This window comes from Streptococcus gallinaceus (genome assembly GCF_040545695.1).
In the GTDB taxonomy this organism is placed as follows: Bacteria; Bacillota; Bacilli; order Lactobacillales; family Streptococcaceae; genus Streptococcus; species Streptococcus gallinaceus.
The window spans coordinates 57,672-115,342 of sequence record NZ_JBEPMK010000005.1; the positions used below are offsets into that span (position 1 = coordinate 57,672).

A 57,671-nucleotide genomic window follows, 5' to 3' on the forward strand; every position below is an offset into this window, starting at 1 on the left:
TGTATGTTTAATCCTACTGGTACACACAAATACCATGAAGAAATATTCGGATGCTTACTAATTACTGTTTTAAACGATTCCCTAATTTGTTGTTTCTGAGATTCTCCTACTCCGTTAATAAAAAATTTACATTGATAAACCAGTGGCCTATCAGTTAATTCGCCTACTAATATATCAATTCCATCATCTCCTTGCGAAACCGCAGCTTCTTTAGCCTTCGGGCCAAATTTTGCTTGAAATATTTCAATGCATATCTTTTCAAATTTCTCCCTTGCCCCTACTTCCCCATACTTGCCGACTAAATATTTGAAATCATATTCCATATTGCTCTCCTACTAATTCTTCTAAAAATTAATCAACAAAAAAATAAAGAAAAGTTTCCACCACCTACTTCAACTCTATATCCAATATTTTGTTAAAAATTTCAAGATACTTTTCTTCATCATCCACTAATGACAATTTAGCAATTAATTTAGATACCTCATTGTCACTATCCGTAAATGCAAAGAACGTTTGATAGTCTAACTCTAAGGCTTCAATTAACTTATTTAGAGTTTCCAATTTAATATTAGAATTTTGTCCTCTTTCAATTCGACCAAGAGCATTGACATCCATCCCCGCCTTATCAGCCAACATCTCTTGAGTTAGTTGCTTTTTTATCCTCAATTCATAGATTCGGTTAGATACACTTTTTCCTAATGACATAGCACTGCTCCCTTTTCTAATTCTATACACTAAGACTATGACTTATCAGAAATTATTTGTAGGTTTTTAGTGTATTTTTTTATTAAAAAACAATACTCAAGATATGTTTTTGTGGTAAAATAAAAGATAACTAAGTATTATTTTTGAAAATAATAATACTTAAAATACTAAAGGAGACTTTTCAAAATGAAAAAGCGAAACAAATATCTATTAATAGGTGTAACCTTTTTAGCCTCGACAACAATTCTCTTAGCCTGTTCAAATACCAGCAAACCTTCCACAAATACTTCTCACTCTCAAGAGAAGACTTCTTCTGCAAAAACAAAAGAAGTCAGTATTGGAAACTATATAAATCAATCCAAAAAAGCTCCCCAGCTCTGGTATGAAATCGACGGAGAAGAAGCTATCAAGGGAGTATATGTCTTTGGAGATAATCAAGTAACTTATTATGATACATCTTATGAAGTCACCACAAATACTGAAACAAGCATTTCTTCTGAACAATTTAAAGCTGACTATGTTGGAAAAAATGTTTACTCGGCTGGTGGAAATGTCCAAAGTTTCTTTGATAGCTTTGATGGAACAGATACGGCAGAAAAAATTTCTGAAGAAATGCTAACTGATATTATCAAGAAATACGATACTGAAGATGGTAATGCTGATGGAATAATTGATGTTACAATTCCAGATGCTCTTACTCTTGAAAGCATTTCAACTTTATCAGATGATGAAATTATTGAACAAGCTAAAGCATTTGAAAAGGCTAGTACCCATAAACAAATTATTTTTGAAAAAGTATCACTTGCGCTTAGACAATTGGTTGATGGAAAAGATACTACTTCAGCAATAGACAAGTTGACAGAAATTGAAAACCAATATAACCAAAAGGTAGCGTCAGATTATCAATTGAAAATTTTACCTGATGAAGACTTGGCAGAAACACTAGAAGAAACCCTAACAATTTCTATCAAAAAACTTAGCTATGATAATGTTATTGATTATACCTATGTTATTAAGGACGAATCTTTCTCTGCACATTTAGCCTATTCTCAATTTGCTTCAGAATCAGTAGATGATGTGAAATATATTGGTTTCCCATCGTTTGTCACAAAGCAAAAAGACGGCGAAAATGTGACTCGAGTTTATGACACCTACGATTTGAGACCTGACAATGTTCAAGTAACTTCAAACAGCATTGACGATGACGAGTAATTTTAAGGAGAAAACGATGAAAAAAATTAAAGCACTTTTACTGACACTTATAGCCGTATTGTTCCTTACTGCATGTTCTGCTAGTAACCAAAGCTTGGATGGAACATATACTTATGAAGAAGACGGGAGTAGCATGACGATTATAATTGACGGTCAAGATGGTTCACTTAGTATTGAAGCAGGCGATGGCTCAGGTTCCCTTTTGGGAGTAGACAACATTAGTACAGATTTTACTGTGGACAAAGAGAATAAAACATTTAACGTGGAAGGAGAAGAGCTTGAATATTCTCTTTCAGGAAACACTTTGACTGTAAGTGGAGATGGCTTCGGAACTGTTAAATTGAAGAGAGAATAATAAATGAAAGACGAGCTTTAAATGGCTCGCCTTTTTATATTAATTTGAATCGACTTCTGATATACCATACATATCCCATAATCCTTCCGGAATGTATTCCTTTAGCATACAATTCTCCCTATTTGCATTAGTTGGTAATTTTATAGATGTGAGATTGCCATCTCTATTGTATTGTTGACACAACTTTGCTATTTCACTATATACCATATTTTGCCTTACCTGAATCTTAGTTGGCTCATGTAACATTTTTCTATTCCAATATTGAACACGACTATATTTTTCATCGTCATCCAAAAAGAACATATTCACTGAACGAAATACACTATTAATTTTCCTTCTATCATTTTTAACTTCAATATACAGATATTCTTCTGTAAAAGAATTAATGATATTGGAAAACTTCAGTTGATTTTTACTTCCTCTAAAAAGTTCAAAAATATTAGTTAGCTCACTTGATGATAACACTCCAAATTCTCTCAAACTAGCCTCGGCACTTGTGAACTCTTTTCGAAAAGATTCTGTTTTTGCTAAAGTCATACACTGAATAAAAGTGTAAATACGCTCAATATCTAAAAGCACTTTCTCTCTATCAATCAGCATATAGACTTCATTAGATTGCTGTTTAATATTATTCAAGATTAAGTCACAATATCTCTCACTAATTACTAGAGTTGGATTATTACTCAATTCTTCTAATAAGTTTTGAAAAATAAACTGTTGGATTTCAGCATAAATAACAGGCAGGTATAAATCGGAAAACAAACTGTAAACCTTTTTTTCCACCTCATTTTTTTCATTTTTATCATTTTTAAAATCTGTAAGTACTTTAGTAGCCTTTGAAATGGTATTGACAATATCTTCTGAGATAACTGTTTCTATCGAAAAAATGGATAACCTTCGCAATTTGCGACTTTTTTCTGCTATTAATGTAATTATACTTTTGCCATAAAAACTTTTTCCATCTAGTGTTACTTTCTCAGGTAAAAAATCATCATCCCCCTCGTAAATCTGTTGAATAATACGGTCAATACTTGAACGACTGATATTCTCATTCGGAAAAACACTACTTCTTATATACTGTCCTGTTGGCAGAAACCCCTTGTTAAAGAAATATAAAATATCATCAACTGAATAATAAATTTTAGGATTGATTAACATTAACGTTAATACCATTGCATTTTCAAGATATACTATATACTGAGTCTGCGTATATTCATCCTTTGAAAAATCATCATTAACGGGGTGAGAAGATTGTGAAAATCCATTTAGTTTATCATATAAACTTAAAGCGGTATTTTCTAATAAGCGCCTATCTTTCTTGTTCACCTTGAATTTTGCAAAACATTCTTGTAAAAGTTCATAAATCATTTTTAATTCCGTAACTGAATTTGAAGAATTAATATGGTATTCTAAGCGCTCAACTATTTCTGAAATCTCTAATCCTTCATACAATTCATCTGTGAACATTTTCCAAGAATGATTATCAGACCAGATTTTTCTATTGACTACATGACACTCATAAAACAATCTGCTTTCTTCTCTCTCAGCTAAGATTTTATAAAATTCATCTCTATTCGAACAGCTATCCATAATATTTTTTGTGGATAGCTCAATTTTTTTATCAAAAATTTTAAACAACATAGTTCACTTAACTCCTTTATTTTCGTGAAAAATTTTTATCTACTTTTCTTTAAATTATGCTCAAACCCTTGTCAAGCAAGGACTGGTGGCTATACTCAAAACTCGCTCAAAAACTCATTTCTTTTGTTTTTTAAGTATTGTAAACTAAGACTCAAGAAGTACTTCAAAAAATGAAAGTGAGGTTTGAATATGAAAAGTAATAATTGTATAACTCTATAATAACACCTTTTCAAAACAAAAAAAGGTGATGCTTTTTAAAAGAAAAAAGAAAGGAGACATCTTATGCTTATTTTCACAGAGTTGGATGGTATTCATGAAAAAATTGTTCTGTTCGATTTGGATGAGACTCGTAAAAATCGTTATGGTATTGAAATCAAACCAGACGAAGAGTACCAAGTTGTTGGTTATTCTAACGAGAATCACGCACCTGTCTTTTTAAGCGTTGTGGTCGGTAGAGACAAAAACACCTTGCGTGTTGCTAGCACTAATACAAGACTCGATTCATTTTTGAGTGAGTTTGTTTCAAAAAAGAATAAACTCATAACAGATATTGCTTCTCTTGAAACTGAGCTTGAACGAGAAGTTGATTTGAAAGAACGTGCAATTAACGATTTAGATGTTGAAATTGACGAACTAAACAATCAACTTAAAGAACTACAACAAAGATACAAAAAGCGTAAAAAATTGGTTGATGCTGAACTCAGAAAAAACTTTTATCGCTGGATTGACAGCCACTGGTTTCTTAGAATCTTGTATTCGCTTTATGAAAACTTATCATAAGTTGAATACACTTTAGTCTTAATCGACTAATTATATAAAATTGAAAAAGCTGACATGAAATAATGCGCAGTTTGAAGAAAGCATAGATTGTGAAACGAATGAATCTGCTTTGCAGATAGCGTTATGCATCGAGTCTGAACGATTGCGTGAAGACGCAGAAAATAACGCGTCAGAATGAGTGCAACAAGCTGTGCTTTCTAGAACTCGCATTATCATTCAGTGACACCTTCAATTTTATAATTAAGATTAAACAAAGTATTCGACGTATGATGTTTTCTTAGCATACAAGATTTAAAAACTTGCTGAAACACAGCTGAAATTTTGACTGGTCAGCAACTAATTTTACAACTTTGTATTTAGATGTTTCTGCTGATTTTTATCGTCAAGAAAGTCTAAACATCATTCACGTTTGAAATTAAACTTGTACTCTCATCAAGAGAAAATGTCTTTTCAGTTTAGCTAATAAAAAAATAACAAAGAAAAAATGAGGATTAATAATATGGCTCAAGTAGAAATTATAACAGTATTAGGTATCAGTAATAAAGAAGATAAAAAAGAGGGTTGGTTATCCTGTGTCAAAACCAATTCGCCAGCTTGGAAAACACTGCTCTTACCTTTCAACAAAGAAATTTTTAGCTCTGTCTTTAATCAGCAGCTAGGTATTTATGAAGTAAAACTCAATAATACAGCCGTTGCTTTTGGCTCAAAGCCAAAATTTGAGATTGCCGAAGCTAGGCTAATCGTATCATTTGACGAAATACTTAAGGCTTACAAATAAGTTATTACTTCTAACCAGTACAAGCTAGAAAACAACCATGGATTGGACAATAGGTTGGGCTGGTTAGAAGTCCACCTGCGGTAGGCAACCAGCGCTCATCTGGGTAATGTAATAACCCAGATTCCAACACAAATACTATTTTATTATAGGAGAACAAACCAGTGAGAAACGATATACTTCAAAACATAAATTTCAAGAACAAACATCTTCATGTCGGAGTAGATGAGTTAACCATAGTAATTCAACCTAATGAAGAGACAATCGGTGAGCACCCAGACCACTGGAATCAAATTGCTAACGAACTTTCTGCAATCATTGCAGAAAAACTTTCCCTACCTTTATTATTTGGAGGAATGGTTAAAGAACGGATTTCGCCACAAGGATATACTACTTCTTACAGCTTTGAAAATATGCCTTATTTTTTAAGAATTGCCTTCCATGAGGGATATTTAAAAATGGGAATCATTATCAAATTTTCAGCGTCTGCTCTGAGCCTATACCAACAAGCCTATGAAAATTCCTATAGAGTATCCATCGGAGTCTGTGAAATACTGAAAAAGTTGGACGAACCATATTGGAATATGCATCTAAGTAGAATTGACTTTTGTGCAGACTACTTCAACTTTCCTTTATCTGTCAACGATATTTACAGCAATTTAAAATGTAAAGAATTTGAAATTATCAATTACAAAGGAAATCGTAACCATAAAAAGATGTCTGCTATCGAGATAGATGCCGAAGCTAAAACAGTAACGATTGGCTCACGTAAGAAAGGCTCAAATAGTTTTCTCAAAATTTACGACAAACTCACTGAACAATTAGAAAATAATGGAAGACATGCTCAGCTTGCTCAACAATTTCAGTCTTGGGTACGATTTGAAGTGACTTTTAGAGGGCAATACGCCAAACAACTGACCAAGCTAATTCTTTCTCTACCTTCACGCGATATGTTTCAACAATTTATCGCCAATAAAATTTTGGAAAAATATTGTTTAATTAATATGGTGACAGGACAACCAACAGAGTATAGCGAAGCATTGCTTAACTTTTCTACTATTGCTCCTCCTTTAGTGGCGACTAGCCCTAGAAATAATCAGCTAATGCAAAACATACACTATATTTTAAAGGGGAGTGGCTTCTTCCCCATGCTAGAAAAGGTCAAGCAAATTTGGGGTATACCAGCCGTAACAATACTTCTAAAAAGGTTATTGTTCGAATATGAGTACAATTATAAACCCAATGACGATGTTACTAACTGGTTAAAGAAAAATGCACTTGAATTACAGATACTAGAATTTGAAGCTTACCTTGACAGTGTAGTTGAGATTTTTCATATAAAAAACGCTCCTTCTTCCCCAGAATCCGCCAAGAAACCAGGAAGAAAGAACGCTGAATAATTGTGAAGATAAGGCAAGCTTACCCTTGCCTATTATCTCACATATTCTATTTGAAAGAAAGTATAAGAGGCAAAAAAATGATTCGCATTGTAAATAAAGATGATGTCATGAAACTAACTGGATTTTCTGATTCCCAAGCAAAAAAACACATCAGAGAAGCGAAGACAAGACTCGTTTCTGAAGGTTTTTCTTGGTACAAGAACAAACGTATCGGACGAGTCCCAATCAAGACTATTGAAGACATTCTAGGTTTTGAGTTATCCCCAAAACATGATATAATTACTAACGTACGAGAAGATACTGCTCTTGAAAAAGGAGTTTCAAATGGCAGTAACTAGACAACAAAATAAAAAATGGAAGGTGGATATTAGTGACGGTTATGATGCCGTAACTGGCGAACAAAAACGTCACAGAAAAACAGATTTTAAAACACGCAAAGAAGCTGAACGATATGAGGCAGACTATCGTATCAATAAGCTGCATCAAGTCAGACATAAAGATAAAGTTTCGGTTTCCTATCTCTACTCGCTCGTTCAAGAAGAAGATGAACTTCGAGGCAATAAACGAGGGACAATAGATAGTCAAGAATCTTACTATCGAGTATACATGTCCAAATACTTCAAAAATGCAGACATGCGAGCTGTTTCCGTTACGGACATAAAAGAATATAGAAATTGGCTCAAAAACCAACCTAGTGTAAAAGGCGGAACTCTAACCAATTCTCATGTTAATCAGCAAATGATTTTTGTCCATAAAATGTTTGATGTTGCAATTGCCAATCATATTCGACAAGATAATCCTTGTAACGGATTGAGACGATTGCCACAGCAACATAAAGAAATGGCATACTATACACCTGAGCAGTTCAAACAGTTTGATGCACTTTTTGAAGAGCATGAATATTCTTTTCAACTCTTGTATCGTGTACTAATGTTTACTGGCATGCGTATTGGCGAAGCATTAGCTTTAACTTGGCAACATATCAACCTTGAAGAAAGTTATATTGATGTTAAATACTCTGCTTATTATCGCAAAGGTCAAGCCCATATCGGTACAGTTAAAACCACACAATCCAATCGACGGATTTATATCCATCGTGCCTTCGTGGAAGAATTGAAACGCTGGAAAGAGAAACAACACAAGCGACTAAATGAATTTACTGATAATCCAAATAGCCTGCAACTCTTTCAATCAACTCCAGAGGTATTGACTAGTCCTAATGTTTCAAATTTTCGGGTTCTTCTAAAAAAAAGAATGCCCAAAAATTTAAAACTTATTCGTAACCATGATTTCAGGCATTCTCATGCTGCCTTCTTAGTCTCCCAAGGCTTACGTAATGGAGAAGGTAAAGACTATATTTTCTTTACTTTGATGAAACGATTAGGTCATTCCTCAATCAACACTACAATAAATGTATACTCGCATTTATTTCCAACCCAACAAAAAGAAATTGCTTCTGCCTTTGAAAATTTTTAATAATAAGGCAAAATAAGGCAACGAAAATTTAACAACAAGGTCTAAACCCTTGATAGGAAAGGAATCTAGAAAATCTTATGATGAATATGCAAAATATGATGCGTCAAGCACAAAAACTCCAAAAGCAAATGGAGCAAAAACAAGCCGAATTGGCTGCGACTGAGTTTGTCGGTAAATCAGCCCAAGACTTGGTGGTTGCTACATTTACAGGAGACAAAAAATTGGTATCCATCCAATACGCTGAAGCTGTTGTTGACCCAGAAGATATGGAAACTCTTCAAGATATGACTACTCAAGCCATCAACGATGCTCTGGATCAAATTGAGCAAGCGACTAAAAAAATCATGGGCGCTTTCGCTGGAAAATTGCCATTTTAATCAATTGTAGCTCCGATAAAATCGGAGCTTTTTTCCTAGTTGAATTTGCTAGTAAAATAGAGCATATTAGGGTAAAATGATACTATTAGAATTCAAAGGAGATACCGTCATGCCAGCATTTTGGGACCAATATCCTGCTATTCAGACGCAAATTGACCAGACACGTCAGATGATTGACCGGCGTGTTCATGTACGAAATTCGGATATTGAAGCTGCTATCCTTGAACTCAGCAATGCTGGTGGAAAGTATCTGCGCCCTGCTTTTTTCTTTTTATTTACTGATTTTGGAAAGGACAAGCACACTGACCCCGAGCGGCTCACTAAGATTGCAGCATCTCTTGAGATTTTGCATATGGCAACCTTGGTGCACGATGATGTGATTGACGACTCGTCTTTGCGCCGCGGGAAAACGACGGTCCAGGCCCGCTTTGGAAAAGACATCGCTGTTTACACGGGCGACTTGCTGTTTACTGTCTTTTTTGAGCTGATTTTGGAGGGGATGAATGGCACGCCATACATGGCCATCAATGCGGCATCCATGAAGAAAATCCTGATGGGTGAACTCGACCAGATGCACCTTTATTTCAACCAAGAACAGCACATCCGTGACTATCTCCGTGCGATTGCTGGAAAGACTGCCGAGCTTTTCAAATTAGCCTGCAAGGAAGGGGCCTATTTTAGTGGAGCAGACGAGTCTGTTGTGCGATTGGCAGGACGGATTGGTTACCACACTGGAATGGCCTTTCAAATTTTGGATGATATTCTCGATTATACTGCCGACAAGAAAGAGTTTAACAAACCAATTTTAGAGGATTTGGGAAATGGCGTCTATAGTCTACCACTGCTTTTTGCCCTTGAAAAAAATCCAGCCGCCTTCAAGCCACTGTTGGACAAGAAGGACCAGCTAACAGTTGCCGATACTCAGGAAATTGCAGACCTAGTCATCGACCATAAAGGTGTCGAAGACGCTCGAAATCTCGCTCGACGCTTTACCGAAAAAGCTCTGGCTGATATCAAAAGATTACCCAAAACGACATCGCGCAAGTACTTGCTACAGCTGACCAACCATCTCCTCAAACGGAAAATTTAACAAAAGAAAAGACCGGAAAGTCACCTTCCAGTCTTTTTTATTCACCATCATCAATGGCTTTCAAGAGCTGATAGCGCTCATTGCTACTAGCCAATTCTGCCGGCGAACCGGACATTTCCAATTGACCATCCTCGATGAAAATGACGCGATCTACCGCTTCAATGCCTTTCAAATGGTGTGTAATCCAAATCAAAGTCTTGCCTTCCAACTCTTCCATAAAAGTTGAAATCAAGGCTTTTTCTGTAATAGGGTCCAAGCCAACCGTCGGCTCATCCAAGATAATAATCGGTGTTTCTTTCAACAAAATCCGCGCCAAGGCCAAGCGATGCCGCTCGCCACCCGAAAAGCGCAAACCTGCCTCATCTACCATGGTTTGAAGACCAAGCGGCAAGACTGCAACCATCTCTTTCAAGCCGACGCGTTCTAAGACCTGCCAAACCTCTTCTTCGCTAGCCGCTTCATTTCCCAGACGAACATTATTGAGAATGCTGGTGTTGAAGAGATAAGGCGCTTGCTGAATCACGCCAATATAGTCCGAAATGGTCTCTTCTAGGCTCGAAACCTCCACACCTCCTAGCAAGATATGTCCTGCACTTGGCCGCAAATCGCCTCGAAGCAAGGTAGCAAGAGTGGATTTACCCGAGCCACTACGCCCTAAAATAGCTAATTTTTGTCCTGCAGGTATCTGCAAATCAAGCCCTTTTAGCACTTCTTTTTGGTCAGAAGCATAGCGGAAATGCAGACCGTCCACTGCTATATCAAAGGGAGCTTGTGGCGGCTGAGCTGCTCTTGCAACCGGATTAACCTCTGGTAAGTTGTTCAAGCGGTGAATCGAGTCCGCATATGTGTTGGTCTCTTGAGCCGCAGTGGACAAGCCTGAAAATGCTTCTGCCAGCGGAAAAACAGCCAAGACAAAGGCTGCAATCCAGTTGGCTTGTCCGCCGTGATTACCCACAAATTCCTGACTTGACCAGACAAGAGTGAGAAGCCCCAATACTCCAAACCCCAACTCAAATAGAAAAGTACGACGATTATTGAAATGACGCATCTTCTTCTGCACAGCCAACAAATCATCCTCCGAAGACTGATGAAGAGCGACATATTCCTGCCCACGTTGGCTGAAAATCCAATCCGAAACCCCCAGTACATTATCCGTCAAATCTATATACAAGTGATTTTTCAGTACCTTTTCCTGCTTCTGACGAGCTCCATTGACCAAGACAGACCAGAGGGGAAAGACAAAGATTAAAATCCCCAGATAGAGCAGGATAAACAAGGCGAACCAGACAGAGAAGAAGCCCAGACCAATCACGACAAATAGGTAGAGCAACCAGGCAATCAAGGTTGGAAAAATCGTTCGCAGATAGAGGTTTTGGAGATGATTGATATCTTCTGCCAAGAGCCCCATGATGTCTCCCAAACGGTAATTGCGTTTGAGGAAAATGGCATCCTGTTCCAGACTCTCATACAATTTTTTCCGTAAAGTTGACGTCATCCGCAAGACCCAGTTATGGCTGGTCAACCGTTCAACATAACGAAAAATTGGCCGACTAATCCCAAATGCTCGTGTCAAAACAATCGGGATATAAACCAGCAAGATATTGACAGGGAGTGACGCTGACTTACTGATGAGAAAACCTGAGTTGAACATCAGCGCCGCTGCGCTGAAGAAGGTCAAAAATCCCAAAATTAGAGCCGTCACTAGCGAGAACTGATATTGCTTAAAAAACGGCTTGACCCACTGGTCTCTTTTTAACTCTTGAAACAATGGTATCTTATTCATGATTGCCTCCCATAGCATGCTTTAACTGATAGAGATAGCCTTTTTGAGCCAGCAATTCTTGGTAAGGACCGAATTCAACCACCTTACCTTGATCCAGAACAAGAATGACATCCATTTCTTGCAACCAGTGCAAGCGGTGAGTCGCAAAGAAAACTAAACGATTGTCCATCAATGGAATCATTTTTTCCTTGAGTTCTAACTCAGTCTCGATATCCAAGTGAGCTGTTGGCTCGTCAAACAGCATGATGCGGCGTTGTCTATCCAGAAATGCACGCGCCAAGGCAATCCGTTGCGCCTGACCACCCGAAAGAGGGCGAGCCCCATTTCCGACCAAGGTATCCAGACCCTGTGGCAGTTCAGCCACCAACTCCTCTAGCCCGACCACTCGAATAGCCTCCCAGACTTCCTCGTCACTGGCTGTCGGTGTATAGAAGCGGATATTTTCTCGTAGCGATGTCTCAAAAACATAGGGAGACTGTGGAATATAGAGAAGTTGCTTGCGCCAATTTTCCTGATGCAGGTTGGTCACCACTTCACCATCCAGGTCAATCTGACCGCTAGCTGTTGGCAAAAAACCACCTAGTAGATTGATTAGGCTGGATTTTCCTGAACCGCTCATCCCAATAATCCCAACCTTCTGGAATCCTGTGAAGGTTAGATTTGTGCCTTCTAACAAGGTCTTGTCCTCGTAAGCCATGGAAATATCCTGCAAGGCAAGCTGACTGGTTGGATGCCAAGTCTCAAGAGATACTTGCTCCTCACGAATATCCTCCGTTGCCAAGACCGCTTGAATCGCCTGAAAAGCATTTTTCCCATCCAAGGTCGCATGGTAATCGCTTGAAAATTCACGAACAGGCAGGAAATACTCGGGTGCCAAGATTAGTATCGTCAAAGCTGGCAATAAGAAAATTTGCTCATTTAAGAGACGAAGACCTAGCAATACCGCGACAATGGCGATTGACAAGGTGGTAAAGAAATCCAAGGCAAACGTAGATAAAATCCCGATTCGCAAGGTAGACATGGTCGCCTTCCGAAAGACTTCACTGGTATTGTAGATGCTAGTGGCATAGCGTTTGCTAAGACCGAAAAAGCGAAGGGTGTCCATGCCACGCAGCGAGTCTAAAAAGTGATTGGACAAGGATTGGTAGGACTCGTACTGACGGTCCGCCTTTGCCTTCGCAGCCAATCCAAGAATAATCATAAAGACGATAATCAAGGGAAAGACCAAAAGCAAAATCACTCCCGATTTCCAATCCAAGTAAAAAATAGTCGCCAGTACAATCCAGGGAACCACACTCATATCCATCATCTTTTTGAGGATGAGGTGCAGATAATTTTCAACCAAGGAAATGCCGTCCAGAGCCATCGTAACTGTATTCCCCGTTCCTTGATTTTGGACAACCTGCGGCCCCAAATCAAAGAGTTTTTCCAACAGTTGCCCACGAAGAAGTTTCCCTTGCATGGCTGAGAAATCATCCAGCCGCTCATCCTTTACATAGTTGATGGCGTGACGTCCTAGATAAGAAACGAGAAAAGTGACCATTGGCACGATTTGCCCCACCAAGGCCTGCCCCTCCCAGAGCCCTGTAATGGCCAAACTCAAAGAATATGCCTGTCCGATAATAAAGATTGCCTGAAGGATGTCTAATCCCACAAGCAATCCCATTAGTTTATGAATACCGGATAAGCGCATAACCGCTTTATCTAACATTATTTTTCTCCTGCATGAACCACTGGTAAAGCAATGCGTTTTCTGAAAATATAGTAGCTCCACGCCGTATAAGCCAGTACAAATGGTACCAAGGTTAAGGCAACAATGGACATGATTTTCAGAGTATAAGGCGATGAAGAAGCCTTTTCAATTAACAAGTCATACTTGGCGCTGATAGAGCTAATCATAACACGTGGGAAGAGCCCTTGGAACAAGAGAACTACAACTGCTACCAAGCTCAAACCGCTTGATAAAAAGGCTGTCAACTCCACACCTTTGAAGATTGCTACATGGGCCACCACCGTCAAGACCACAATCAAAAGGGTCAATGCAAAACTAGCGATAAAGTGCAATTGGAAGAAGTCTGTCTTCAGCACCAACAAGAGTGTAAAAACAACCAAACCAAGGTAGAGAACCCAGTAGAGGAACTGCGCGTAGTTGCGCGCACGTTCACGAACAGGACCATCTGTTTTCAAACTAATGTAATTCAAACCGTGCAAGTAAGACATGAGTACCATAGCTACTCCACCAACGATAGAGAAGAGGTTAAAATAATCTCCAAAACTTGCCCAAACATTTCCATCTGCATCCATTGGCATCCCTTGAACCAAGCTGATAAAGAGGACGCCAAAGAAGAATGGCACAATCGTTGAGCCGATGGTCAAGGTCCAGTTCCACAATTGTTTTTGATGGGCTTCGACTTTATGACGGAATTCAAAGGATACCCCGCGGATAATCAAGCCAAACAAAATTGTCAACAAAATCAAGTAATAACCACTAAAAAGTGATGCGTACCAGTAAGGGAATGAAGCAAACATGGCCCCACCCGCTGTCAACAACCAGACTTCATTTCCATCCCAAACAGGGCCAATCGTATGAACAATCTGGTCTTTTTCCTCTTCGTTGTGGGCCAAGCTTTGAACAGCCATGCCGACACCGAAGTCAAAGCCTTCCAAGAAGAAGAAACCTGAAAAAAGAAGTCCGATTAGAAAGAACCATAATAGTTGTAATCCACTCATCTTAGTAGGCTCCTTTCTCAAATGGGTCAATCGTTGAATAAGCATTCAAACGAGCTTGCTCTTCTTCGTACTCTGGTCCTTTTTTCAATTCGCGAACAGTCAAGCCGACCATCATCACGGCCAAACCACCAAAGAGTAGGAAGTAAACAGTATTTGAAATCAATAGAGATGTCACGGAAACATTTGGTGATACGGAGTCTTTGATTTTAAACAAACCGTAGACCGTCCAAGGGTAACGCCCTTGTTCTGTGATAATCCAACCAAATGAGTTGGACAAGAACGGTGCAAATGTTGTCAAGGCAACAATCCACATCATCCATTTGTGCTTGTAAAGAATCGGTGCTTTCTTACGTGTCAAGAAGAGACCAAGTACCGATACACCCAACATCAACATACCAAAGGCTGCCATTGTACGGAAACCGTAGAACATGAGGTTTACCATTGGGTAATAATTGTCCTCACCATATTCTGCCACGAGGTTTTTATTGGCTGTTTCCATACCATCAACCGCACCTGACAATTTTCCGTAAGAAAGGATAGACAGCATGTATGGGATTTTAATGCCAAACACTTGCTTGTGCTGAGCTTCATCCGCCCAAGCCACAACCGTCCAGGCTGCAGGATTACCAGAATCCTCGTAATCCCCTTCCATGGCTGCAAATTTCATTGGTTGGTCTTCAATCAAGGCCTTCATTTGCAAGTCACCAGCTCCCATAACAGCAAGAGAACCAAGCAGACCGACAATCAAACCAACGCGCAATGATTTTTCGTAAATTTCTTGAACAGACTCCGTCAAACTTTCCATTTTCAAGAGACGGAAAGCAGCCATCCCTGCTACGACAATCCCACCCATGGTGAAAGCACCAAAGATAACGTGAGTAAACTCATAGAAAAACTGATGATTGGTAATCAAGGCCAAGAAATCGGTCATCTGCGCACGTCCGTTGATGACTTCGTAGCCAACTGGATGTTGCATGAAGGCATTGGCCGTCAAAATCCACATAGCAGACATCATTGAGCCAAATACAACCAACCAGATAAAGGTGGCATGCAAGCCCTTGCTGATTTTCTTGTTGTCCCAAGTAAACATCCAAAGTCCCAAGAATGTTGACTCCATAAAGAAGGCCAAGAGGGCTTCAACTGCCAGTGGTGCCCCAAAGACATCCCCGACAAAGCGTGAATAGTCTGACCAGTTCATCCCAAATTGGAATTCTTGGATAATCCCGGTCACCACACCGACCGCAAAGCTGAGCAACATAATGTTACCCCAAAACTTGGTCATTTTTTTGTAGATATCATTTTTCGTTTTGACATACATGGTTTCCATAATTGCCACTATCAAACTTGTTCCGATAGTAAATGGCACGAAGAAGAAATGGAAAACTGTTGTCATGGCAAACTGGAAGCGTGCTAAAGTTTCAATATTCATCATAATCCCTCTTTCTAATGTCTTGCATTAGAATGTATCCTAAAATAGCTGTTTCAGCCGAGTAATGATCCAACTAATCTTAATGGTAAAGGTCGAAACGGCCTTTGGCCATGAGTTCCTTTAAGCCACCGATATCAAGGAGTGACTTGTTCATAATCATTTTCTTCGCAGCTGAGGCTGGGTAGGCTTTCAAGGTCACACCAAGCGACTCACCGAGTCCATGCGTATTCCCAACAGAAGCAACAGTTCCCAATGACTTAAACTTAAAGTCTACAGGTGCTTGTCCTTTTAGTTGAAGAGCCAAGTTTTTAGCCACGTGAGCTCCCATGCGTGTCGCGATTTGAGCTGTCGTTGGGAATGGGCGATTTGAGGCTGTATCCATGAAGGCTGCTACGTCACCGATGATGTACATGTCTTGGTGAGCGGGATCACGCAAGTCCGCACCAACTACGACACGACCACGACGTTGGTCAAATCCTGACTCAGCCATAACAGGGCTACCGCTGACACCCGTTGTCCACACGATTGTTCCAGCCGTCAATGACTGGTATTCTGTATCTTCTGGATTGGTCACGTACAATACTTGACCGTCTTTGATTTCTTTAATCATGCAACCAAGCATGAGGTTGGTTCCAACTTTGCGCACAAGTTCTGTACCGTAGGCTGCCAAGTTATCATCAAACATTGGGAAAATGCGGCTTGCCGCTTCCACGCAGATGATTTCAATTTTTTCAGGAGCTACACCAGCCAAGTCCGCATAAACCTTACGCTCGTCTGCAAAGGCACCCGCCAACTCAACACCTGTAAATCCAGCTCCACAGATCAATAGACGCAAATTGTTCTCATCTTTTGTTTCGCGGTAGGCTTTCATTTTAGCTAGGATGTGCTCATGGATGGCAACTGCTTGGTCAATCGTTGTCATTTGCAAGGCATTGTCCATTGCGCCTGGGATGCCAAACGTTTCTGAAGTAAAGCCCAAGGCTACAACGACATAATCATAGGTCAACTGACCATGTTGTACCAATTCAACTGTTTTTGCATCTGCATTGACCGTCACAACTGAATCTTGAATGAAGGTTACTTTTTTCGGGTCAATCACATCTGCGATTGGGTACGAAATTTTTTCTTTCGGCACTGAACCAGCTGCCACTTCGTGCAATTCTGTTGCTTCATAGTGGTAATCATTGCGATCCACCAATGTAATATGGAAATCACCAGCTTGTTTTTGCAAGGAAACAACTGTTTTCAACCCTGCATAGCCAGCTCCAAGAACGAGGACTTCTTTCATAATCTAACTCCTTTTATAGTAAAATCCCAAATAGATAGGTCAGGGCTTGAGTTGCCGAACCCAAGGCCAAAATCCGTATCGCACACACAAACGTTTCTTTCTTGACTTGCTTTTGCCACAACTGCCGTGTCTGTCTGTAAATAAACGGAACCAAGACAAGCGTCAGCAAGACTGTGGCGGGAGCCAGCCCAAAAAGAAACTCCAACAAAATCGCAAGCACCGCCAAGATATTGGCTAGTGCAAACAAGTACAAGCCACCCCTAGTGCCAGTATAGTGGACCAAGGTATAGCGGTGGTTCTTTTCATCTTCTTCCTTGTCGCATAGATTATTGGCCAACATCAGATTGGCAATCCATAGGGTATTAGGCAAGGAAATGAGGAGAATCTGTCCAATCGTTTGCATATCCCAGCTAAACACCTGATAGGTATTGAGATAGACACAGATCAGACTAATCATGAACCCCATGGTAAATCCCGAGAATACCTCTCCTAGCGGCAAACTAGACAAGGGCTTGGGCCCCGAAGAATAGAAAATCCCAACAGCAAAACAAAAACCACCCATCAACAACAAGGGCCATCCAACCAGCCATGCCAAGGCAAGACCAAGTAGGGTCGAAGCACCGATCAGGCAGGCTAATAAGATTTCTACCTGACGCAGAGATAAATTCTTCCGCCCGATAATGTTGGTATCTGTCTTGTAGGTCTTATCGACCGCATTCTGATAATCATTGTAGTTGTCCCACACATCCACAAACATGTTAAACAAAAACATGGCTAGAAAATACAAACCAACCAATAGGGGATGTATACTGCCATACTGATAATAGGAATAACACAGACCGATTAGAAAAGGGAGTACACTTGCCGTTTTTGCTTTGATTTCAACTAATTCCAGAAACACTGGTAACGTCATCTTTGTCCCCTTTCTATGTTTATAGTTCTTTAACATTCCTATTATAGAAGAAAAAGATAACGATTGAAAATAATTGATCTAGAAATTTTAGGAACAACTAAAAAAAACGAGTCCAACCCGATTTTTACTCTTTCATTTTGTTTTTAGGTCCAAGAAAATCCCTTTTTCTGCTAAATTGTCAAGACATTCTTTCCGATAATCAGCATCGTGCTCCGGATAGATGGGATTTCCAATCTGAACTGGAACAAGATTTTCATAAGCTAAACAAGTCTTCCCACGATAACCTTTCTGCAACCACTCTTCAGAGACCTTATAACCTCGCCGCGTCATCTCCTCCATAATCAGCTGATGATAGGCAAATAGACAATAGGGCGAATAATCAAAAACATAGTTCACCGTCGCGTGTTTCTTTCCCCAACCATTTCCCCGCAAGGCACAGCACTCTCGGTGTTGCCCCAGTAGCTGCGGACGTGGTAGAAGCGAAATGAAATCTTGATGCCACAATCTCACTCATCATCCTCCTTTAAAATACTGGTATTGCTCAGATAGGTATTCGGATAGTGTTTTAGAAGATCTTGCAGTGCCTTGATAAGTGTTCCCTTGTCCACACTACCCGCTGCATACTGCTCCAATCGGAATAGGAAGTCTCTCTTTTCCTCTGGTCTGGCTACCTTTTTGAAATACCCCCACATATGCTGCATGGCCGTGTAGACATACTGGCGATTTTCCTCCATACCCCGAGCTTGCTCAATCAGACGATGCACCTCACTCAAATCAACCACATCCGACTTCAAATACTGACGAATCTCCAAATAAATCTTTGGCGACTGACTCAGGACCTCATACTTATATCTTGCCCAAAGCTCTTCTGCCTGCTTCTTGATACTTTTTTCAACCATTTTATCACCCTCGCACTCCTAGCAATCAAACTCTGCATACCGCATACACATCAACTCTCCCCAGTATAACACATTCCTTGAACAATAGAAAATCCTCTCATAAGAGAGGATAAAACTTATTCTTTAGCCAATTCCAGACAATAGGATTTTTTATGGCAGTACGGACAGGTTAGTTTCCGCGTACGGGGCGTGTGCCCTGCCCAGGCAAATTCTTTAAAACTTGGCTCAAAAATATGGTGACAATTGGGACAGAGATAGTGAAATTTCTTGCGAAAACGAATAACCGTATAGGTATAGATAGAAATAAAGCCCCCCATCATACACCACTGCAACCACCGAAGACCCAAGTGACCAACCCCAAAGACAAGAAGAGCATAAACCACCGCTTCTAATAGGAGGATACCATACATCTTCCATTGTAACTTTTGCCACGAATCTTGATTTTTCATAGTGATCGAAAGGTCTGTCAGGTAGGCCAACTCATAGTTATCTTGCTTTTTCAAACTGTCAAGTACGTTGACAGCTGTGTCAAGTTTTGCTTGCGCAGACCCAACCTCTGTTTTTAATTGTTTAATCTGGGTCACCAAGAGCATTTCCAGAACCTGCTGAATATTTTCTTCGACCAATATTTTCCCGATATCATCAATGGAAAAATCCAATTCTCGCAGAAAACAGATAATTTGAAGCGTCATCAAATCCTCTTCCGAATAAATCCTCCGCCCACCTTCTGTGACATCGCTCGGTTGCAAAATCCCTCGCTGGTCATAGTATTGGACTGTCCGAACAGAGACATTGGCTTTCTTGGCTAGCTCCCCAGTTGTATAGGTAACAGACATTTCTTCACCTCCCTTCTGCCCTCATTATAGGACATAACCCAGCGTTACGAGCAATCCCTCACCTTAGGTTATTTTTCATTTTTTCTAAAATCGATACAAGAGACCTTCCATTTGGTAACGCAGGAGGTCTGCATAATCGTGGTCTTCTTCCAATTCCTGCAAGAGAGCTTTCAGTTCTGTCAAGTTGTCCGTAATAATCCCATCCACCTGCAACTGCACCGTTTGATTCATAGTATCAGTATCATTTGGCGTCCAGGCATAGACCATCTTCTGGCGAAGCCAGGATTTGACCATAAAATTCTGGTCGAGTGACGAATACTCCATAGTGTAGCCGTCAGCCACTGTTGTTGGATAGATTGAGTTAAACGGCAGGATAAAAGCCGTTACCAACTTAGGTTCATACTCTTCCGCTTGTCGAATGACATCATAATCCAAGGACTGCAAGCGATGACCATATTGCAGCAAGGTCTTGCTGTACTTTTTGAGAAAATTTCGTGTCATATTGTGAGAATCCGTCGAATTAACTTTAATCTCTACTAGTAACTTTTGACCCAATTCATTTGCCCGCTTCAAGTAGGCATCAAAAGACGGAACTGGGGCCGACATGCCATTTTCACTGGCTGTCATCGCGGTCATCTCGCTCAAACTATAATCGTGGGTGCCGCCAGGAAAACCTGTCAACTGCTGGATATCATTGTCGTGCATGACCACAAATTGTCCATCCTTGGTCTCCTGAACATCCATCTCGACATAGTCCGGTTTCAATACCGCTGTTTTTTCAAGTGAAGAAATGGTATTTTGAACACCATTTTTCAAATTAACCCCTCGGTGTGAAATGGTTACGGGAAGAGTGCTAAATGGAAAGTAGAGATTTACCGCGCCTTGCAGACCAAAGTAAAGACTAGCCAACAGCATGATGGTCAAGCGCAAGCGATGACGCAAACGTGAACGACGATAGTCTGGCATTCCTTGTCTCGTCAACATTTCTACAAATTTAATCAAGAAGATGGCCACTGCACCATAGTAGGCAAATCGCAGTACAATATAGTTGCCCACTGCTGCCACCGCTGAAATCTCCTCTGGTAACAAGTCTGCAGCTACCTGTAGGCTATAAGTCACGATGCCAAAAAGCAGGAAAAAGAGCTGCGACTGCAACATAATCCACAGCAAGCGCAGAAGGGATTTCCACTGCTCGCTCCCTCTCGTTTTTTCCCATGAAGTCAGCAACGAAGCCCGCACCCCTTTTTGGTCAAAATAAACTAGCGGAAGGGCGTACATGACACGCGCAGTCAGCCAGAAAAAGAGGAGCAGACAGCCTGTAATCAGCCCGCCTAGCAGGTATTGATTGGAGAGATAGTCGAGGATAAACTGCGGAACGACCAGCTTGTTGAAGTAGTAAATTCCCAAGATTCTCCGTAAAAAAGGAAAAAGAATCACGGAAAAACAGAGCACAAAGAGAATCTTAGACAAGTGCAGACTTCGTAAATTTGAGCAGAGACCTCGGTAGGTCTGACCGATAAATTGTCTCAAGGTTTTGGGTTCCTGGTCCAGTAGTGTCAAGATTCCTGTCAGGACAAAGCCGATTTCTAGATAGGATATCAAGAGATTGACTAAGATTAAGAGCACAAAGAGGCCTGTAACCCACCACCGCGCCGTCAAGACCGCACCTATATTGGTCGTGGAGAGATAGGCATGCCCCGTCAAACGCAAGAGATGCTCTGCTAAAAACGAATTCACCGGAATCCAAATCACCTCAATGGCACCAAAAAGGGCCAAAAATAGTAATAAAATCTTATCCAGCTGATGATAAACTTTTTGAATTTCTTTCAACATGTATTTCATAGCCATAGTGTCGCATATTTGAGAGGAAAATGCAAGATTTGATAAAATAGGGTTGAATTATCTAGAATATTCTGATATGATTGAATTATCTGAAAATTAAGTCAAGGAGCATGAATATGACAAGACACATTCATTGGGATGGAAATCTCTCTCAAGAAGGGTACGATATTATTAGAGGTGAGGGTGGTGTAATCGTCTGCCCTACAAAGGTTGGATACATTATCATGACAGCTGACAAGGCTGGTTTGGAGCGTAAATTTGATGCAAAAGAACGCAAACGCAACAAACCAGGTGTCGTTCTCTGCGGTAGCATGGATGAATTACGCGAATTGGCACAATTGACGCCTGAAATCGATGCTTTCTACAAAAAACATTGGGACGAGGACATTCTTTTAGGTTGTATTCTTCCTTGGAAGCCAGAAGCTTATGAGAAAATGAAGGCCTATGGTGATGGTCGTGAAGAGCTGATGACTGACGTTCGTGGTACTTCTTGCTTTGTTATCAAGTTCGGCGTAGCCGGTGAGCAGATTGCCAAAGAAATGTGGGAAAAAGAAGGTCGTATGGTCTACGCTTCTTCTGCCAATCCTTCTGGTAAAGGGAATCGTGGTAAGGTCGAAGGAATCGGTGAACGCATCGAGTCTAAAGTTGACTTGGTCATCGAGGCAGACGACTACGTCGCTTCTATCCAACCCGACAAGACCATCGAAACGCGCTACGAACAAGGTGTCATGGTGTCTATGGTTGATGCCGATGGTAAACTCATTCCCGAGCAAGGTGCCAACAGCCGCTCAATCGAGCCATGTCCAGTTGTCATCCGCAAAGGTCTCGATATTGATAAGATTATGATACACCTATCAGACCACTTCAACTCTTGGAATTACCGCCAAGGTGAATACTATTAACTCTCGCTAACTAGGTTAGAACCCCCAAAGAGAGCTGTATTGATGATACAGCTCTTTTTTAGGTCAACTGTCGAATTTTTTCTTCCACCTCATCAATGGCTCTTCCCAATCTGCAATTCCAGTCTGTCTTGAGAATGTCTATGACTTTCTGGTAATCCTGGATAGCGCCAGCCTTGTTTCCTAAAAGGAGATAACACTGGGTAATGGCAAGATGGTAATCTGTGAATCGAGGTTTCTCTTGCGCCTCATAAGCCGCCTCCCAGATAGGAGTGACCTCTTCGTAGCAACCGTGAGCAGATAGGGAATTGGCCACTGAAAACAGCAGACGCCAATCATCTAATAAATTATCCAGCAAATAAAGATAAATTGCTGTTTGCTCGAGATTCTGCTCCAGTGTCTTGATGTAGTAGTCAATCAAGTCTGTATGATTTCTGACATCCCAGTCAAACAGAAATCCCTTTGAAGTCTGTGTAATAATACTCAAACTAGACTTATCGTTTGGTCGAGCCTGCTCCATAAAATTCTCACCGCAGTGGAAATAAAGATAGGCTAGCAATTCTGACTGTCGCAAGCTTGAATCGGATAAGCGTTTCTCTTGTAAAAATCTCTCATACTCCGCGATTTCTCGCATACTGAGAAATTGGCCACTATCCAGCCGACCTTCAATTTTATCCAGATATTTTTCCTTGGTATAATCAAATAACTCATCAATACTAACTCCAAAAACCATTGCTAGTTCAGGAAGCAAGCCAATTTCTGGTTGAGCCGTATTGGTTTCCCATTTGGAAATAGCTTGATTGGACAGACCAAGCTTATCCGCCAACTGCTGCTGACTGAGACCTGCCTCTCTTCGCAATACTTTAATTTTTTCACCAATTGTTTGCATGGTAATAACTCCTTGTTTTATTCATCTTGAGCTCTTGACAATCACAGTATAAACCCAAAGGAAACAACTATCAATAGGAAATTAGTTGGGATTTGTCTCTTTTTAGTTGGAGTTTTTTCAAACATAACTATGCTATAATGATGATAAAAAGAAGGAGAGAGCTATGCACACGATTTATTTTTTAGGTGGTCTGGGAGGCAATCGCCACCAGGTTAAAGAGTTGGCAGAATTTCTGGGGCAAACCTTGGTCTATATCGACCTGCCTGGTCATGGTCAAAATATGCAAGACATGGTCACTAGCCCTCTTGAATTGCGAGATTGGTTTGCAGCGAAAATTGATACCTCTGCCCCTTTCTATCTCATCGCTCATTCCATGGGGGCAAATCTGGCAACTTTCTTGGCTATACAATTTCCTCAATTAGAAAAGTTGGTCCTGCTGGATGGGGGATATTTCCAATTTGACAGCTTCGAATCTCTGGAAGAAGCCTTGGCTGGGACAGAAAATTTCTTAAAAGAAACCATCTTCACAGACATTGAGGCCATTATCGAGCAAGAAAAAGCTAGCGCCCCCTACTGGTCTCGCCACATGGAAGAGGCTATTCGTGAGACCTTTATCTGGAAAGACGACGCCTATCGCTTTCATCTCAACCAAGAGAGCATCCTTGAGCTGATTCGCCTTCAGAGAGAATTTGAGAATCTTCTTTCTCAAGTAACCTGCTCCACTCTTCTCATCGCCCAGTCTGACAAGGAAACCTTGGATAGCAAACAGCAAATGTTGGCTACTGTCCCCCAGCATATCCATCTCAACACGAGTCTTGATTGCGGGCACAGTCCACACACAGAAAAACCTGAGCAAACTGCCCAGGTCATTCGTGAATTTCTAGAGATTCCAGTCCAGTAATGGTCCCACAGGTACAATCCCATTTGGATTGATGGTCTTATGGCTACCATAATAATGTTGTTTGATATGGCCAAAATCTACCGTTGCCGCAATTCCTGGCATGTGGTAAATTTTTTTCGTATACTGCCACAAATGTGGATAATCTACCAAGCGCTTGAGATTACACTTAAAATGCCCATAGTAAACCGCATCAAAACGTACGAGCGTTGTAAAGAGACGAATGTCTGCCTCTGTAAATTGATTGCCAACGAGGTATTCTTGCGTGCTCAACAAGGCCTCCAACTCATCCAAAGCCGCAAAAAGATGACCTAATTCCTCTTCGTAGACAGCTTGGTCCGTAGCAAATCCAACCTTGTAGACACCGTTATTGACTGCGTGGTAAATTGTTTCATTCATGGCATCAATCTCGTCAAGCAAGGCAGCAGGAGCATAGTCTCCTTTTTTTGCACCAATCTGGTCGAAAGCCGAGTTAAACATGCGAATAATATCCGCCGACTCATTGCTGACAATGGTATCTGTCTTTTTATCGTAGAGAACCGGCACCGTCACGCGCCCCGTATAGTCAGGCTGAACATGAGTATAAATCTCATGCAAATAATCCGCCTCCAAAATCGGATCTGCAACCACACCAGGACCGTCCGCAAAGGTCCAGCCATTTTCCAACATGAGCGGGTGCACAACCGATACAGAAATCATGTCCTCTAGCCCCTTCAAGGCCCGCATCATCAAGGTACGACTGGCCCATGGACAAGCAAGAGATACATACAAATGATAACGCCCCGCCTCTGCCTGATAACTGCCAACTCCCGTCGGACCAGCCGAACCGTCCGCTGTAATCCAATTCCGAAAGAGCGCATTGGTCCGCACAAAACGTCCACCTGACTTCTTGGTATCATACCATTGGTCAACCCATTTTCCTTCTACTAACAATCCCATAGCTTACCTCCATTTTGACTTTATATTATCACTATCTATTGGTTTTTGCAAAAATATAGACTAAAAGACCGAGAGTGAGTTCCCGATCTTTTCTGTTTATTTCAGTAACGAAGTTACCAAGTCGACAATGGCTTGTGTTGTTAAACCATAGACCTCTTTTAGATAGTCCATTTTTCCTACTTGTCCAAATGCTTCCTCAACACCGACACGATAAACTGGTGTCTGAGATTGACTAGCAAGCAGTTCACAAATAGCGCTTCCCAAGCCGCCAATACGATTGTGATTTTCTGCTGTGATGACATGTTTACCAAGTAAGTGCTCCATTAAACTTGGATCAATCGGCTTGATACGGAAAAGGTCGATAACCTGAACATCTATTCCCTGCTCAGCCAAGCTCTCTGCCGCCGCCAAGGCTTCCTCCACCATAATCCCGCTGGCAACAATGGTTGCGTCAGCACCTGTTCGTAAAATGCAATAACCCTTGCTAAAATCCTCACCACCTTGATAGATGGCTGTCGGCGCCTTACGAATAGTCCGAATGTAATTCAAGTGTTCACCAGCCAAGGTTTCTTCCAAAACTGCCGCAAACTGAACATCATCACTGACTTCATAAACACGCATTTTAGGAATTAACCGCATCAGACCCAAATCTTCAAACGGCATGTGAGTTCCGCCATTCATTTCAGCAGATACCCCCGCATCAGACCCAATGATCGTCGCATTTAACTGTGCATATCCGAGAGAAAGGAAAACCTGGTCATACACTCGTCGGCTGGCAAATGGTCCAAAAGTGTGAACATAAGGTTTAAAACCTTGAACAGCAAGACCAGCTGCAATCCCAATCATTTCTTGCTCCATGATACCGACATTGACATAACGTTTCCCAAGAATAGCCCCTAACTGGTTGGTCGACATGGAGCTAGATAGGTCTGCTTCAATCGCTGCGATCGTTTTATCTTCCTGACCGAATTCTGCCAAGAAATCACTGTAGACTTTTCGCATTTCTTTTGCTGATCTCATGCTATCCCTCCAATCCTTGTCGCACTTCCTCAGCGGCTTGTTCCAAACGCTCTTCCAATTCACTGGTTAAACGCAAGTGGTGATTGCTAGCCATTTCTTCCAAGAATGGGACTCCATGGCCTTTCACCGTATCAAGCACGATACATTTGGGTTGAGGAGATGAGCTGGCTTTCAACTCTTCAACAGCTCCAATAATCGCCGCAATATCTGATCCATCCACACGGACAGTTTCCCAGCCAAATGCACGGAATTTTTCTGCAAAATCAAAGGTCTTACAAATCTCATCTGTCGTGCCATCCAACTGCTTCTTATTGTCATCTACAAAGAGGATGAGGTTGGATAATTGTTGGTGCGCTGCAAACTGAGCCGCTTCCCAGCACTGTCCCTCGTTTAGTTCGCCGTCCCCAACAATGGTATAGGTAAGATGCGGACTGTGTTTGATTTTTTGACCGTAGGCAATTCCAGTTGCTGCACTGACTCCCTGACCCAAGGAACCAGTCGTCATATCCACACCGGGAGTTAGATTGCGGTCTGGATGAGATGGCAAGCGAGTGCCGTTTGTATTGAGACTCCACAAAAAGTCATGATCGAAAAATCCCTTGAGATAGAGGGTGCTATAAAGAGCTGGACCGGCATGGCCTTTTGACAATACAAAGTAATCACGCTCTGTTGACGAGAAATTCTGGACTGTTACATCGAGAATTTCGCCATATAGAGCTGCCAAAACTTCGACAATTGATAAACTTCCTCCGTAATGCCCAAATCCCAAATGATTGAGAGTTGTGAGCGTATGGTAACGGATTTCAGTTGCAAAATTTTCTAGTTTTTTCAACTCTTCTTTCATCTTAAGCCTCTTTCTTGTCTTTCTTAAGAACTGTCATAGCTACCATCACTGCAAGAACCGCAAAGATACCGATGGATACAGCTACAACACCGCCTTTATTGGCCAAGGTTCCAAGGAAGATACCTGACAAACCAAAGTCAGCATCAGAGAAGGTTGAACCTGCAAAGCCAAGGTCTCCCAAGACAGGCATCAAGAATACTGGCAAGAAGCTAATCAAGACACCTTGCATGAAGGCACCAACGATTGAGCCGCGGATACCACCTGAAGCATTCCCCATTACCCCTGCTGTTGCTCCACAGAAGAAGTGCGGAACGACACCTGGTAAGATGACAACGCCACCAGTCAAAATCATGATCAACATGCTGACCAAACCGCCAACAAAACTAGAAATAAAACCAATCAATACAGCATTTGGAGCTGATGGATACACGATAGGACAGTCCAAAGCTGGTTTAGAGTTTGGTACCAATTTTTCAGAAATACCTTTGAAGGCTGGTACGATTTCTGCCAAGATCAAGCGAACCCCTGCAAGAATTGTGAAGACACCAGCTGCAAATGTACCACCAAGTTGGAGAGCATAGACGATACTGTTTGTACCACTACTCAATTCTTTTTCAATATAAGCACCACCCGCAAAAATGGCTACGATGATGTAAATGATAGACATAGAAAGGGCGATACTAACTGTGCTGTCACGCAAGAATGCCAAACCTTTAGGGAATTTAATATCTTCTGTTGATTTTGATTTGTCCCCAACAAGTCCACCAACAAATCCACTGAGCCAGTAACCCAGCGAGCTGAAGTGTCCAAGAGCAACCTTGTCATTGCCTGTCAACTGCACCATGTATTTTTGTACAAAGGCTGGTGAGAGAGACATGATGATACCAAGAGCCAAACCACCCATCACAATCAAACCTGCTGATGTAAAGCCTGCAACTGTCATAATTACGGCAATCATACAAGCCATGTAAAGTGTGTGGTGACCTGTTAAGAAGATATATTTGAAGCGTGTAAAGCGGGCAATCAAAATGTTAAAGACCATCCCTAGCAACATAATCAAGGATGTCGCTGTACCAAATTTATCTAGCGCGAGCGCGACGATTGCTTCGTTATTTGGGACAACACCTTTCAAATGAAAGGCATGTTCAAACATTTGACCAAACGGTTGTAGCGAGGTTTGTAGAATAGTGGCACCACCACTTACTACGATAAAGCCGACGAAGGTTTTGATACCGCCCTTGAGCAAATCCGATGCAGATTTCTTCTGTAAGGCAAGACCTAAAATAGCAATCAACGCTACCAAAATTGCGGGAGTTTTCGCAATATCAATTAAAAAATCTAACATATTTTCTCTCCTTTTTGAGCAACCCTAACTTATACAAGTCCTTTTTCTTTGCAAATGCCCATAATCAATTCACGTAGTTCATCCATATCGATGATACTATTTAAAATACGAACATCTCCTAAATGCGTTGCAGAATCTGCCAAGTCGCGACCGACAATCCAAATATCTGCGGCACTTGGATCTGCTCCACCCAAGTCATAATGTTCCACTTGAACGTCTGAGACGCCCCATTCTTTCAAAATGGATTCGATATTCATTTGAACCATGAAACTTGAACCCAAACCTGAACCACATGCAGTACCAATTCTTAGCATGTTGTATCCTCCTTTAATAAATCTTTAATAGCGTCGAAGTCAGTTGACTCGACAAGTTGTTGCAATTTTTCTGGCTCTCTCAATATAGCTGTCAAATGAGATAAAGCTCTGAGATGGGTTTGATTGTCGACCGCTGCGATACAGATGATCAGACGAATTTCATGACTAGCATCATCCAGCAAGTAGACTGGCTCATCCAGCTTCAGCATGGACATACCAATCCGATTGACACCATCTTCCGGACGAGCATGCGGAATGGCAACCCCCTTTCCTAAATCAATAAATGGCCCAAATTCGATGACCTTATCCACCATGGCACCCACATAGGATTCCTCAATCGCTCCTTGGGCTAACAAAGGCTCAGCAGCACGAGCGATAGCTTCCTGCCAAGATAGCTTGCCTGCCCGATATTGATAGGTTTCTCTGGTAATCAATTCCTCTAACATAGGACTTCTTTCCTTCCTTTCATAAGATTTTTCATTTAGAAATTGGACTAATTCATATTTTAATGCTTGCTCGCGATGAACGGTCGCATACTTGCCAATTAGGGTCATGAGCTGCTCGATTTCGATAGGAAAATAACCTGCATTTGCAAATTCTTGTCCTACCAAGTGAAACAATTCTCGTTTTTGCCCTAAACTCATCATCGGTGGCACTAGGAAAAATGGACATGTTGTTTCCAGCTTGATTGTTGAAAAAATCATGTCATACTCATCTTGGTCAATCTGCTGCAATCCCGCTACCGAATGCGCGTCGGCAAAGAATATATTTGGGAAAAGTTGCTTGAGATTTTCCTTTACAATCAAGGACGAGCTGACACCATTTGGACAAACAACCAAGGCACGGTAGCGAAAACTTCGCTCTTGCACCGCTTCAATATACCCTCCAAAGTGGATGACAAAGTAAGAAACTTCTCCATCTGGAACAGGAAAGCCAATGGCTTCTTCTAAGGGAGATAAGGCTTTCTTGACAATTTCAAACAAATCCTTGTGTTCTTCCTTTATGACCTCCGTATAGGTATTGATGGTAAACGTCCGTGACCTCAAGCGATGGTAAGCTGGTATCAGATGCTTTCGCAATCCTTCCAACAGATCCTTCCGCCGTTCAAAACTAATGAGCGAGAGGCGCTCCATTTCTTCTACAATAGCAAGAGTCAGATTTGAGAAAAATTCATCTTCTTCTACAGCCTGTCCTTCCAAACAACCTTGCAAAAGATGAGCCAAATACATTCTCCAAGAATCTGTCAGACTCGGTACGCTGTCATCAGCCTGTTCCAAGTGTTCCCATAGTTGGGCCACAACCTCTTGGATTGTCTGAGACACTTCGCTTACCTGCCAATCTACCTCTACGCTGATACGTTTTCTACGAATCGCTAAAAATTGGAGAAAGTAAAGAAATTCATCCAATCGATCTTCTAAAGGAGATAGTTGGTAAAATTGACAAAGCTGAAAACTCAACGGCTTGATACATTCTCGCTTGATCGCTTCTCCCCAAGAACGTAGGATATAATCCAAAGCCCAGATACCGACTGGCGACTTGAGACAGTCACTAATGGCATAAAAAGCTAGCCGATGCTTATCTTCCTCGCGACCGAGCAAATGGTAACCTTGAGACCGAGTGTATTGAAACTCAAGTCCAAACTGCCGACACAAGTCTCGAACATTTTTGATATCCGTCAAGGTTGTATTCTTGCTGACACTAAGCAAATCCTGATAATGAACATTTGATATGAACTCTTTTCGGATAAAGGTGTAGAGATAAATCAACACGCGCCGCTCTTCCTGAGATAGATAAACCTCGCGGCTCCTCAATAATTCAAAAATAAGAGACTGATTCTCCTTCAAACTCTCTGGAACGCGGTAAACTCCATCTTGAAAATCAATCGTCGAAAATCCATTATCCCGTAATAAGTCATTGACTTGTTGCATACTAGTCAACAGACCTTCCTTTTCAACTCCTGTCTGAACACCTAATTCATAAAGACTGAGTTCCTGATTTCCAAATAATTCCATTAAAATGGTGATGGCACGATTATCAATCATTTCCTTCTCCTTGTCTAAATTGTAACCCTTTTCATTTTTCTTTTCTAGTCTATTTGAGCCCAATCGAATAGTCTGTACTTTCCCTTTCAATTGTGCTCAAGCAATCATCTCTGAAAATCAAAAAAAGCCGAGAAATCTCTCAGCTCTCATTATTTCCCAAAAAGTTTTGCAAAGAATCCTTTTTTGGTCTGTTCTTCTTCTACTTGTGCTTTGGCTTGGTCCAATTCCAACTTCAATGTCTCTTTATCAGCCATGGCTTTCAAGGTTAATTGTTGCTGTTGGTCCAACTGCTTGTCTTTCTCAGAAATCTGTACATCCTTGACACGCAACTGCTCATCTTTTTCAGCCAACTGCTTGTCTTTTGCTTTCAACTGGTCGTACAGGCGAATGATTTCTGCATTTTTCTCATCCACCAAAATCTCCATGAGCTCACGTTGCTTCACTTCTTCGCTGATTGGCTCATCTTCAAAAATAGTGGTCTTGTAAATTTCTTCCAGCTTAATCAGACCAGCTCTGTTAACAACCGTCACGCCCTTATCGTTTTTTTCAACAAATTCTTCAGGTAAGGATTTGACACGATTGTTCATAGCCTGTCGGCTGACCCCTAAAATCTCAGCTAATTCGCTGACTGTTTTTTCAATTCCCATAATTTCCTCAATCGCTTGATTTTTCTAGATTCTATCATTAAAATCTTACCACAACCCCTATTAACTGTCAAATATAGGGGAATAAAGTGGCAAATCAAAATCTATCTTGATTTTTCCTATTGAATATCCTAAAATGAAACTAACATCACCTTTAGGAGAGCGATTATGTATCGGAAAAGACTTGCACAATTATTTCTGACCCTCAGTCTCGTATTGGGAACTTGCTTTTCATTTTCTATCCAGCTACAGGCAGACAATATTTCCCAAGAAGCCGGTACCCTTCCTTTTCAGGCACAGCGGCAACTTCAACTAGGAGAGCTGGACCAATTTCACAGAGCAAGTAGCGTCCACATCCAGCTAAATACTGCCGACCAACCACGGCAAATGCGGATGGCCCGTATCAAGGCTAATTCCGTCGGCTGGCATAACTATCGTTTTTACTATTCAAACGGTAGCAAAAAAGCCTAGGTCATGAATCGTGGGCACCTTATTGGCTATCAATTTAGCGGTCTCAACGATGAACTACGTAATCTAACACCATTAACTGCCTGGGTCAACTCGGGCAACTACAGTGGAATGGATAGCGGCAACATGCCAGCCAATACCAACTGGGACAATGTGATTACCATGTCTGAACAAGAAGCTCTAAACCTAGGAAAACGCCACACAAGTAAAGAATAAACAGATGAGAAGCACTTATTAACTAGGTGCTTCTATTGTTTTATGGTAAAATAAGCCCATGAATACATTTGATACGATCGTAATTGGAGCAGGTCCTGCTGGTATGATGGCGGCTATTTCCTCCAAATTTTATGGAAAAAATACACTCTTAATTGAAAAAAATAAGCGTCTAGGAAAAAAGCTAGCTAGTACGGGCGGTGGCCGATGCAATGTCACCAATAACGGTAGCTTGGAAGACCTATTAGCTGGAATCCCTGGCAATGGACGCTTTCTCTATAGCGTATTTTCGCAGTTTGACAACCATGATATCATGAATTTCTTTGAAGAAAATGGTATCAAACTAAAAGTCGAAGACCACGGACGAGTCTTTCCGACAACAGACCGTTCACAGACTATCATCAAAGCACTGGAAATGAAAATGCTGGAGCTAGGTGTGGACATTCGAACAGGGACCGAGGTCTTGTCCGTCCGAAAAATCGATGACCTTTTTCAGGTGAAAACGGCCGACCAACTCTTTACCGCTCCACAGCTGATTGTGACAACTGGTGGAAAATCCTATCCTTCCACTGGCTCAACCGGTTTCGGTCATGAGATTGCGCGGCATTTCAAACTCAAGGTAACAGACCTGGAAGCCGCTGAAAGTCCTATTTTAACAGACTTCCCTCATAAAAAACTCCAAGGGATTTCTCTGGACGATGTGACCCTGACCTACGACAAGCACCAGATTACCCACGACTTGCTCTTTACGCATTTTGGCCTGTCCGGTCCTGCCGCTCTTCGCCTCTCTAGCTTTGTAAAAGGGGGAGAAACAACTTATCTAGATGTCATTCCCACGATTTCATCAGAGGAATTAGCCAGTCATTTCCAAGCGAATCGAGAAAAATCAGTCAAAAATTGCCTTAAAGACCTCATGCCTGACCGTTTGGCAGAATTTTTCGCCGAAGGTTATGACTTGAAAGTTAAGCAACTGAGCCACAAGCAGCTTGAAACGCTCCTCTTAGACATCAAGACTATGCCTATCAAGATTACAGGAAAGATGTCTCTCGCCAAATCCTTTGTCACCAAAGGAGGCGTAGACCTATCTGAAATCAATCCAAAAACACTGGAGAGCAAGACTGTTCCAGGTCTGCATTTTGCCGGCGAGGTTTTGGATATCAACGCCCACACAGGCGGCTTTAATATCACTTACTGCCTCTGTACAGGCTGGGTCGCAGGTAGCCTGCATTACTAAAAAGGAGAAAAGGCATGCAACTCAATCCATTCAATCAAACCATCGGCGACGCACTGGCTGATTTTACCTCCGGTGCCATCCCACAAGTAGAAGTCCTAGAAGGCCAAACCGTACTCGTTGAAAAACTCACCGAAAAGCACCTTGATGACCTCTATGAAGTCTACGAACCCACTAGCCCTCTCCAAAACTGGACTTACCTCCCGATAGAGCCTTTTACAGATAAAGATAGTTTTACAAGCTACTTTCAGCAAATGGTTGCGTCAAAAGACCCGCTTCATTTTGCTATAGTAGACAAGACTAGCAAAAAAGCTCTTGGAACAGTTGCACTTATGCGGATTGACACACAAAACCGCGTCCTTGAGATGGGCTGGGTTGTCTATTCAACCACTTTGCAACGCTCACGGCAGGCCACAGAAGCCCAGTATCTCCTGATGAAGTACGTCTTTGAAGACTTGGGCTACCGCCGTTATGAATGGAAATGCGACTCCCTTAACCAACCGAGTCATAATGCCGCTCTACGCCTTGGATTTACCTACGAAGGCTCCCTTCGACAAGCCGCTGTCTACAAGGGGCGAAATCGCGATACCAATTGGTTTTCCATCCTAGATAAGGAATGACCCACCAATAAAAAACGCTTGGAAGATTGGCTGACTGCTGAAAATTTTGACGAAAATGGTCTGCAAAAAACACGCCTCTCTACTATTAATTAACACAACCTGACAAAACCCACTCAAGCTGAAAACGCTTGATTTTTTATTTGTTTTATTGTATTGTGTATATAAAACAAAAAGGAAATTCCCTATGAAACTCACCCTCTCATCTATTTCAAAAAAATTTGACCAAAAAGTTATTTTCCAAGATACATCCTTTACATTTGAACAAGGGAAAATTTATGGGCTACTGGGGCGAAACGGCGCTGGGAAGACAACTCTTTTCAACTGTATCGCCAAAAATCTTCCTCTTGATGGCGGAGAAATTGGCCTGCAGGCTGACGATGCTACTGCCACCCTTGCCTATGACAATACCGACATCGCTCTTAATCAAGCCACACCGCAGCTGCCTGCTTTTATGACTGTCTTTGAATTCATCCGCTTTTTCATGGACATTCACAAGGAAAAACTAAAAGACAACCGCAGCCCTGAAGACTGGCTACTGCTAGCCGGTATCACGGCAGAAGACCAGCATCGACTGCTAAAGGATTTTTCTCATGGTATGCAAAATAAGGTCCAGATGATTACTTCCTTGATTGCCCAACCACCCGTTCTCCTACTGGATGAGCCGCTGACCTCTTTTGACCCCGTTGCTGCCCACGAATTCAAGGAGCTCATCCGCTCTGCTAAAAAGGACTCCATCGTCATCTTCTCAACACACGTCTTACAGTTGGCTCAAGATTTATGCGACGAGATTGTCCTCCTTCACCATCAGCATTTTCAAGAAATACCGGCTGAACGTTTACACGATGCAGATTTCGAGCAAGAAATCGTCGACATTTTATCCGACAAATAAGTAGGAGAAGGCCTATGAAAGATATCATAAAACTAGCCTGGCATCGGCAAAATTACGATGTCCACAAGTCCATCAACGGATTTTTCTACTACCTCCGAAAATTCCCCCTTGTCGGGCGGTACATTCCCGACACCATTTATCAGGCGAATGATTTAAAAACGGGGCTCTATATCCTCTTTTCCATCCTCTCTATCCCCTGGCAAATCCTCATCAAATTCCTCTGGCTAGCACTCTATTTTGGTGTGGGGCTTTTCTGGACAAATATCCTAACCAACTCCGATACCCCACTCGCCCTTCATGAGAATTCGTGGCTGCTGGGCTTCCTACTCTGGTGGCTAATTGTCGGGCTAGATATTCAGTGCGGAAATGCATTTTCTAGTGTCATCCCAAAAGCCGAGCGAGATTTCATGGACTTTTTCCAACTACCTCGACGAACCATTCTCCTTGAAAAAATCTGGCTACAGCCACTTATCACGGCTATCTTCTACCTGCCTGCTTTCATCGTTTTTAGCCTTCTAGCCCCAAATTGGTGGTATCTCCCAGTCGGGTTCCTGACTCCAATTGCTATGACACTCTTGGGCTACTCTCTGGGGCGGCAAACATTTGACAAGCAATTGTCAACTAAAACGCAAAAGAGCCTCTGGTGGATAATGGGCCTTTCTGGTTTTGTCCTAGCTATTCCTATTATCATCTTCCACTCTTTTCTTAACCCGCAAATCCTTCCGATCCTGTTCATTCTCGAAATTCTACTATTGCTAGGCTGCAGTTTCTACATGAAGCATTTCCCTGAATTGGATGCATTTCTCCTCAGCCGCATGGAGGATTCCTTGCAATCAGATCAGCGAGTCGCCCAATTAAAAACGGGCAACCAATACACCCGCCAAGGCTTGCAAATGAAGGAAAAGCTGACCCTCGATGATAAAAAAGACCTGTTCAATCTTTCTGGAATGGCCTATCTGAACGCCCTTCTCTTTCAGCGTTACCGGTCTATCTTGTGGAAACAACTGCGTACCCGCTTAATCTGTATCGGTCTAGCCGGTATAGCGGGTATCGGTTTTGCTATCTATACCCATGAATTTCTCCCTGAAAAAGCACTCATCGGATTTATGCCCTTTGCCTTCATGATTATGTATGCTTGCTCGATGGGACGCCCCATTGCCCAAATGGTCTTTGTCAATTGTGACATCGCCATGCTACACTACCCATTCTACCGGGAAGGTCGGGCCATTTTAGCTGGATTCCAGTATCGCTTTTTCAAAGCCACTCAGTACAATGGTATTTCTGCCCTCTGCATTTTCTTGGTTTGTTTGGCCTTTGGTGGTTTTCGCTACTCGATCGGAACAATTGCACTTTTAGCCTTGCTTCTGACCAGTCTCACAGCCCTCTTTTCCTTCCATGACTTGTTTATCTACTACATCCTTCAACCATTTACAAAAGACATGGAAGTTACCAATCCTGCCTACAAACTGCTGAGCGGGGCACTTTATTGGGTAGCCTACCTCAACACTCAACTCCATATTACCAGCAACCTCTATGTATTGGGGATTTCTCTCATTCTCCTCCTCTACGTCGGCATTGGTTATATGATGTTGCTGAAAAGAGCTCCACAGACATTTCGTATGAAACAATAAGAACCAGGGATAAAATCCCTGGTTCTTATTTGTCTAAAAAACAAGTCGTAACATGGCAATTATAATAATTCCTGCCACAACAGTCCAAAGCAGATTTTTATAGCGATAAGCCACCCAAAATGTAGGAATACTAGCCAAAATTTCTAACCATAAAAAGGTTGGAAAAACGGCTCCTTTTTCCTTAGAAACAAGGCTAGACAGAGTCAAGGCAAAGATAATTGTCACCGGAAGGTACTTGAGCAGACGTTCGACAATTTTCGGAAGACTACTGTACTTGACCAGGATAAAAGGAAAGACCCGTGGCACCCAGGTTACCAAGGCAGACAGACCAATAGCCCACAAAAGATAACTAGTTTCCATCCAAATACCCCCCTACTAGGCAACCACACAGGGTTGCTATCAATACCGCTGCTGCTTGTGACACCACCAAGAGAGCTACAAAAAAGCTTACCGTCACTGCTGCCAGTATCACCACTAACTTTTTCACTGGTTCTGACAAGGCCATGGCCTCCCATTGACCGATAAAAATCCCGATAAACATTCCAACCAAGGCATAGTCCAAGCCAAACCCAATCGGATTTGGAATCATGGCTCCCAGAAGAGCACCGACGATAGTCGCCACAATCCATGACAGATAGGAAAAGACATTATTTCCATGCATCCAACTAGTCGTGATGTCTTGATTGTGCACCGCTTCTCCCATCAGAACCCCATACGATTCATCCGTTATCAAGCTACCAATGAACAGTCCTTCCCACAAAGGAACTTTTTTAAAAAAGGTTGTCGCGTGTAAGCTCATGAGCATATTTCTCAGGTTAATCAAAAAAACCGTCATGGCAATCGCCAACAGCGAATCCCCTGTCAACAAGAGAGAAACCAGCGCAAACTGGGCTGAACCTGCATAAACCAAGATACTAGACAGCGCAACTTCCCACCAGGACCAACCGCTTCCTGCAGCCACAATCCCGAAAGCCAAACCAATCGAAACATAGCCTAATCCAACCGGAATCGCATCCCGCATCCCGTGAACAAATGTTTTCTTCACAAACTCTCCTCCAACCATATCCCTTCTAGTATAGGCTAGTTGGAGACGTTCGTCAAGTAATTTTCAGAAAATTCTTAAAAATAAACTCTATTCTCACTCTCTAGCAATTCGATTTTTTGGTAGTTGTACTACAAAATAGTAAAGAGCCTAGGATAAAATCCTAGGCTTACTTTCACATCCCCACACTGTCAAATGCTAGACTTGGTTTGGCATTGAGCGACCAGTCTGCACGGTGTCCTTTGTCATACTCAACTGCAGCTGCTAGGGCTATCATCCCTGCATTGTCTCCGCAGAGGCGAAGAGGTGGGATGACCACTTGTACATCCTTGATGTCCTGAGCCAAGCGTTCTCGCAAACCTTGGTTGGCCGCCACGCCACCTGCGACGATAAGCTGCTTAACAGGATATTGCTCCAAAGCTTTTTGCGTCTTTGCTAGCAAAATATCCAAAACAGCCGCTTGGAATGAAGCGCACAAATCCTCTGTTACCAGCTCTTCTCCTTTTTGCTCAGCATTGTGATGCAAATTGATAAAGGCCGACTTAAGCCCTGAAAATGAAAATTCCAGGTGATCTTCCTTGATCATGGCACGCGGAAAATCATAAATGTCCTGTCCTTTATGAGCCAGCTGATCAATCTCGCGCCCTGCTGGATAGTTCAATCCCATGACGCGACCAACCTTGTCATAAGCTTCGCCAACCGCATCATCGCGCGTCTCCCCGATAATCCGATACTCTCCCGGCTCACTCACATAAACCAACTCTGTGTGCCCACCTGAAACCAAAAGCGCCATCAAGGGGTACTGCAATTCCTCTACCTCACACGCCGCCATCAGATGACCAGCCATATGATTGACCGGAATGAGAGGCAGACCATGCGCCCAAGCGAATGCTTTCGCAGTAGCCATCCCTACCAAGAGAGCTCCTACCAAGCCCGGTCCATAGGTCACAGCTACCGCATCCAAGTCCTCCGCTGCAATTTCCGCCTCGACCAAGGCATCCTCAATACAAGTCGTGATAACCTCGACATGATGACGGCTGGCTACCTCTGGCACCACCCCACCAAAACGCTTATGGCTCTCAACTTGACTAGCAATGATGTTGGTTAAGAGTTCCGTTTCATTTTTCAAAATTGCCACACTGGTCTCATCACACGACGACTCTATGGCTAAAATATATCTATCCTTCATTTTTTCTCTCCATGATGACCGCATTCTCGACCGGCGCACGATAATAATTCTTTCGTAAGCCAATCTGTTTGAAGCTATACTTTTGATACAAGGCACGCGCCGCCAGATTTCCCTCTCTAACTTCTAGGAAAATCGACCCCGATACCATCTGTAACTGCTCTAGCAAATGTCCAGCTAAACCTTGACCCTGATAGGCTGTTTTCACAGCGATATTGGTTATTTCCAACTCGCCCGCCAAATCTTGCACTGCCAGAAAACCAACGATCTCCCCGTCCTGCTCCACAAAAAAATACTGGGTCTGAGTTTGGTCCATATCTGCTGCAATCTGCTCTTTATTCCAAGGAGCCATCGGATAAACATCCGATAAAATCTCCCAAACAGCTTCTACATATTTGCTATCTGCCATCTTATACTCGCTTGATGTAATCAGCCGGATTGGACTCGCTATTATTCTTCAACCAATTTTCTTCTGCTTCCACACGTTTTAAATAACGTGGTACAAAAGCTTCCACATCTACAGCTGGCAAGTCCTGACCAGCTAAACCAATCCATTCTGCTGAAGGTAGACTCGGAATAATCTTAGCCTGCGGCAGAGCTGCCTCAATCTGGTCACGGAAAGCCTCTACTTCTCCAACAAAGGCCAGATTTTCTTGCCCCTGCAACTGCTCCAAGACCTCCTCAAAGCTAGCATGGTGATCTGGTTCAACAGACCGGTCATTTTCATAAAAGCCAACGTAGACATTATTGCGGCGTGCATCCATCAACGGTACAATCAAGCCGTCAAAACCGACCTGTGTCAAGGCATACAGACTAGACACACCGACCAAATCAATTTTCAAAGCATAAGCCAAGGTCTTAGCTGTCGCAACAGCCACCCGTAATCCTGTATAAGAACCCGGACCTTCCGCGACAACAATGCGCTCCAAATCACTCGGTTTCCAGCCAACTTTCGCCATCAAAAAATCAATCGTCGGCATGAGACTGACGCTATGGTTCTTTTTAACAGTAACCTTGGTTTCAGCCAATAAAGTTTGTCCCTCTAAAATCGCTACAGACAAGGCATGACTAGAGGTATCAAATGCTAATAGTTTCATCGAATCATCACTTTCTCTTCTCTTATCCACTATTGTAAGCTATCTCCCTCATTTTTTCAAATCATGGACTTTCCTTGCAACTGAAAACGTTTGTGAAAACGATTGCATTTTACATTTTCCCTGCCAATTCTTTTTACAACCGTATCATTTATGATATAATAAATGTAATTGCTACGTTCAAAAAATATTACTATTACTCGGAAAAATTGCATACCCATTTACCAGCTGGCTAACCTATCTGGTATTTTTCCGGACAATCGTTGCAACAGAAAGGAAACTTATGATTTATAAAGTATTTTACCAAGAAACAAAAGAGCGTTCTCCTCGCCGCGAGCAAACTGTCTCACTTTACTTAGAAGTAGATGCAGCTACTGAATTGGAAGGACGCATTATCGCGCGCCAATTAGTCGAAGAAAACACAAGCTACAATATCGAATTCATCGAATTACTCTCTGAAAACCACCTTGAGTACGAAAAAGCTCACGCAGATTTCAAACTTACGGAGTTCTAATCCATGTCATCTATCAATCTAAAACCTCAAGAAGTTGGCGTTTATGCCATTGGTGGTTTGGGAGAAATCGGGAAGAACACCTACGGTATCGAGTACCAGGACGAGATTATCATCGTTGACGCTGGTATCAAATTCCCTGAAGATGATCTACTCGGGATTGACTACGTTATCCCAGACTACTCTTACATCGTTGAAAACATTGACCGCGTAAAAGGACTTGTCATCACCCATGGTCACGAAGACCACATCGGGGGTATTCCATTCCTCCTCAAACAAGCCAATATTCCTATCTATGCAGGTCCATTGGCCCTAGCCTTAATCCGTGGCAAACTAGAAGAACACGGGCTCTTACGCGATGCAACCCTGCATGAGATCCACCAAAATACCGTTCTCACATTTAAAAACCTCAAGGTTAGCTTCTTCCGTACGACTCACTCTATTCCAGAACCTTTAGGAATTGTTATCCACACCCCTCAAGGGAAAATCGTCTGTACCGGAGACTTTAAGTTTGACTTTACACCAGTTGGAGAACCCGCTGACCTCCATCGCATGGCAGCTCTTGGCGAAGAAGGCGTTCTCTGTCTTCTATCCGACTCTACAAATGCTGAGATTCCAACTTTTACCAATTCGGAAAAAATCGTTGGCCAATCCATCATGAAAATCATCGAAGGCATCCACGGACGTATTATCTTTGCTTCCTTTGCCTCCAATATTTTCCGTCTGCAACAGGCCGTTGAAGCCGCCGTTCGTACGGGTAGAAAGATTGCCGTTTTCGGACGTTCAATGGAAAAAGCCATCGTAAATGGTATTGAATTAGGCTATATCAAAGCACCTGAAGGGACCTTTATCGAAGGAAACGAGATTAAAGAATACCCTGCTGGCGAAGTCATGATTCTCTGTACAGGGAGCCAGGGTGAGCCTATGGCCGCACTTTCACGTATCGCCCATGGAACACACCGCCAAGTGCAATTGCAACCTGGTGATACTGTTATCTTCTCATCTAGCCCAATTCCAGGCAATACAACCGGCGTCAACAAGCTGATTAACATCTTGATTGAAGCAGGTGTAGAAGTTATTCACGGTAAGGTCAATAATATCCATACATCTGGGCACGGTGGTCAGCAAGAGCAAAAACTCATGCTCCGCCTGATTAAACCAAAATATTTCATGCCTGTTCACGGTGAATACCGTATGCAGAAAATCCATGCTGGCTTAGCCGTTGATACTGGTGTGCCAAAAGAAAATATCTTTATCATGGAAAACGGTGACGTGCTAGCACTAACCAAGGATTCTGCTCGTATCTCAGGTCATTTCAACGCACAAGACATCTACGTAGACGGAAATCGGATCGGTGAGATTGGTGCAGCCGTCCTCAAAGATCGTCGCGATTTATCAGAAGACGGTGTCGTTCTTGCTGTCGCAACTGTCGACTTCAAGACACAAATGATTTTGGCTGGACCGGACATCCTAAGCCGTGGCTTTATCTACATGCGTGAGTCAGGAGACCTGATCCGTGAAAGCCAACGCATCCTCTTCAACGCTATTCGTATCGCCTTGAAGAACAAAGATGCTAACATTCAAACGGTTAATGGCGCCGTAGTCAATGCACTTCGTCCATTCCTCTATGAAAAGACAGAACGTGAACCAATCATTATCCCAATGATTCTCACACCAGACGAAGACTAATATCTGTAACTAGCCCCTCCAGGCTAGTTTTTTTATTTGCCCAACATAAAAAGGCTGGACTTCTGTCCAACCTTTTCTTATTTTGTATCTGGAGCGTAGATATAAGACACGACCGCATTGCTTGATTCCGTTTTCGGATTAAAAGCACCACGGTAATTGTTGATAGCTGGATTACCAGCATAATTCGCTTCCTTGACTTGAACCATCCCATCTGCTGCCACTTCTGTCACGACTGCCACATGACCAAAACCACCGTCTGACCATACCATAACCGCACCAGCTTTGGGTGTGTCGCCAACTGTGAAGCCAGCCACTGCTGCACTTACCGCCCAATCATTCGCATTGCCCCAGTTATTACCAACCCAAGGTGCCAACTCTTTCGCTCCCCATGTACACTGACCCACTGCATAAGTATTAGGGGTCATCACAACTACTGGCTTTTCTTCTTTTGCTACTTTCTCCACTTTCATCGTCTTACTCGTTTCAGCAACCTTAGCAGAAACTGTTGACGATGTCTTAGACAAATTTACCACTAAACTTTTACTGGTTTCCGCAGGCTTTATTGCTGCTTGTGCCTTAGGACTTCCTACAAACAGAAGCATTGTGAACACAAAACCTAGTAAAATTAAATATTGTTTCTTTTGTAACACAAATGTACCTCTCATTTCAACAGACTATAGCATATCGTCTTTTTGTGACATCTAGATGAAGAAAGTGTTACAAATGTTACAGAATTCTTATGATTTGAATACCCATATTAAAAAGCCTCAATTCCCGAGGCTTTCTGTTTAATAAACGTCCAAATAATTATCAATTTCCCATTGAGAGACAAAGGTTGCATAACTTGCCCACTCAATGCGTTTAGCTTCGATAAAGTTTGTAAAGATATGATTTCCAAGCGCCTCTTTGATCACTTCGTCTTCTTGAAGCGCCTTAAGGGCATTGTGAAGAGTTGAAGGAAGGTCGATAATACCTGTTGCCTTACGTTCTTCAGCTGACATGGCATAAATATTTGTTTCCACTGGTGCTGGTGCTTGGATTTTATTTTCGATACCATCCAGACCCGCTTCCAACAATACAGCTAAAGCCAAGTAAGGGTTAGCCATTGGATCCACCGAGCGCAATTCCAAACGAGTTCCCATACCACGAGAAGCAGGTACGCGGATCAACGGTGAACGGTTACGACCTGCCCAAGCGATGTAAACCGGAGCTTCATAACCTGGAACCAGACGCTTGTAAGAGTTGACTGTTGGATTGATGATAGCCGTGTAATTGTAAGCATGTTTCATCAAGCCACCAAGGAAATAGTAAGCATCTTGTGACAATTGCATACCACGTGGGTCTTTTTCGTCAAAGAAGGCATTTTCACCCTTGTCATTGAAAAGAGACATGTTACAATGCATCCCGCTACCAGCAATGCCGTATTTTGGCTTAGCCATAAAGGTTGCATAGAGGCCATGTTTACGGGCAATAGTCTTAACAACCAATTTGAAAATTTGAATATTATCACAAGCTTTTAAGACGTCTGCGTATTTGAAGTCAATCTCATGCTGACCAACAGCGACTTCGTGGTGACTAGCTTCTACTTCAAAGCCCATTTGAGTGAGGACGTTGACAATTTCACGACGTGTATTGTCTGCCAAGTCTGTTGGAGCTAGGTCAAAATAGCCACCTTTATCATTGACTTCAAGAGTTGGGTTGCCATTTTCATCCAATTTGAAAAGGAAGAATTCAGGCTCTGGACCCAAGTTAAAAGACTTGTAGCCGATTTTTTCCATGTGACGAAGGGCGCGTTTCAAGTTACCACGAGGATCACCTGCGAATGGTTCGCCCTCTGCTGTGTAGATATCACAAATCAAACCTGCAACTGCACCATTTTCATCTCCCCAAGGAAAGACAGTCCATGTATCCAAGTCTGGATAAAGGTACATGTCAGACTCGTTAATCCGAACGAAACCTTCAATAGAGGAACCATCAAACATAGCCTTGTTAGACAAAACCTTTTCCAACTGTTCTTCTGTAGCTGGAATTTCAACATTTTTCATCACACCCAAGATGTCTGAAAACATCAAACGTAAGAAGGTAACATTTTTTTCTTTGACTTCGCGACGAATGTCAGCAGCTGTAATCGGCATTTCTTTCTCCTTTGTAGAAACCAATACTTAAAAACGGAATGAGTTAAAACCATTTGGTGAGGTGGTAAATCCTCCCACCTTCGTCAGCTCATCGTGCAAGATTTGACGGACTTGACTATCAGATAAGGTCTGCTTACGGGCCAATTCCTTGGCTTCATACTCACGCTTAATGGCTGCAATATTGTAGCCATCTGCAATGTAGTCCTTAATCTCCAACAATCTGTCCATGTCATTTAACGAATACATGCGGCGATTGCCCTCATTTCGGTCTGGCTCAATCAATCCCTGTTCTTCATAATAACGAATTTGACGAGCTGTTAAATCTGTCAATTTCATAACTGAACCAATTGGAAAGACCGCTAATGAACGACGTAATTCTTTTTCTCTCACGAAAGCTCCTTTCTGAATACCATTATATTGGATTATTTCCATGTCGTCAAGAGTTTATGTTAGAACTTCTAACATCATTCGGATTTAAGACGTTTTCTAAGGCTATCAATATCTGAATTGACCATGATAGCCACAAAAACTCCTATAAAAGTCTCAAATACACGACTAATTGCATAGAGAATCGAGTGCCCAGCTGGAATGGAGAGAGCGATAATCAGCATGGTTGCGACCCCGCTAATAATCCCAGCCTTATTATTCATGGCATAGTTAGTCATAATTGTTAACATTGTAAAAATTGGGATAAAAATGACCGTTACCCAATATTGTCCATGGAACCAATCCTGCAAAAGGAAGTACAAAAGCGCGTAAAAACCACCGATAGAATTGCTTAAGATACGCGATGAACCAAAATGTACACTTTTATCAAAATCTTCACGGAGACTAAACACTGCTGACAGCGCTGCAATCTGCAGGCCATCCATCTTTAAGACACCAAAAACCAGAGCAAGCACAAACACTGCTAACCCCGTCTTAAAAGTGCGCATCCCAAGTTTAAATTTCTTAGGATCAAAACGATACTTTTTTAACATACTTCTATTTTATCACGGAAAAGCAATATTTTATCAATTTCTCCCTGATTTTTTCATACCTAGCTATGGAATCCTCTCACTGCCCTAGTTATCTATAAGACAGAAAAAAGAAGGTCTTGCTCCACTTTTACAACACAATGCATAGAAAAAAGCACCTAACGGTGCTTTTTCTAGCCTTCACGGCTCGCAGTAGCTGATTGATGGTTCATTTCGCACAGCTCATGACCAATCTAATCAGCCTTGCGGGGGTGCGTCAACAAAATCAAAGATTTTGGACTTACCGCCTATTTCTCAGTAAGTGCTGCCAAACCTGGAAGTACTTTACCTTCTAGTAATTCCATTGAAGCGCCACCACCTGTAGAGATCCATGAGAATTTGTCTGCACGACCAAGGTTGATTGCAGCTGCAGCTGAGTCACCACCACCGATGATTGATTTAACGCCTGGTTGTTTCACGATAGCGTCCATCACACCGATTGTACCTGCTTGGAAGTCAGGGTTTTCAAAGACACCCATAGGACCGTTCCAGACAACTGTTTTTGCACCAGTCAACGCTTCATCAAATTTAGCGATTGATTTAGGACCGATGTCAAGACCAAGGAAGCCTTCTGATACTGCTTCGCCTTCAGTGTCGCGTACAGTTGTGTAACCTGCAAATGAATCTGCTTCTTTTGAGTCAACTGGCAAGATCAATTTACCATTTGCTTTTTCAAGAAGAGCTTTCGCAACATCAAGTTTGTCTTCTTCCACAAGTGAGTTACCGATTTCGATACCTTGCGCTTTGTAGAATGTATAAGTCATCCCACCACCGATAAGGACTTTATCAGCTTTTTCAAGCAAGTTTTCGATAACACCAATCTTGTCTGAAACTTTTGAACCACCAAGGATCGCTACGAATGGACGTTCTGGAGTTTCAACAGCTTCTTTGATGTAAGCAATTTCGTTTTCAAGAAGGAAACCAGCAACTGCTTTTTCAACGTTTGCTGAGATACCAACGTTTGAAGCGTGCGCACGGTGAGCTGTACCGAATGCGTCGTTTACGAAGATACCATCACCAAGTGATGCCCAGTATTTACCAAGTTCTGGATCGTTTTTAGATTCTTTTTTACCGTCAACATCTTCAAAACGAGTGTTTTCAACAAGAAGAACTTCTCCGTCTTTCAAAGCGTCGATAGCAGCTTCCAATTCAGCACCACGAGTAGCACCTGGGAAAGCAACATCTTGACCCAATTTAGCAGCCAAATCAGCAGCTACTGGTGCAAGTGATTTACCAGCTTTGTCAGCTTCTTCTTTCACACGGCCAAGGTGTGAGAAGAGGATAGCACGTCCACCTTGCTCGATGATGTATTTAATAGTTGGAAGTGCCGCAGAGATACGGTTGTCGTTTGTGATAACGCCGTCTTTCAAAGGTACGTTAAAGTCCACACGAACGAGAACTTTTTTACCTTTCAATTCAACGTCTTTAACAGTCAATTTTGCCATTTGAAAAGACTCCTTAAAATTTTTATACTCCTCATTATACCATATTTCCTTATATAATTCTAAAGAAATCCACCTCTATTTGTGATTTTTGTAACGAAGAAGACGAAGTCCATTCAGAATAACTAGAATAGTAGAACCCTCGTGTCCAACCACCCCTAAAGGAAGAGTAATTTGTTGGAACAAGTTACTGATAATCAAACTAGCAATGACAAGCAAGGCAAATACGATATTTTCCATCACAATGACCCGCATTTTTTTAGACAAGCCAATTGCAAAGGTGAGGCGAGTCAAATCGTCAACTAGGACAACATCCGCGCTTTCCATGGCAATATCTGTACCGGTCGCAACTGCAAATCCGACATCTGCCAAAGCCAAGGCCGGAGCATCATTGATTCCATCGCCAACCATGCCCACTAAACCGTATTCTTTTTGGAAGTCTGCGATGTACTTAGCCTTGTCTATCGGCAAACAATTGGCTACAACACGGTCAATTCCTAGTTCGCTAGCAATCACTTGCGCTGTTTTTTCTTGGTCACCTGTCAACATAATCGTGACAATACCGATTTCTTTCAAGTCCGCTAACACTTGTTTGCTTTCCTTACGCACTTGGTCTGCCAAGGCATAGATCGCTTGCAAAATACCATCTGCACTAACGAATACCAAGGTTTGTCCCTTAGCTTCGTGTTCATCCATAAATTGCTGTGTTGCAGGCGCTAGAGGTTGAGATAGATTTTCTAAGATAAAATCTTTTTTACCAATTCTCCAGATCTTAGCTTGAAATACAACTTCAAATCCCTTACCAGTCACATCGGTCAATTGGTCCAGTTCAACTTGAGCTTGCTCTGGATAAAAGTCAAGCAAGACTTGCGCAATCGGATGACTGGTCTTGTTCTCAGCAGATACCACCACTGCAGCCAGCGTTTCATCCGCCACCTCCGAAGCCAAATGCAGAGCTGTCACACTTGGTTTCCCAATGGTTAGGGTTCCCGTCTTATCAAAGACAATTGCCTTAAGACCAGCCAGATTATCAGCAGTATCACCACCTTTTAAAATCATACCCATACGCGCGGCACGACTAATAGCTGACAAACTTGCAGGAGTACTACTTGCCAATAAGGCACACGGAGAAGCAACTGTTAATAAAATCATACCACGGTAGAAGGCATCGTGAAGAGGCCAACCAAGCACAAGACAAGTAAAGATGATAAAGGTTGGCACCAAGAACAAAACTCCCTTTACATAGCCATTTTCCAACTTATCGATAAAAGTTGTCGTCTTACTATTACGTGCCTGAGCCTCTTCCACCATATTCACAATTTTTGAAAACAGGGTGTTATCATTTTCAACTAGCACTTCCAACTCAATCGTCTCGCTCTGGTTGATGGTACCCCCAATAATCGTTTCTCCCGCTTTCTTTTCAGCAGGGAGGGGTTCACCCGTTACCATAGATTCGTCAAACAAAGCCATTTCAGACAAGAGCGTTCCATCAATCGGAACAGATTGCCCCTTTAAGACTTGCACCCGGTCTCCAATTTTCAAATCAGCCGTAGGGATAACAGTGACTGTTCCATCTTCTGATAACAAACGGGCCTCATCTGGTGTCATCGCCATCAACGATGAGATAGCTTCTGTACTTTTAGCCATGGCCAACACTTCCAAAGTGGAAGAAAGGGAAAAGATGAAGATGAGCAAAGCCCCTTCCAGCCAATACCCAATAATCCCTGCCCCAAAAGCAGCCAAGACCATTAAAATATCAACATTCAAGTGTTTGTCTTGAAATAACTCTTCAAAACCTTCCTTAGCAGACTGATAGCCTCCCACTAAAAAAGCCGCTATAAAAAGAATTGTTTCTGCTGTCGAAACTTTCAACAGTGAACTCACCAAACCTAGTAAAATCAATACCACACAAGTTGTTGTAATAAGGATACTCTTCTTTGTTTCTGAAATCATTTCGATTACCTCCATTCCTACTATTTTCTAATAATTTTAAGAAAAAACCTTGTTCTTGAAATATTAGAATATCTCCTTTACAATAGTAGTATGACAGATTTTTATTGGCAAAAACAGAAACAGTTTGCCAATTTTGTTAGATACTGAACATCTCATTTAAATTGTCTAGGGGATTTTGATAGTAATGGATAAACGAATCGTAAAAACAAAAGAAGCCATTTTTGCGGCCTTTTTTGGCCTGCTCAACGAGAGCTCTTTTCAACAGATCAGCGTTGGTGACATTATCGAAAAGGCCAATATCGGGCGCAGTACCTTCTATAGCCACTTCACCAGCAAAGACGACCTCTTATCCGCTGTGTGCCAGCACCTTTTTGACCATGTCTTTGTAACAGCTTCCTATTCTGACCATCGATTGGTTGACAGAGATGACTTTGAAGACTCGCTGGCTGACCGTATTGCCCACCTCTTTTATCATTTCAAACAAAATGACGATAAGGTACTCACACTATTCAGACTGAACGATGATTATTTCCGTAGAAGTCTCCGTGAACAATTGGCACTCCATTTGTCTCCACCCGTCAAAGAATACTTCTTCAGCAATAGTACTATTCCACCATTGCTCTTGCAGGAACACATTATTTCAACTTTTATCACCTGCCTTAACTGGTGGCTACGCTATGCATCCGATAAAACTGCTGAAGACATTAGCCAATACTTTTTGGACCTTCTCTAAACGATTACAAAAGAACCCTGAATCAGCTAGATTTGGAGTTCTTTTTTGCTTTTTCTAAAGTATCAAAAAAAGAGCCTAACGGCTCTTTTTATACTAAACAATCGAATTATTTAGCGATTTTTGCAAAGTACTCAAGAGTACGAACAAGTTGCGAAGTGTATGACATTTCGTTGTCGTACCATGAAACAACTTTAACTAATTGGTTTCCGTCAACTGTTTGTACTTTAGTTTGAGTAGCGTCAAACAATGAACCAAATGAGATACCTACGATATCTGAAGATACGATAGCGTCTTCAGTGTAACCGTATGATTCGTTTGAAGCTGCTTTCATAGCTGCGTTGATTTCTTCAACTGTTACTTCTTTTTCAAGAGTAGCAACCAATTCAGTTACAGAACCTGTTGGAACTGGAACACGTTGTGCAGCACCGTCAAGTTTACCGTTCAATTCTGGGATTACAAGACCGATAGCTTTAGCAGCACCAGTTGAGTTAGGTACGATGTTAGCTGCAGCAGCACGAGCACGACGAAGATCACCACCACGGTGTGGTCCGTCAAGAACCATTTGGTCACCAGTGTAACCGTGGATTGTAGTCATCAAACCTTGTTTTACACCAAAGTTATCTTGAAGAGCTTTAGCCATTGGAGCCAAACAGTTTGTAGTACATGAAGCACCCGAGATAACTGTTTCAGTACCGTCAAGAATGTCATGGTTAGTGTTGAATACGATTGTTTTAACATCGTTTCCACCAGGAGCTGTGATAACAACTTTTTTCGCACCGTTAGCGTGGATGTGTTGCTCAGCTTTTTCTTTAGATGTAAAGAAACCAGTTGCTTCAAGAACGATTTCTACACCGTCGTTAGCCCAGTCGATGTTTCCTGGTTCGCGTTCTGCAGAAACTTTAACGAATTTACCGTTAACTTCAAAACCACCGTCTTTAACTTCAACTGTACCGTCGAAACGACCTTGAGTTGTGTCATATTTCAACAAGTGAGCAAGCATTGCTGGGTCTGTAAGGTCGTTGATACGAGTAACTTCAACACCTTCAACGTTTTGGATACGACGAAAAGCAAGACGACCGATACGACCGAAACCGTTAATACCAACTTTAACTACCATTTATGATTTCCTCCTTATGAAAATCGTACGTTTAATTTATAAAAGGACAGGCCTTTTACCCAATTGTGAAAAAATTAACTTGTCAGTTTATAAACTAACAAATCGCTTTTCAACATTTCTATTATATACTGAATTGCCATAAAATGCAAGACTTTGACTCAAAAGATTGAAAAAAGATTCACAAAGTTTTCATGTAAATACATTCTATTTTCTAATATTTTTTGCTTGCATCACAAGCAATATAAACTTCGTTTCCATCTATTTCAATTTGAATTTTCCATCGATTGATAAATTGCAAAGACTGTCTTGACTCATTCCACCGAATCAAGAGCAAAACTGCATAGTCATTCTCATCGCTATAAACCAAAAAATCTTTCTCTTGATTGCCAATAAAAACTTTTAATTCTTCCGGCAAGTAAATCTGATAAATTTCTAAAGACATACTTCTTCATCTGCTTCCTCATCGTTATAATAAACCCTCAACTCTTTCTCTCTTAGTTCATAAATAACACCCTAGAAACTAGCCAAAGAAAGTCTCCCATTTTCTAAAAAATGGATAGAGGCACAAATAGAAGAATATTCTGGAAAAACCACTAAAATTTCTTCTTGATCTTCATTATAAACAGGATACAATCTATTTGAAATATAAATAGCGTAGTCCCGCAATTGAAACTGGTGCATATTTTTCCTTCCTACGGACGAAGATATTTCCCCTGACGATCATATGTTCCGATTCTATTGTTTTGCTTATTAAATAATTTCCAGTAACTATCCCCGTGTGGACCATTCCCAGAATTCACCGCACGATCTCGTGACAAACGATAACCTTTGTAATAAAAATCACCAGCTCCACCACCAAGCGCACTTCCCCCCCTTTTTTATTAACAAATGCAGCTAAGGGGAGGCTTCTTCCTCCCCCTTCTAACATCTTTAAAGCACTCCGCTCAAAAATCATACTTATTAATGAATGTTCGAATGTTAAATCATTTTGCCATGAATTTGCATAAGTGATAGAGGAACCTAAATTAACGGACATAAAAATTATTGATATTACTACACTTAATTTTGATAAAATTCTTTTTTATAAAAACCCCTTGTATATTTTTATAAAATTATATCACATAAGCATGAGAGGGGCAATAAATTTTATGCAAAACTCACAAAAACCCTCACAAAGTGAGGGCTTAGAAACAATGATTATTGTCCACCGTTTTTCTTGATGATTTCGTCTTGTACAGATTTTGGTACATCTTCGTAGTGGTCAAATACCATCATGAAGGTACCGCGACCTTGTGTTGCTGAACGAAGAACAGTTGCATAACCGAACATTTCAGCAAGTGGTACATAAGCACGAACGATTTGTGTATTACCACGAGCTTCCATACCATCAACACGTCCACGACGAGCAGTTACGTGACCCATAACGTCTCCGAGATTGTCTTCTGGAGCTGTGATAGTCACAAGCATCATTGGCTCAAGGATAGCTGGTTGAGCTGATTTAGCTGCTTCTTTAAGGGCAAGAGATGCTGCCACTTTGAAGGCTGTTTCAGATGAATCGACATCGTGGTAAGAACCATCGTAAAGTTTTGCTTTCACGTCAACGATTGGGTAACCAGCAAGGACACCGTTAGCCATTGATTCAACCAAACCTTTTTCTACAGCTGGAATGAATTCACGAGGAACCACACCACCAACGATAGCGTTTTCGAATTCGAAACCTTTACCTTCTTCGTTTGGAGTAAATTCAATCCAAACATCACCGAATTGACCTTTACCACCAGATTGACGCTTGAAGAATCCACGTGCTTGTGTAGAAGCGCGGAATGTTTCACGGTATGATACTTGAGGAGCACCTACGTTCGCTTCAACTTTAAATTCACGACGCATACGGTCAACAAGGACATCCAAGTGCAACTCACCCATACCAGAGATAACTGTTTCACCAGTTTCAACGTTTGTTTCAACGCGGAATGTTGGATCTTCTTCAGCAAGTTTTTGAAGGGCAATACCCATCTTGTCTTGGTCAGCCTTAGATTTTGGCTCAACCATCAATTGGATAACTGGTTCTGGAACTTCGATTGACTCAAGGATTACTTTTGCTTTTTCATCAGTCAATGAGTCACCAGTTGTTGTATCTTTCAAACCAACCGCAGCAGCGATATCACCAGCGTAAACTGTTTCAATCTCTTTACGAGTGTTGGCGTGCATTTGAAGGATACGTCCGATACGTTCACGTTTACCTTTAGAAGTATTCAAAACGTATGAACCTGAGTTAAGGATACCTGAGTATACACGGAAGAATGTCAAACGACCTACAAATGGGTCAGTCATGATCTTGAAGGCAAGAGCTGCAAATGGCTCTTCATCAGATGCTGGACGAGTTTCTTCAGCGTCTGTATCTGGATTTACACCTTTGATAGCTGGGATATCAAGTGGGCTTGGCAAGTAGTCAAGAACTGCATCAAGCATCAATTGAACACCTTTGTTTTTGAAGGCTGAACCACACAATACTGGGAAGAATTCAACGTTGATAGTCGCTTTACGGATACCAGCCATCAATTCTTCGTTTGTGATTTCTTCACCTTCAAGGTATTTCATCATCAAATCTTCATCAGTTTCAGCAACTGCTTCGATCAATTTTTCACGGTATTCTTCAGCTTGTTCAAGGTATTCAGCTGGGATATCTTCTTCAAGAATGTCTGTACCAAGGTCGTTAGTATAGATTTCAGCTTTCATCTTGATCAAGTCGATGATTCCGCGGAAGTCATCTTCTGAACCAATTGGCAATTGAATCGGGTGTGCATTTGCTTGCAAACGGTCATGAAGTGTTGATACTGAGTAAAGGAAGTCAGCACCGATTTTATCCATTTTGTTAGCAAATACGATACGTGGTACACCGTATTCAGTCGCTTGACGCCATACTGTTTCTGTTTGAGGCTCAACACCTGATTGAGCATCAAGAACTGTTACAGCACCGTCAAGAACGCGGAGTGAACGTTGTACTTCGATTGTGAAGTCCACGTGTCCTGGTGTGTCGATGATGTTAACACGTGTGTCTTTCCATTGAGCTGTTGTCGCAGCAGATGTGATTGTGATACCACGTTCTTGCTCTTGCTCCATCCAGTCCATTTGTGATGCACCTTCGTGAGTTTCACCGATTTTGTGAATTTTACCAGTGTAGTAAAGGATACGCTCTGTTGTAGTTGTCTTACCGGCATCGACGTGGGCCATGATACCGATGTTACGAGTTTTTTCCAATGAAAATTCGCGTGCCATGAGGTTGTTTCTCCTATAAAATTTTTAGTTTACTTCTTATTATACCATTATTTATAAAAAACGGATAGGCAGGACCTACCCGTTCTATAAATATTCGCTTTTACATGAATTGAATCTAGTTGAGTTCGGACTACAAATTCTGGAAAAATGATAAATCTTCCTAGAGCTTTTAGGCACTTCGTCAGATTTCCTATTTTTCCTTGAATTTTCTTAACATCCTCACATCCTATCTTACCAGCGGAAGTGTGCAAACGCACGGTTTGCTTCTGCCATACGGTGAGTATCTTCACGTTTCTTAACAGATGCACCTGTGTTGTTAGCTGCGTCCATGATTTCTTTTGCAAGACGGTCAACCATAGTGTGCTCACCACGGTTACGAGCGATTGTTACCAACCAACGAAGACCCAATGTTGTACGACGTTCTGGACGAACTTCAACTGGGACTTGGTAGTTAGAACCACCGACACGACGTGCACGTACTTCAAGTACAGGCATGATGTTTTCCATTGCTGTTTCAAATACTTCAAGTGGCTCATTTCCAGTAGCTTCTTTGATTTGTTCAAAAGCACCGTAAACAATTGATGCAGCAGTACCACGTTTACCATCAAGCATAAGACGGTTGATCAAACGAGTTACCAATTTTGAGTTGTACAATGGATCTGGCAATACTTCGCGCTTAGGCGCTTGATTTTTACGACTCATTTAACGAATTCTCCCTTCTTACCCTTTTGGACGTTTAGTACCGTATTTAGAACGGCCTTGTTTACGATCAGTTACACCTGCAGTATCAAGTGCACCACGAACAATATGATAACGTACCCCTGGAAGGTCTTTTACACGTCCACCGCGAAGCAATACTACGCTGTGTTCTTGCAAGTTGTGACCGATACCTGGGATGTAAGCTGTAACTTCGATAAGGTTGCTCAAACGTACACGAGCGAATTTACGAAGGGCTGAGTTAGGTTTTTTAGGTGTCATTGTTCCGACACGAGTTGCAACACCGCGTTTTTGTGGTGATGAAACGTTTGTTTGAACTTTTTTACGGCTGTTGTAACCAACGTTCAAAGCTGATGAATCTGATTTTTCTACTTTTGATTTACGCGGTTTGCGAACCAATTGGTTAATTGTAGGCATCTACATTCTCCTGTATATTTTTTTATTTTTGGTTGATAGGACACTTGGTGACAGTTCCTATCTGTGTGCACTTTTGCAACAATTGTCAGCACGTCTCTGTACACTTTTGAGAGACCAAAAGTAAAAAGTACCGTCTATCATAATAGCATAGACAGCACTCTTTGTCAATGATTTTTTCTTGTTTTTAATCCATTGTGAGCATAGCCTTGATAGTTTTACGGTCATGCATATCTTGGTAGGCTTGGTTGACGTCATCTAAGTGATATGTAGCTGTGAAGACTTTCCCAGGATTGATTTCTCCATCTAAGACCGCTTTTAAGAGGACACTTTTATTATAGGTTGTTACAGAAGCAGGGCCTCCTGCGAAGATAATATTTTTACCGAAATAGTCGCCCATGTTGACATCTTTTGTATGGGGAAGTCCGACACGTCCAACAGCTGCTCCTGGTCGAGCAATCTTAATTGCTGTCTCAGTAGACAGGTGAGTTCCGACACATTCCAAGGCTGCATCTACACCAGCACCATTTGTCAATTCAAGAACTTTAGCAACACCTTCTTCGCCTCGTTCGGCAACAATATCAGTCGCTCCAAATTCAATTGCAAGTTTTTGACGATCTTCATGGCGACTCATCATGATAATGCGCTTAGCGCCCCGCATCTTGGCAGCGATAACAGCACATAGCCCCACCGCTCCATCACCTACGACAGCAACCGTATCTCCAGCTTGAACATTGGCAACACGTGCCGCATGGTAGCCAGTCGGCATCACATCCGCCAAGGCAAGGAAGGACTTAATCATGCCTTCACTGTAGTCGCTTGGCTGACCCGGAACCTTGACCAGAGACCAATCTGCGTGGGTATAGCGCACGTATTCTGCTTGGTAACCGCCACTAAAATTCGTTGCATAAGTATGACTTTGACAACCTCCTTCAAATCCTGCACGGCAAGCCGCACAATGACCGCAGCCATGTGTGAATGGCGCAATGACAAAATCTCCCGGTTTCACGGTATTGATGTCGCTACCCACTGCCTCGACGATACCGATGATTTCATGCCCACTGTTTGCTGAGTGCTCTGCTTTGTTGTCATCTCCGCGATAAGCCCACAAGTCTGAGCCACATACACAAGAGCGCACCACTCGGATAACTGCGTCGTCTTCTTCAAGAATAGTTGGTTTATCAATTTCTGCAACTGCAACTTGACCTGATTTTACAAAAATAGCTGATTTCATTTCGTTTCTCCATTCATTTTTATCTATTATAACATTTTCATTTTTGTTTGACTTTGAAAAAGGTTGAATTAGTGATAATTCATTTTGGTAGGCTACTTTTTATCAGAATACTAGAAAGTTGGGCAAAACAAAAAGCCGTCCCAAAGACAGCTTTTATGTAATTTATAGACTTAGAATCCGCCCATCATTGATGGGTCCATTGCTGGTGCTACTGGAGCAGCTGGTTCTGGTTTGTTAGCCACAACTGCTTCGGTTGTCAAGATAAGACTTGCTACTGAAGCTGCATTTTGAAGGGCAGAGCGAGTCACTTTAACTGGGTCAATAATACCAGTCGCAACCATATCAACCCATTCACCTGTCGCAGCGTTGAAGCCTGTACCAACTTCAGACTGTTTCAAGCGTTCAATCACAACTGAACCTTCATAGCCAGCGTTGTAGGCGATTTGACGAACAGGTTCTTCCAATGCACGAAGGACAATGTTGCGTCCTGTAGCATCGTCGCCTTCCAGTTCAAACGCAGCTACTTTCCCAATCACATTGACAAGGGCAGTACCACCACCGGCAACGATCCCTTCTTCAACGGCTGCACGAGTTGCGTTCAATGCATCCTCAATACGGAGTTTCATCTCTTTCAACTCTGTTTCAGTTGCTGCACCGACCTTGATAACGGCAACACCACCAGCTAATTTTGCCAGACGTTCTTGCAATTTTTCACGGTCAAATTCAGAAGTTGTTGTTTCAATTTGTGATTTGATGAGGTGAACACGATTGGCGATTGCTTCTTGGTTACCAGCACCTTCTACGATGACTGTAGAATCTTTGTCGACACTCACTTTAGCAGCTTGCCCAAGCACCGCCATTGTTGCTTCTTTTAAATCAAGACCAAGATCCTCAGTCACCACGGTACCGCCTGTCAAGATGGCAATGTCTTCAAGCATAGCCTTGCGACGATCCCCAAAGCCAGGAGCTTTAACGGCAACCACATTGAATGTTCCACGGATCTTGTTGAGAACAAGAGTCGGAAGGGCTTCACCGTCTACGTCATCTGCGATAATCAGGAGCGGACGGTTTGTTTTTAGGATTTCCTCTAAGAGTGGGAGAATGTCTTGGATGTTAGAAATTTTCTTGTCTGTAATCAAGATGTATGGGTTGTCAAGGTCGGCAACCATTTTTTCATTATCCGTCACCATGTATTGAGACAAGTAACCACGGTCAAATTGCATTCCTTCGACCACTTCAAGTTCTGTTTCCATACCGCGAGACTCTTCGATTGTGATAACACCGTCGTTACCCACGCGCTCCATGGCTTCTGAAATGTACTCACCAACTTTTTCAGAACGTGATGACACGGCAGCTACTTGGGCGATTGCTTCTTTGCTTGAAACAGGCTGAGCAATGACTTTCAACTCTTCTACCGCAGCAGCAACAGCTGTTTCAATTCCGCGACGGATGCCGATTGGGTTAGCACCCGCAGTAACGTTTTTAAGACCTTCGCGAACAACAGCCTGCGTCAAGACAGTTGCAGTTGTCGTCCCGTCACCAGCGATGTCGTTTGTTTTTGATGCGACTTCGGACACGAGTTTCGCACCCATGTTTTCGAAATGGTCTTCCAATTCGATTTCTTTTGCAATTGTCACACCGTCATTGGTAATCAGTGGTGAACCAAAGGCTTTTTCCAATACTACATTGCGACCT

The 57,671-nt window shown here is 42.0% G+C and carries 59 protein-coding genes and 1 pseudogene (2 of these 60 cut by a window edge); 20 read left to right on the top strand and 40 right to left on the bottom strand.

Annotated features, from left to right (window positions below):
* Positions 1 to 323, bottom strand: partial view of an ABC-three component system protein gene (locus tag ABID27_RS07375; RefSeq protein ID WP_354281301.1) — the beginning only. Its footprint begins 658 nt before the window's first position; 323 of the gene's 981 nt are visible here — the first part of the coding sequence; its start codon is at positions 321 to 323; its stop codon lies beyond the left edge, outside the window.
* Between the two features lie 64 nt (positions 324 to 387).
* On the bottom strand, positions 388 to 705 hold the full coding sequence (locus ABID27_RS07380; RefSeq protein ID WP_124777105.1) for a helix-turn-helix domain-containing protein: 318 nt from the start codon (positions 703 to 705) through the stop codon (positions 388 to 390).
* Between the two features lie 186 nt (positions 706 to 891).
* Here ABID27_RS07380 and ABID27_RS07385 point away from each other — a divergent pair, with 186 nt between their 5' ends.
* Together ABID27_RS07385 and ABID27_RS07390 are read left to right on the top strand one after the other, a co-directional pair.
* Positions 892 to 1,917, top strand: coding sequence for a hypothetical protein (locus tag ABID27_RS07385; RefSeq protein ID WP_354281303.1), 1,026 nt, complete (start codon positions 892 to 894; stop codon positions 1,915 to 1,917).
* 16 nt (positions 1,918 to 1,933) lie between these two features.
* Positions 1,934 to 2,272 (top strand): hypothetical protein, encoded by a 339-nt coding sequence (locus ABID27_RS07390; protein WP_354281305.1) that lies wholly within the window; start codon positions 1,934 to 1,936, stop codon positions 2,270 to 2,272.
* Positions 2,273 to 2,311: 39 nt separating this feature from the next.
* On the opposite strand, the gene ABID27_RS07395 is transcribed toward ABID27_RS07390, so the two are convergent.
* The gene (locus tag ABID27_RS07395; RefSeq protein WP_354281307.1) at positions 2,312 to 3,913 is read right to left on the bottom strand and encodes a hypothetical protein; all 1,602 of its coding nucleotides are present in this window, start codon (positions 3,911 to 3,913) and stop codon (positions 2,312 to 2,314) included.
* A gap of 282 nt (positions 3,914 to 4,195) precedes the next feature.
* On the opposite strand from ABID27_RS07395, the gene ABID27_RS07400 reads away from it, so the two are divergent.
* From ABID27_RS07400 to ABID27_RS07430, 7 genes are all read left to right on the top strand, one after another.
* Positions 4,196 to 4,693, top strand: a complete 498-nt coding sequence (locus tag ABID27_RS07400; RefSeq protein WP_354281309.1) for a coiled-coil domain-containing protein — start codon at positions 4,196 to 4,198, stop codon at positions 4,691 to 4,693.
* A gap of 499 nt (positions 4,694 to 5,192) precedes the next feature.
* On the top strand, positions 5,193 to 5,471 hold the full coding sequence (locus ABID27_RS07405) for a hypothetical protein (protein WP_029180140.1): 279 nt from the start codon (positions 5,193 to 5,195) through the stop codon (positions 5,469 to 5,471).
* Positions 5,472 to 5,632: 161 nt separating this feature from the next.
* Positions 5,633 to 6,868, top strand: a complete 1,236-nt coding sequence (locus tag ABID27_RS07410) for a replication initiation factor domain-containing protein (protein ID WP_354281311.1) — start codon at positions 5,633 to 5,635, stop codon at positions 6,866 to 6,868.
* Positions 6,869 to 6,945: 77 nt separating this feature from the next.
* The gene (locus tag ABID27_RS07415) at positions 6,946 to 7,206 is read left to right on the top strand and encodes a DUF3173 family protein (RefSeq protein ID WP_354281313.1); all 261 of its coding nucleotides are present in this window, start codon (positions 6,946 to 6,948) and stop codon (positions 7,204 to 7,206) included.
* Positions 7,193 to 8,344, top strand: a complete 1,152-nt coding sequence (locus tag ABID27_RS07420; RefSeq protein WP_354281315.1) for a site-specific integrase — start codon at positions 7,193 to 7,195, stop codon at positions 8,342 to 8,344. The genes ABID27_RS07415 and ABID27_RS07420 overlap by 14 nt, the downstream gene beginning before the upstream one ends.
* Before the next feature lie 77 nt (positions 8,345 to 8,421).
* On the top strand, positions 8,422 to 8,721 hold the full coding sequence (locus ABID27_RS07425) for a YbaB/EbfC family nucleoid-associated protein (RefSeq protein ID WP_354281317.1): 300 nt from the start codon (positions 8,422 to 8,424) through the stop codon (positions 8,719 to 8,721).
* A gap of 109 nt (positions 8,722 to 8,830) precedes the next feature.
* Entirely contained in the window at positions 8,831 to 9,811 is a 981-nt protein-coding gene (locus ABID27_RS07430; protein ID WP_354281319.1) for a polyprenyl synthetase family protein, read from the top strand.
* A 37-nt stretch (positions 9,812 to 9,848) separates the two neighbouring features.
* Here the strand turns inward: ABID27_RS07430 and cydC are convergent, their stop codons facing one another.
* The 10 genes from cydC to ABID27_RS07480 all read right to left on the bottom strand — a co-directional run bounded on the left by cydC (position 9,849) and on the right by ABID27_RS07480 (position 21,531).
* Positions 9,849 to 11,594 (bottom strand): thiol reductant ABC exporter subunit CydC, encoded by a 1,746-nt coding sequence (gene cydC, locus ABID27_RS07435; protein WP_354281321.1) that lies wholly within the window; start codon positions 11,592 to 11,594, stop codon positions 9,849 to 9,851.
* Positions 11,587 to 13,305: a thiol reductant ABC exporter subunit CydD gene (gene cydD, locus ABID27_RS07440; protein ID WP_253365532.1), complete on the bottom strand. Its 1,719-nt coding sequence runs from the start codon at positions 13,303 to 13,305 to the stop codon at positions 11,587 to 11,589. Before cydD ends, cydC begins: the two co-directional genes overlap by 8 nt.
* Positions 13,305 to 14,324 (bottom strand): cytochrome d ubiquinol oxidase subunit II, encoded by a 1,020-nt coding sequence (cydB, locus tag ABID27_RS07445; protein ID WP_253365530.1) that lies wholly within the window; start codon positions 14,322 to 14,324, stop codon positions 13,305 to 13,307. Before cydB ends, cydD begins: the two co-directional genes overlap by 1 nt.
* Before the next feature lies 1 nt (position 14,325).
* Entirely contained in the window at positions 14,326 to 15,753 is a 1,428-nt protein-coding gene (locus tag ABID27_RS07450; protein ID WP_354281436.1) for a cytochrome ubiquinol oxidase subunit I, read from the bottom strand.
* 79 nt (positions 15,754 to 15,832) lie between these two features.
* On the bottom strand, positions 15,833 to 17,041 hold the full coding sequence (locus tag ABID27_RS07455; protein WP_253365528.1) for an NAD(P)/FAD-dependent oxidoreductase: 1,209 nt from the start codon (positions 17,039 to 17,041) through the stop codon (positions 15,833 to 15,835).
* 13 nt (positions 17,042 to 17,054) lie between these two features.
* The gene (locus tag ABID27_RS07460) at positions 17,055 to 17,954 is read right to left on the bottom strand and encodes a prenyltransferase (RefSeq protein WP_253365526.1); all 900 of its coding nucleotides are present in this window, start codon (positions 17,952 to 17,954) and stop codon (positions 17,055 to 17,057) included.
* A 132-nt stretch (positions 17,955 to 18,086) separates the two neighbouring features.
* Positions 18,087 to 18,464, bottom strand: coding sequence for a TIGR02328 family protein (locus ABID27_RS07465; RefSeq protein ID WP_253365524.1), 378 nt, complete (start codon positions 18,462 to 18,464; stop codon positions 18,087 to 18,089).
* Positions 18,461 to 18,853, bottom strand: a complete 393-nt coding sequence (locus tag ABID27_RS07470) for a DUF1722 domain-containing protein (RefSeq protein WP_253365522.1) — start codon at positions 18,851 to 18,853, stop codon at positions 18,461 to 18,463. The genes ABID27_RS07465 and ABID27_RS07470 overlap by 4 nt, the downstream gene beginning before the upstream one ends.
* A 116-nt stretch (positions 18,854 to 18,969) precedes the next feature.
* Complete coding sequence (locus ABID27_RS07475; RefSeq protein ID WP_354281325.1) at positions 18,970 to 19,689, bottom strand: MerR family transcriptional regulator; 720 nt, start codon at positions 19,687 to 19,689, stop codon at positions 18,970 to 18,972.
* 84 nt (positions 19,690 to 19,773) lie between these two features.
* Entirely contained in the window at positions 19,774 to 21,531 is a 1,758-nt protein-coding gene (locus tag ABID27_RS07480) for a glycerophosphoryl diester phosphodiesterase membrane domain-containing protein (RefSeq protein WP_354281327.1), read from the bottom strand.
* A gap of 116 nt (positions 21,532 to 21,647) precedes the next feature.
* Between ABID27_RS07480 and ABID27_RS07485 the strand changes: the two genes are divergently transcribed.
* Complete coding sequence (locus tag ABID27_RS07485) at positions 21,648 to 22,433, top strand: L-threonylcarbamoyladenylate synthase (protein WP_253365512.1); 786 nt, start codon at positions 21,648 to 21,650, stop codon at positions 22,431 to 22,433.
* A 58-nt stretch (positions 22,434 to 22,491) separates the two neighbouring features.
* On the opposite strand, the gene ABID27_RS07490 is transcribed toward ABID27_RS07485, so the two are convergent.
* Positions 22,492 to 23,319, bottom strand: a complete 828-nt coding sequence (locus tag ABID27_RS07490) for a helix-turn-helix domain-containing protein (RefSeq protein ID WP_354281329.1) — start codon at positions 23,317 to 23,319, stop codon at positions 22,492 to 22,494.
* Positions 23,320 to 23,482: 163 nt separating this feature from the next.
* On the opposite strand from ABID27_RS07490, the gene ABID27_RS07495 reads away from it, so the two are divergent.
* Positions 23,483 to 24,220, top strand: coding sequence for an alpha/beta fold hydrolase (locus tag ABID27_RS07495; RefSeq protein WP_354281331.1), 738 nt, complete (start codon positions 23,483 to 23,485; stop codon positions 24,218 to 24,220).
* On the opposite strand, the gene ABID27_RS07500 is transcribed toward ABID27_RS07495, so the two are convergent.
* From ABID27_RS07500 to ABID27_RS07530, 7 genes are all read right to left on the bottom strand, one after another.
* A complete protein-coding gene (locus ABID27_RS07500; protein ID WP_354281333.1) occupies positions 24,200 to 25,156 on the bottom strand; it encodes a glutathione S-transferase family protein in 957 nt (318 codons plus the stop codon). The two genes, ABID27_RS07495 and ABID27_RS07500, sit on opposite strands and share 21 nt — an antisense overlap.
* A 96-nt stretch (positions 25,157 to 25,252) precedes the next feature.
* The gene (locus ABID27_RS07505) at positions 25,253 to 26,176 is read right to left on the bottom strand and encodes a transketolase family protein (RefSeq protein ID WP_354281335.1); all 924 of its coding nucleotides are present in this window, start codon (positions 26,174 to 26,176) and stop codon (positions 25,253 to 25,255) included.
* 1 nt (position 26,177) lies between these two features.
* A complete protein-coding gene (locus ABID27_RS07510) occupies positions 26,178 to 27,020 on the bottom strand; it encodes a transketolase (RefSeq protein WP_354281337.1) in 843 nt (280 codons plus the stop codon).
* A 1-nt stretch (position 27,021) separates the two neighbouring features.
* Positions 27,022 to 28,365: a PTS ascorbate transporter subunit IIC gene (ulaA, locus tag ABID27_RS07515; protein ID WP_253365500.1), complete on the bottom strand. Its 1,344-nt coding sequence runs from the start codon at positions 28,363 to 28,365 to the stop codon at positions 27,022 to 27,024.
* A 29-nt stretch (positions 28,366 to 28,394) separates the two neighbouring features.
* Positions 28,395 to 28,679, bottom strand: coding sequence for a PTS sugar transporter subunit IIB (locus ABID27_RS07520; protein WP_253365499.1), 285 nt, complete (start codon positions 28,677 to 28,679; stop codon positions 28,395 to 28,397).
* Positions 28,673 to 30,721 (bottom strand): BglG family transcription antiterminator, encoded by a 2,049-nt coding sequence (locus tag ABID27_RS07525; RefSeq protein ID WP_354281339.1) that lies wholly within the window; start codon positions 30,719 to 30,721, stop codon positions 28,673 to 28,675. Before ABID27_RS07525 ends, ABID27_RS07520 begins: the two co-directional genes overlap by 7 nt.
* A gap of 149 nt (positions 30,722 to 30,870) precedes the next feature.
* The gene (locus ABID27_RS07530) at positions 30,871 to 31,368 is read right to left on the bottom strand and encodes a DUF536 domain-containing protein (protein ID WP_253365493.1); all 498 of its coding nucleotides are present in this window, start codon (positions 31,366 to 31,368) and stop codon (positions 30,871 to 30,873) included.
* 165 nt (positions 31,369 to 31,533) lie between these two features.
* Between ABID27_RS07530 and ABID27_RS07535 the strand changes: the two genes are divergently transcribed.
* From ABID27_RS07535 to ABID27_RS07560, 6 genes and pseudogenes are all read left to right on the top strand, one after another.
* The gene (locus tag ABID27_RS07535; RefSeq protein ID WP_253365492.1) at positions 31,534 to 31,836 is read left to right on the top strand and encodes a hypothetical protein; all 303 of its coding nucleotides are present in this window, start codon (positions 31,534 to 31,536) and stop codon (positions 31,834 to 31,836) included.
* Positions 31,837 to 31,839: 3 nt separating this feature from the next.
* Complete coding sequence (locus ABID27_RS07540) at positions 31,840 to 32,049, top strand: DNA/RNA non-specific endonuclease (protein ID WP_253365490.1); 210 nt, start codon at positions 31,840 to 31,842, stop codon at positions 32,047 to 32,049.
* A gap of 58 nt (positions 32,050 to 32,107) precedes the next feature.
* Positions 32,108 to 33,280 carry an aminoacetone oxidase gene (gene aao / locus ABID27_RS07545; RefSeq protein ID WP_354281342.1) on the top strand — a complete coding sequence of 391 codons (1,173 nt, stop codon included), beginning with the start codon at positions 32,108 to 32,110 and terminating at the stop codon, positions 33,278 to 33,280.
* Positions 33,281 to 33,294: 14 nt separating this feature from the next.
* Positions 33,295 to 33,990, top strand: a pseudogene (locus ABID27_RS07550) (GNAT family N-acetyltransferase).
* A 91-nt stretch (positions 33,991 to 34,081) separates the two neighbouring features.
* On the top strand, positions 34,082 to 34,786 hold the full coding sequence (locus ABID27_RS07555) for an ABC transporter ATP-binding protein (protein WP_354281344.1): 705 nt from the start codon (positions 34,082 to 34,084) through the stop codon (positions 34,784 to 34,786).
* A gap of 14 nt (positions 34,787 to 34,800) precedes the next feature.
* Complete coding sequence (locus ABID27_RS07560; RefSeq protein ID WP_354281346.1) at positions 34,801 to 36,417, top strand: hypothetical protein; 1,617 nt, start codon at positions 34,801 to 34,803, stop codon at positions 36,415 to 36,417.
* 33 nt (positions 36,418 to 36,450) lie between these two features.
* On the opposite strand, the gene ABID27_RS07565 is transcribed toward ABID27_RS07560, so the two are convergent.
* The 5 genes from ABID27_RS07565 to tsaB all read right to left on the bottom strand — a co-directional run bounded on the left by ABID27_RS07565 (position 36,451) and on the right by tsaB (position 39,742).
* Positions 36,451 to 36,777 carry an AzlD domain-containing protein gene (locus tag ABID27_RS07565; protein ID WP_253365482.1) on the bottom strand — a complete coding sequence of 109 codons (327 nt, stop codon included), beginning with the start codon at positions 36,775 to 36,777 and terminating at the stop codon, positions 36,451 to 36,453.
* Complete coding sequence (locus ABID27_RS07570) at positions 36,767 to 37,480, bottom strand: AzlC family ABC transporter permease (protein WP_435533072.1); 714 nt, start codon at positions 37,478 to 37,480, stop codon at positions 36,767 to 36,769. Before ABID27_RS07570 ends, ABID27_RS07565 begins: the two co-directional genes overlap by 11 nt.
* A gap of 154 nt (positions 37,481 to 37,634) precedes the next feature.
* The gene (gene tsaD, locus ABID27_RS07575) at positions 37,635 to 38,648 is read right to left on the bottom strand and encodes a tRNA (adenosine(37)-N6)-threonylcarbamoyltransferase complex transferase subunit TsaD (RefSeq protein WP_354281348.1); all 1,014 of its coding nucleotides are present in this window, start codon (positions 38,646 to 38,648) and stop codon (positions 37,635 to 37,637) included.
* Positions 38,638 to 39,054, bottom strand: a complete 417-nt coding sequence (rimI, locus tag ABID27_RS07580; protein WP_354281350.1) for a ribosomal protein S18-alanine N-acetyltransferase — start codon at positions 39,052 to 39,054, stop codon at positions 38,638 to 38,640. Before rimI ends, tsaD begins: the two co-directional genes overlap by 11 nt.
* 1 nt (position 39,055) lies before the next feature.
* The gene (gene tsaB, locus ABID27_RS07585; protein WP_354281438.1) at positions 39,056 to 39,742 is read right to left on the bottom strand and encodes a tRNA (adenosine(37)-N6)-threonylcarbamoyltransferase complex dimerization subunit type 1 TsaB; all 687 of its coding nucleotides are present in this window, start codon (positions 39,740 to 39,742) and stop codon (positions 39,056 to 39,058) included.
* A gap of 280 nt (positions 39,743 to 40,022) precedes the next feature.
* Between tsaB and ABID27_RS07590 the strand changes: the two genes are divergently transcribed.
* On the top strand, positions 40,023 to 40,253 hold the full coding sequence (locus ABID27_RS07590; protein WP_253365477.1) for a DNA-directed RNA polymerase subunit epsilon: 231 nt from the start codon (positions 40,023 to 40,025) through the stop codon (positions 40,251 to 40,253).
* Positions 40,254 to 40,256: 3 nt separating this feature from the next.
* A complete protein-coding gene (gene rnjA, locus ABID27_RS07595) occupies positions 40,257 to 41,939 on the top strand; it encodes a ribonuclease J1 (protein ID WP_253365473.1) in 1,683 nt (560 codons plus the stop codon).
* 77 nt (positions 41,940 to 42,016) lie between these two features.
* Here rnjA and ABID27_RS07600 read toward each other — a convergent pair whose 3' ends face one another.
* The 6 genes from ABID27_RS07600 to ABID27_RS07625 all read right to left on the bottom strand — a co-directional run bounded on the left by ABID27_RS07600 (position 42,017) and on the right by ABID27_RS07625 (position 48,485).
* Positions 42,017 to 42,541, bottom strand: coding sequence for a CHAP domain-containing protein (locus ABID27_RS07600; protein WP_354281353.1), 525 nt, complete (start codon positions 42,539 to 42,541; stop codon positions 42,017 to 42,019).
* Between the two features lie 186 nt (positions 42,542 to 42,727).
* Positions 42,728 to 44,074, bottom strand: coding sequence for a type I glutamate--ammonia ligase (glnA, locus tag ABID27_RS07605; RefSeq protein ID WP_354281355.1), 1,347 nt, complete (start codon positions 44,072 to 44,074; stop codon positions 42,728 to 42,730).
* A 27-nt stretch (positions 44,075 to 44,101) separates the two neighbouring features.
* Positions 44,102 to 44,464: a MerR family transcriptional regulator gene (locus ABID27_RS07610; RefSeq protein ID WP_253365467.1), complete on the bottom strand. Its 363-nt coding sequence runs from the start codon at positions 44,462 to 44,464 to the stop codon at positions 44,102 to 44,104.
* A gap of 74 nt (positions 44,465 to 44,538) precedes the next feature.
* The gene (locus ABID27_RS07615) at positions 44,539 to 45,054 is read right to left on the bottom strand and encodes an FUSC family protein (protein WP_253365465.1); all 516 of its coding nucleotides are present in this window, start codon (positions 45,052 to 45,054) and stop codon (positions 44,539 to 44,541) included.
* Between the two features lie 284 nt (positions 45,055 to 45,338).
* Positions 45,339 to 46,535: a phosphoglycerate kinase gene (locus ABID27_RS07620; protein WP_354281358.1), complete on the bottom strand. Its 1,197-nt coding sequence runs from the start codon at positions 46,533 to 46,535 to the stop codon at positions 45,339 to 45,341.
* A 75-nt stretch (positions 46,536 to 46,610) separates the two neighbouring features.
* A complete protein-coding gene (locus tag ABID27_RS07625; RefSeq protein ID WP_435533073.1) occupies positions 46,611 to 48,485 on the bottom strand; it encodes a heavy metal translocating P-type ATPase in 1,875 nt (624 codons plus the stop codon).
* Positions 48,486 to 48,669: 184 nt separating this feature from the next.
* On the opposite strand from ABID27_RS07625, the gene ABID27_RS07630 reads away from it, so the two are divergent.
* Entirely contained in the window at positions 48,670 to 49,218 is a 549-nt protein-coding gene (locus ABID27_RS07630) for a TetR/AcrR family transcriptional regulator (protein WP_253365458.1), read from the top strand.
* Positions 49,219 to 49,324: 106 nt separating this feature from the next.
* Here ABID27_RS07630 and gap read toward each other — a convergent pair whose 3' ends face one another.
* The 8 genes from gap to groL form a co-directional block, all read right to left on the bottom strand.
* Positions 49,325 to 50,335: a type I glyceraldehyde-3-phosphate dehydrogenase gene (gap, locus tag ABID27_RS07635; protein ID WP_253365456.1), complete on the bottom strand. Its 1,011-nt coding sequence runs from the start codon at positions 50,333 to 50,335 to the stop codon at positions 49,325 to 49,327.
* Between the two features lie 211 nt (positions 50,336 to 50,546).
* Complete coding sequence (locus tag ABID27_RS07640; RefSeq protein WP_354281363.1) at positions 50,547 to 50,777, bottom strand: hypothetical protein; 231 nt, start codon at positions 50,775 to 50,777, stop codon at positions 50,547 to 50,549.
* Positions 50,778 to 51,131: 354 nt separating this feature from the next.
* Positions 51,132 to 51,371: a hypothetical protein gene (locus tag ABID27_RS07645; RefSeq protein ID WP_253365452.1), complete on the bottom strand. Its 240-nt coding sequence runs from the start codon at positions 51,369 to 51,371 to the stop codon at positions 51,132 to 51,134.
* A gap of 161 nt (positions 51,372 to 51,532) precedes the next feature.
* A complete protein-coding gene (gene fusA, locus ABID27_RS07650; RefSeq protein WP_253365451.1) occupies positions 51,533 to 53,611 on the bottom strand; it encodes an elongation factor G in 2,079 nt (692 codons plus the stop codon).
* A 231-nt stretch (positions 53,612 to 53,842) separates the two neighbouring features.
* Complete coding sequence (gene rpsG / locus ABID27_RS07655; protein WP_253365449.1) at positions 53,843 to 54,313, bottom strand: 30S ribosomal protein S7; 471 nt, start codon at positions 54,311 to 54,313, stop codon at positions 53,843 to 53,845.
* 18 nt (positions 54,314 to 54,331) lie between these two features.
* A complete protein-coding gene (gene rpsL / locus ABID27_RS07660; RefSeq protein WP_354281366.1) occupies positions 54,332 to 54,745 on the bottom strand; it encodes a 30S ribosomal protein S12 in 414 nt (137 codons plus the stop codon).
* A 184-nt stretch (positions 54,746 to 54,929) separates the two neighbouring features.
* Positions 54,930 to 55,976 (bottom strand): zinc-dependent alcohol dehydrogenase family protein, encoded by a 1,047-nt coding sequence (locus ABID27_RS07665; RefSeq protein WP_253365445.1) that lies wholly within the window; start codon positions 55,974 to 55,976, stop codon positions 54,930 to 54,932.
* Positions 55,977 to 56,146: 170 nt separating this feature from the next.
* On the bottom strand, positions 56,147 to 57,671 hold the 3' portion of the coding sequence (gene groL, locus ABID27_RS07670; protein WP_354281440.1) for a chaperonin GroEL. Its footprint extends 98 nt past the window's final position; the window shows 1,525 of its 1,623 coding nt (coding positions 99-1,623); its start codon lies beyond the right edge, outside the window — the gene reads right to left on this strand; its stop codon occupies positions 56,147 to 56,149.

Coding starts and splice junctions, on each gene's coding strand:
- ABID27_RS07380 (WP_124777105.1), bottom strand. CDS start 705: ATGTCATTAGGAAAAAGTGTATCTAACCGAATCTATGAATTGAGGATA.
- ABID27_RS07555 (WP_354281344.1), top strand. CDS start 34,082: ATGAAACTCACCCTCTCATCTATTTCAAAAAAATTTGACCAAAAAGTT.
- ABID27_RS07630 (WP_253365458.1), top strand. CDS start 48,670: ATGGATAAACGAATCGTAAAAACAAAAGAAGCCATTTTTGCGGCCTTT.
- ABID27_RS07645 (WP_253365452.1), bottom strand. CDS start 51,371: ATGTCCGTTAATTTAGGTTCCTCTATCACTTATGCAAATTCATGGCAA.
- cydD (WP_253365532.1), bottom strand. CDS start 13,305: ATGTTAGATAAAGCGGTTATGCGCTTATCCGGTATTCATAAACTAATG.
- ABID27_RS07600 (WP_354281353.1), bottom strand. CDS start 42,541: ATGCTTCTGTTTGTAGGAAGTCCTAAGGCACAAGCAGCAATAAAGCCT.
- tsaB (WP_354281438.1), bottom strand. CDS start 39,742: ATGAAACTATTAGCATTTGATACCTCTAGTCATGCCTTGTCTGTAGCG.
- ABID27_RS07475 (WP_354281325.1), bottom strand. CDS start 19,689: ATGTCTGTTACCTATACAACTGGGGAGCTAGCCAAGAAAGCCAATGTC.
- ABID27_RS07455 (WP_253365528.1), bottom strand. CDS start 17,041: ATGAAAGAAGTCCTCGTTCTTGGAGCTGGCTATGCAGGGTTGAAAACA.
- fusA (WP_253365451.1), bottom strand. CDS start 53,611: ATGGCACGCGAATTTTCATTGGAAAAAACTCGTAACATCGGTATCATG.
- ABID27_RS07425 (WP_354281317.1), top strand. CDS start 8,422: ATGATGAATATGCAAAATATGATGCGTCAAGCACAAAAACTCCAAAAG.
- ABID27_RS07430 (WP_354281319.1), top strand. CDS start 8,831: ATGCCAGCATTTTGGGACCAATATCCTGCTATTCAGACGCAAATTGAC.
- ABID27_RS07470 (WP_253365522.1), bottom strand. CDS start 18,853: ATGGTTGAAAAAAGTATCAAGAAGCAGGCAGAAGAGCTTTGGGCAAGA.
- ABID27_RS07420 (WP_354281315.1), top strand. CDS start 7,193: ATGGCAGTAACTAGACAACAAAATAAAAAATGGAAGGTGGATATTAGT.
- ABID27_RS07500 (WP_354281333.1), bottom strand. CDS start 25,156: ATGGGATTGTTAGTAGAAGGAAAATGGGTTGACCAATGGTATGATACC.
- ABID27_RS07395 (WP_354281307.1), bottom strand. CDS start 3,913: ATGTTGTTTAAAATTTTTGATAAAAAAATTGAGCTATCCACAAAAAAT.
- ABID27_RS07450 (WP_354281436.1), bottom strand. CDS start 15,753: ATGAATATTGAAACTTTAGCACGCTTCCAGTTTGCCATGACAACAGTT.
- ABID27_RS07520 (WP_253365499.1), bottom strand. CDS start 28,679: ATGCTAAGAATTGGTACTGCATGTGGTTCAGGTTTGGGTTCAAGTTTC.
- ABID27_RS07495 (WP_354281331.1), top strand. CDS start 23,483: ATGCACACGATTTATTTTTTAGGTGGTCTGGGAGGCAATCGCCACCAG.
- ABID27_RS07490 (WP_354281329.1), bottom strand. CDS start 23,319: ATGCAAACAATTGGTGAAAAAATTAAAGTATTGCGAAGAGAGGCAGGT.
- ABID27_RS07480 (WP_354281327.1), bottom strand. CDS start 21,531: ATGAAATACATGTTGAAAGAAATTCAAAAAGTTTATCATCAGCTGGAT.
- ABID27_RS07460 (WP_253365526.1), bottom strand. CDS start 17,954: ATGACGTTACCAGTGTTTCTGGAATTAGTTGAAATCAAAGCAAAAACG.
- ABID27_RS07390 (WP_354281305.1), top strand. CDS start 1,934: ATGAAAAAAATTAAAGCACTTTTACTGACACTTATAGCCGTATTGTTC.
- ABID27_RS07620 (WP_354281358.1), bottom strand. CDS start 46,535: ATGGCAAAATTGACTGTTAAAGACGTTGAATTGAAAGGTAAAAAAGTT.
- ABID27_RS07640 (WP_354281363.1), bottom strand. CDS start 50,777: ATGTCTTTAGAAATTTATCAGATTTACTTGCCGGAAGAATTAAAAGTT.
- ABID27_RS07665 (WP_253365445.1), bottom strand. CDS start 55,976: ATGAAATCAGCTATTTTTGTAAAATCAGGTCAAGTTGCAGTTGCAGAA.
- ABID27_RS07570 (WP_435533072.1), bottom strand. CDS start 37,480: ATGGTTGGAGGAGAGTTTGTGAAGAAAACATTTGTTCACGGGATGCGG.
- rpsG (WP_253365449.1), bottom strand. CDS start 54,313: ATGAGTCGTAAAAATCAAGCGCCTAAGCGCGAAGTATTGCCAGATCCA.
- rpsL (WP_354281366.1), bottom strand. CDS start 54,745: ATGCCTACAATTAACCAATTGGTTCGCAAACCGCGTAAATCAAAAGTA.
- rimI (WP_354281350.1), bottom strand. CDS start 39,054: ATGGCAGATAGCAAATATGTAGAAGCTGTTTGGGAGATTTTATCGGAT.
- ABID27_RS07525 (WP_354281339.1), bottom strand. CDS start 30,721: ATGATTGATAATCGTGCCATCACCATTTTAATGGAATTATTTGGAAAT.
- ABID27_RS07615 (WP_253365465.1), bottom strand. CDS start 45,054: ATGTTAAAAAAGTATCGTTTTGATCCTAAGAAATTTAAACTTGGGATG.
- ABID27_RS07505 (WP_354281335.1), bottom strand. CDS start 26,176: ATGAGATCAGCAAAAGAAATGCGAAAAGTCTACAGTGATTTCTTGGCA.
- glnA (WP_354281355.1), bottom strand. CDS start 44,074: ATGCCGATTACAGCTGCTGACATTCGTCGCGAAGTCAAAGAAAAAAAT.
- ABID27_RS07385 (WP_354281303.1), top strand. CDS start 892: ATGAAAAAGCGAAACAAATATCTATTAATAGGTGTAACCTTTTTAGCC.
- gap (WP_253365456.1), bottom strand. CDS start 50,335: ATGGTAGTTAAAGTTGGTATTAACGGTTTCGGTCGTATCGGTCGTCTT.
- ABID27_RS07590 (WP_253365477.1), top strand. CDS start 40,023: ATGATTTATAAAGTATTTTACCAAGAAACAAAAGAGCGTTCTCCTCGC.
- cydC (WP_354281321.1), bottom strand. CDS start 11,594: ATGAATAAGATACCATTGTTTCAAGAGTTAAAAAGAGACCAGTGGGTC.
- ABID27_RS07565 (WP_253365482.1), bottom strand. CDS start 36,777: ATGGAAACTAGTTATCTTTTGTGGGCTATTGGTCTGTCTGCCTTGGTA.
- ABID27_RS07400 (WP_354281309.1), top strand. CDS start 4,196: ATGCTTATTTTCACAGAGTTGGATGGTATTCATGAAAAAATTGTTCTG.
- ABID27_RS07560 (WP_354281346.1), top strand. CDS start 34,801: ATGAAAGATATCATAAAACTAGCCTGGCATCGGCAAAATTACGATGTC.
- ABID27_RS07625 (WP_435533073.1), bottom strand. CDS start 48,485: ATGATTTCAGAAACAAAGAAGAGTATCCTTATTACAACAACTTGTGTG.
- ABID27_RS07510 (WP_354281337.1), bottom strand. CDS start 27,020: ATGAAAGAAGAGTTGAAAAAACTAGAAAATTTTGCAACTGAAATCCGT.
- ABID27_RS07485 (WP_253365512.1), top strand. CDS start 21,648: ATGACAAGACACATTCATTGGGATGGAAATCTCTCTCAAGAAGGGTAC.
- cydB (WP_253365530.1), bottom strand. CDS start 14,324: ATGAGTGGATTACAACTATTATGGTTCTTTCTAATCGGACTTCTTTTT.
- ABID27_RS07530 (WP_253365493.1), bottom strand. CDS start 31,368: ATGGGAATTGAAAAAACAGTCAGCGAATTAGCTGAGATTTTAGGGGTC.
- rnjA (WP_253365473.1), top strand. CDS start 40,257: ATGTCATCTATCAATCTAAAACCTCAAGAAGTTGGCGTTTATGCCATT.
- ulaA (WP_253365500.1), bottom strand. CDS start 28,365: ATGTTAGATTTTTTAATTGATATTGCGAAAACTCCCGCAATTTTGGTA.
- ABID27_RS07535 (WP_253365492.1), top strand. CDS start 31,534: ATGTATCGGAAAAGACTTGCACAATTATTTCTGACCCTCAGTCTCGTA.
- tsaD (WP_354281348.1), bottom strand. CDS start 38,648: ATGAAGGATAGATATATTTTAGCCATAGAGTCGTCGTGTGATGAGACC.
- ABID27_RS07540 (WP_253365490.1), top strand. CDS start 31,840: ATGAATCGTGGGCACCTTATTGGCTATCAATTTAGCGGTCTCAACGAT.
- aao (WP_354281342.1), top strand. CDS start 32,108: ATGAATACATTTGATACGATCGTAATTGGAGCAGGTCCTGCTGGTATG.
- ABID27_RS07415 (WP_354281313.1), top strand. CDS start 6,946: ATGATTCGCATTGTAAATAAAGATGATGTCATGAAACTAACTGGATTT.
- ABID27_RS07405 (WP_029180140.1), top strand. CDS start 5,193: ATGGCTCAAGTAGAAATTATAACAGTATTAGGTATCAGTAATAAAGAA.